This window comes from Chryseobacterium sp. GW821-FHT04C04 (genome assembly GCF_059420365.1).
Window position 1 is genome coordinate 220,343 of the sequence record NZ_JBWKTO010000005.1, and the last position, 57,671, is coordinate 278,013.

Below are 57,671 nucleotides of genomic sequence, written 5' to 3' on the forward strand. Positions count from 1 at the left end.
ACTCGTGCGGTAACACTGTATATTTATGATCACCATTTCGTCCGCACTCAGACATAAGAGTTTTCTTAACGTTCACAGAATTCATTTTTTTAACGCTCCATTTTCTTAGGTCATTTCTTACGACGTGTTATATAACAAAGTTCTACTTTTCCTTTGAAGCAATACGCTTTCTGATGGTACTTACAATATGTATCGAATCTACAAAATCTGCGAGATTATCATAATTATATTTTTTTGTTCTTTTGCCTTGAAGCAAAATGAACCAAAAGTTCAAGACTTAAGAAACTTCCGCTAAAAATGAAATCTGTTCTCTAAAAACTCTAAACTCGTGCGGTAACACTGTATATTTATGATCACCATTTCGTCCGCACTCAGACATAAGAGTTTTCTTAACGTTCACAGCGTTCATTTTTTTTTTACGCTCCATTTTCTTAGGTCATTTCTTAAGACCTGTTATATAACAAAGTTCTACTTTTCCTTTGATGCAAGACGCTTTCTGATGGTACTTACAAATTCTTTTGAAACGCCAAGGTAAGAAGCAATATAATATTGTGCTACTCTTTGTGGGATTGAAGGATATACTTTAATGAATTCAAGATATCTGTCCGTTGCAGTTTTGGAGATGGTATTAACCAGTCGGCTCTGCAGTGTTGCTAAATTCCTCTGCACCAGCATTCTGAAAACTCTTTCGAATTTAGGGATTTCCTGCAGTAATTTCTCTTTCGTTATGGGATTCAGCATATAGATCTCCGAATCTTCCAGGGTTTCAATATAAACTTTAGAGGGTTTCTGTTCCTGAAATGATGCAATATCACTGATCCACCAGTCTTCTATGGCAAACAGTAAAGTGACTTCTGTGCCGTCATCATCCAGGCAGTACATTCTCAGACATCCTTTTTGAATATACCCCTCAAACTGACAGATCTCCCCTTCTCTTAGCAGCACCGTTTTCTTAGGAAACGACTGACAGACAAGCAAATCTGTAAAAGTTTTTTCTTCTTCGGGAGTGAGAGAGATAAATCGGATAATATTTTTGAGGATATTTTCAAACATAATGCAGAGTTTACCCCTGCAAATTAGGAAAAAGACTGTAAACTTCATTCTTTAAAAGTCCACTCCCTCCTCCATAATGGTCGATCACTTTAACATCTTTATCTAGTCCTGCACAAAATACTTTAATATCTTTCTCAAAATCTTCTTCTAAGCCAGAACTTAAAAGGACAATATCTACAGTATTTTCTTTTATATATTCATAACAGAAATTCTCATCACTTTGTATTTCTGCTGTCCAGCCTTCATTATTTTCTATAATTCTTTTTAAAGTATCCAGAATTTCCTGGTTCTTTCCAATCACTAAAAAATGTAATGTCCTCATTTTGTTTATTGTTTATGTTATTGGTTCAAAGCGAAAGAGCAAAAAAGTTTTTATCTTCTGCATCCTGAAACCTCGTAACCAGAATCTCAAACCTCATATCCGCTCTCACAAACTCCTAATACTCTCAAATTCTTTCACCCTCAAACTCGAAACTCGCATCCCGAACCCATTCTACAAATGCTTATTCCCCGTAATTTTCAGTTCATTCAGGTCCAGCTGTGATTCTGCTTTTCGGATTTCGTCGTCACTGAAAAGTTTTTCGCGTTTCATTGTAAACAGTTCTTTTCTCTGCAAAGCAAATATATCCAGCATTACTTTATGATATTCTGCCATATCGTTCTGTCTGTTGGTGCACATCTCAATAGAACTCAAATGATTCTGATGAAGTAGGATATCACTTTCCAGCGCCTTTTTAAGATTTTCAAGCAGACTATTGCGGTTCACCGCTTCATTGTATTCTTTATCAAGTTTATGGACGGCAAGCTTATCCAGCCTCATCTGAATTCCGGCCTGCTGTTCATGGGAAGGAAGAATAGGATCTATCTCCCCGATCTTGATTAGTTTAATCACCAAAGGCAATGTCAGTCCCTGAAATACCAAGGTCACAAAAATGACCACAAATGTGATAAAAATAATCAGATTTCTCATGGGAAACTCTGCTTGTGAGTTCATCATTACCGGGATCGACAATGCTGTTGCGAGAGAAACAACTCCTCTCATTCCTGCCCAGCCTATAATCAAAGGATTTTTCCATCCCGGGTTGGGGTCACGCCGGGCTTTTTCACTGAACCATCTTGGAAGATGAGCCACAGGATAGATCCATAACAGACGTACCGCAATGACGATCAGACTTATTATTAAACCATATTTGATTCCATCCATTAATGAAGTTTCACCCAGTCCATTAATGATATCCGGAAGTTCAAGACCTATTAATACAAAAACCAATGCATTCATTACAAAAATCATGGTGTTCCAGACTCCTGTCATATTGATTCTCGTGGTTCCTGTTTTGAAAATTTCATGAGCTCGGAAAGACATAAACAATCCTCCACTCACTACAGCCATTACTCCCGAAAAATGAAAATGTTCTGCAGAAAGAAACAAAATATAAGGAGTCATCACTGTAAGTGCCGCATCAATAGCGGGTGTTGTAGGTAAAAAACGGTGAATGGCATAGAAAATATGAGCTCCTGCAATCCCTATGACAACGCCCATCCCTGCTACCAGAAAAAACTGACCTGTCGCTTCATGCATTGAAAAAGCTCCTGTCATTACTGCCGCCAGAGCAAATCTGAAAACAATCAGGGAAGAAGCATCATTAATCAAACTTTCTCCTTCCAGTATGGCGAGGGTACGTTTGGGAACTTTCAATCCTTTTAATACGGTAGCAGCTGCTACAGCATCCGGCGGTGAAACAATTCCTCCCAATAAAAACCCTAATGCGAGCGTAAAACCAGGAATGAGCATTTGTGAAGTATACGCTACCACTAAAGAGGTCAGAAATACCAAACCGAAGGCCAGCAGGCTGATGGGACGTTTCCATTTCCAGAAATCATTCCATGAGGTATACCAGGCCGCTTCATATAAAAGAGGGGGCAGAAAAATTAAAAATATAATCTCCGGATCCATCTTTAAAACAGGTACTCCGGGAATAATACTGATTCCTAATCCGGCAAGCACAAGAAAAATAGGATAAGCAATTTTGATCCGCTGTGCCAGCATCACCAGCATCATAACGAGTAATAAAAGTCCTAGGATTAAAAGGAGTTGTTCGTGCATGTTTTTTTAGAAATTAGAAATTAGAAATTAGAGGTTAGGTTTTAGATTCCGGATTATTTAGGTTTTGGCTAAAGCCCATTGAATGATTTATATTATTAGGTGGGCTAAAGCCCACCGCTATTGAATATTCGTTGCCTTTATTTTAAGAATTTTAAATCCCAATTATAAAAAGGTTAACCACAAAAGTCACAAGGTTTTTATTTTAACATGTATAAGAAAGCTGAATAGAATACTCTATAAAGATCCCATAAGAAAAAAATCAAAGATTTTTATACAACTTAAGTGCCCTTATCAAAAGTTCAATATTAACTTATCAAATCTTTTGTGACTTTTGTGGTTACATTATCTATTTAAATAGTATTGAGTTCGCCAATTCAATTTCTTCTGTATTGATAAATGGTAAAATCGCAAAAAACTTTCGATTTGTAACTCGAACCCCGAAACTCTCTCAAACTCCGACTCTCAAACTCACTACATCCCTTCCTTCAACCAGACATCATTGTATTCTTCCGGGTAGCGTTTGAACTGGGCGTGAACATATGGACACAACGGTGCAATTTTCAACTCCTTTTCTCTTCCATAAGAAACCAGTCTTTCCAATAAAATCTTGGCAAAGCCTTTCCCTTCATATTCCGTATTCACTTCGGTATGGTATACTGTTAGTTTTTTTCCAATGACTGAAATATCCATTTTACCTGCTTTATGATCGTCTGAGAAAAGCTGAATTTCTCCTTTTCTTCCTTCTAAAACTATTTCTGTTCTTTCCATTTTTTTGTTTTTAATTCTTACTTCAAAATTAGCATCTTTATCAGATGTGACCGATGATCTATGATAAGTTCGGAAGTGCTTCTTCTATATATAATGCAGACCTAATATTCTATGGTCTATATTTTTAATTTTGATGCTAAATTAGAGTGAACAGAGATCCTATGCATTTAACTGGTTTAATAAATGTAAAACTCCGTTTCCGCAAACATCTTTTAATATACCCGTCAATAAACAGAAAAGATATCTTTATACAATTCTCAAAATTTTCAATTTATATTATGTTTTTCACAACATCAATTATGAGATAATTTGAGCATTATTTGGAATAAAAAGTATGAAAACATCGTAAAATGTTTTAAATAAAGAAAAAAACAAATCACATAATCAATTGATTTAAAACACATTAATTCATTAACAATAATTTAATATTTAAAAAGTCTACTTTTTTAGTAGACTAATTAAAATTATATTATATATTTGCAAACGTATTCAGGAAATAAAATAAAATGAAGGCAGAATTCAAAAATAGTTTAATTAAGAAACATACCATCAAAAATATGATGATGGCTTTTTGTATGCCTGTGCATCAGGAATATTGTGGTTGACCTTACTTTTATATGACATATTTTTTAAGGCCCTACCACGTGTAGGGCCTTTTTTTATTGAAAACGAACAACATTAATAACATAAAATGAGCAATTCTAAAAACAAATGGATAATTCCATTAGCGTTTACAAACATCTATGTGATTTGGGGAATTACGTTTTTAGCTATTTCATTTGGCTTAAAAGGTTTTCCGCCATTCATTCTTTCCGGATTAAGATTTCTGGTTGCCGGAATTCTGATAATAGGATATCTTCTGTCTAAAGGAGAAAAAGCAAATTCTCTAATCAACTGGAAAAAAAATGCAATCACCGGGATTCTTATCCTTACCGGAGGAACAGGGCTTGTAGCCTGGGGCGAACAATATGTAACGGCTTCTGAAGCGGCAATTTCTATTGCAACCGGCCCGTTCTGGTTCATTGCCATCGACAGAAAAAACTGGAAATATTATTTTTCAGATAAGTTTATCCCGATTGGATTGGCACTCGGATTTGTAGGATTAGTATTCTTTTTGAAAGGAAGTGTAAACTCGAATGCCCATGCAGTCACTGACGGAAACCTTCGTATTACAGCATTTGTGGTATTGGGATTAAGTTCCATAGCATGGGTACTGGGTTCTTTATATTCAAAGAAAAATCCGGCTTCACAATCTACTTTTATGAATATTGCGCAACAGCTTATAGTAGCGGGATTAGCCTCTTTTCTGATCGCTTTTTTAAGAAAAGAATGGACTGGTTTTTCAGTTTCGGCTGTTCCATTATCGGCATGGTTTGGGGTTCTGTTTTTGATTTTCTTTGGATCGATAATCGCTTATTTGTCGTACATTTGGCTCTTGTCCGTGAAACCCGCTGCCTTGGTAAGCACCCATACCTACATCAACCCTATTGTAACGGTTATTGCTGGCTGGATTGTTGCTCACCAAAGTATCAATGGAGGTCAGCTGTATGGTTTATTCATCATATTGCTGGGAGTACTTCTCACAAATGTGACCAAGTATTTCAAACTTTCAAAACGGTCGAAGGTCAAAATCAGAAGAGTAAGGAGATTTTTAAACAGAACAGGCAAGCGCTATCAGCCTATTTAAACAGTATATAAAATCAGAATGATAGAAATCAGAAACATATCAAAGACATTTCACCAGAAAAAACAGTCATTTAAGGCACTGGACAAGGTGAGTCTTACTATAGAGAAAGGAGATATCGTGGGAATTATCGGGTTTTCGGGTGCAGGAAAAAGTACCCTTATCCGTACGGTCAATTTATTGGAAAGACCGGATGAAGGACAGATTATTATTAACGGAAAAGACTTTACCAAACTGGGTTCAAAACAGCTTGCTGAGGAACGCAAAAAAATAGGAATGATTTTCCAGCATTTCAACCTTCTTTCTTCGAGAACTGTTTTTGATAATATAGCCCTTCCATTGGAGTTGGATCATACGAGTAAGGATGAGATCAACAGAAAAGTGAATGAACTGCTGAAAATCGTAGGGCTTGAAGAAAAAGCCAATGATTATCCGAGAAGCCTTTCGGGAGGGCAAAAACAGAGAGTTGCGATTGCAAGGGCTTTGGCCAATGATCCCCACCTTCTGCTTTGTGACGAAGCAACCAGCGCACTGGATCCTGCGACAACGCAATCTATTCTGCAGCTTTTAAGAGACATCAATCAGAGACTGGGAATTACCATCCTTTTAATTACCCACGAAATGGAAGTGATCAAATCGGTCTGCAACCATGTTGCAGTGATCGACAAAGGAAAATTATTAACAAAAGGAACTTTAAGCGAGATTATTTCGGATAGAGAACATCCAATCATCCGCCAGTTTATAAATTCAGACATCATGACCCTGCCACAGGAACTCAGTAACAGACTTCAGAAAGAGCCAAAAGATGGTTTATTTCCGCTGGTCGAAATAGAACTTAACGAAAACATCAGTGTTGAACAAATTCTTTCAACCCTGTATAACCAATATAAAATCCCTTATAAGCTTTTAAAGGCTGACGTAGAATATTTCGGAAATTCCAATTTTGGTAAGCTTTTACTGCATCTTCAAGGCGAGACAGAGGAAAACCAACAGGCGATCTATTATTTCAACCAAAATAAAATTCAAAATACAGTAAAAGGATATGCTTAGTGATACGGTAATTGCCCTTTTGGCAAAAGGAACCTGGGAAACAGTTTATATGACATTTCTATCCGGATTTTTTGGATTTGTACTAGGTCTTCCGGTTGGGATTATGCTTTTTTTAACCCGAAAAGGACAACTGCTGGAAAATACATTCTATCATAGAGGATTATCTATTTTGGTTAATATTTTCCGTGCGATCCCTTTTATTATCCTGATCGTATGGATGATCCCTTTCACCAGAATTTTGGCAGGAACTTCTATTGGAGTGAATGCTGCCCTGGTTCCATTAAGTGTTGGAGCTGCTCCGTTTATTGCAAGACTTGTTGAGAACAGCCTTATTGAGGTTCCTCAGGGTCTTATAGAAACTGCAAGAGCTTTAGGTGCTTCTCCATTACAAATTATCAGAAAAGTATTGCTTCCTGAAGCTTTACCTTCATTAATCAACAATGCTACGATCACTTTGATCACGCTTGTAGGATATTCTGCAATGGGAGGTGCTGTAGGTGCCGGAGGACTTGGACAGGTTGGGTACCAGTACGGATATATCGGTTACGATATTGTTATTATGAATACAGTATTGATTTTGCTTGTTCTTTTGGTTTTCATCATCCAATTCATGGGAGACAGATTGTCAAAAAAGTTTGATCACAGGTAGTTGAGTTGGAGAGAAAATGAGTTGGAGAGTTTGAGGGTTGGAAAGTATCAGAGTACCTTCATTCATCTTTTTACAGTTCCTCCTCAATATCATTTAAATATAATAAAGAATGAAAAAAATACAGATTTTTGGTTTATTAACTGCCGGACTATTACTATTCACTGCATGTTCGGGGAGAAAAGATGATCCGAATTTTATCCGTGTAGGAATTACTTATGGACCAGAACAGGAAATTGCTGAAGTAGCTAAAAAAGTAGCGAAGGAGAAATATAATCTGGAGGTGGAGCTTATTCCTTTTAATGATTATGTAGTTCCCAATGAAGCCTTGACGAATGGTGATATTGATGCCAATGCCTTTCAGCATATCCCTTATTTAACTGAACAGTCAAAACAGAGAAACTATAACCTCGTACCTGTAGGAAATACATTTGTCTACCCTATTGTAGCGTATTCAAAAAAGATTAAAAACATCAGTGAATTGCAGGACGGCAGCACTGTTGTCATTCCCAATGATCCTACCAATGGAGGGCGATCTTTACTTCTGTTGCAGAAAGGCGGTCTGCTGAAATTAAAAGCGAATGTCGGGCTTCTTCCAAAAGTCACTGATATAACAGAAAACCCAAAACAGTTGAAAATTATGGAGATTGAAGGGGCTCAGATTCCAAGAGTTTTGGAAGACAGAGATGTTGTTGTAGGGATCATCAATAATAATTTTGCAGCCCAGGCTGGTTTAGATCAGGAAAAGCAGGGCATCTTAGTTGAAGATAAAGATTCTCCTTACGTGAATGTAATTGTTGCCAGACCAGACAATAAGAACAGTCAAAAAGTTAAAAATTTTGTCAAAGCATATGAGTCCCCGGAAGTAGAAAAGAAAGCAAAAGAAATTTTCAAAGGAGGAGCGGTGAAGGGATGGGATTGATGCGTGAGAGGGTTTGAGAGTATTAGAGTTGTGAGAGTGGATTCTGAATTCGGGATTCGTAGTATGAGATTTCCAGATTTGTGTTTTGCTTTTTTCCTCTAAGTTCTCTTCAATTTTTTCACCTTTACCAATAAAAATATTCAAGATCAGCTGTCTGCAAATAAGCAGGCAGTTTTTTATATCCTAATTTTTTATTTTCTCAATTTGAGATAATAAAAATTTTCTTTACTTTTGCTTTTAATCAAATAGAAAGGCATTATGTTAAAGAAAACCGTCATTATAAGTTTATTCACCTTTATTTCTGCTTCTTATATGGCTCAGACCAATACTACTCTACCCATTTATTTAGATGAATCAAAACCTGTGGAACAGCGTATTCAGGATGCTTTGTCCAGGATGACACTGGAGGAGAAAGTGGCGATGCTTCATGCACAGTCGAAATTCAGTTCGCCGGGTGTTCCAAGATTGGGTATTCCGGAATTCTGGACAACAGATGGTCCTCACGGGGTACGTCCGGAAGTAATGTGGGATGAATGGGATCAGGCCGGATGGACTAATGACTCTATTATCGCCTACCCTGCCCTTACTGCATTATCTGCAACATGGAATAAAAAAATGTCATGGAATTATGGTAAGGCTTTGGGTGAAGAAGCACGCTACAGAAAAAAAGATATTCTTCTGGGACCTGGAGTAAATATTTACAGAACTCCACTGAACGGAAGAAACTTCGAATATATGGGGGAAGATCCTTATCTGACTTCAAAAATGGTGGTCCCTTATATTAAAGGGGTACAATCTAATGGGGTGGCAACTTCCGTGAAACATTTTGCCCTGAATAACCAGGAAATGTTCCGTCATACCAGTAATGTGAATGTGGATGACAGAACGCTTTATGAAATCTATCTTCCGCCTTTTAAAGCAGCGGTAACAGAAGGTGATTCATGGACGATTATGGGAGCTTACGATATGTACAAAGGTCAATATGCCAGCCAGAATAAGTATCTTTTAAATGATATTTTAAAGAAAGAATGGAATTATAAAGGTGTTGTAGTTTCTGACTGGGGTGCTGTAAACAATACGGAACAGGCCATTCATAACGGTCTTGATCTTGAATTCGGATCATGGACCAACGGACTTTCTGCGGGAACTAAAAATGCTTACGACAATTACTATCTGGCAAAACCTTATCTTGATTTGATTAAAGCAGGAAAAGCAGATACTAAAGAACTTGATGATAAAGTAACAAGATTACTTCGTCTAGCCTATAAAACAACGATGAACCGCAACAAACCTTTCGGAAATATTGCCTCTGAAGATCATAAAGTGGTAGCAAAGGAAATTGGAGAAGAAGGGATTGTTTTATTAAAAAACCAGGGCAATGTTCTTCCAATTGATATTAATAAGGCTAAAAAAATCGCCGTTATCGGTGAAAATGCCATTAAGATCATGACTGTTGGCGGAGGTTCTTCATCATTAAAAGTAAAATACGAAACCCTTCCTTTGGACGGTATCAAGTCCAGATTTGGAAAACAGGCTGATGTACAGTATGCAAGAGGTTATGTAGGAGATATCGGAGGTGAATATAACGGGGTAAAATCCGGACAGGATTTAAAAGATACCCGTTCTGAAGCTGAGTTACTGAATGAAGCTGTAGAATTGGCAAAAAAATCGGATTATGTGATTTTCGTAGGGGGCTTGAATAAAGCAGATTTCCAGGACAGCGAAGGAAACGACAGAAAAAGCTATGGACTTCCTTACAATCAGGATCACGTGATTTCTGCTCTGGCAAAAGCCAACAAAAATCTGGCAGTTGTGCTGGTTTCAGGAAATGCTGTGGCAATGCCTTGGATTAAAGAAGTTCCAACTGTTTTACAATCCTGGTACCTGGGTTCTGAAGCTGGAAATTCCATCGCTTCCGTTCTGGCAGGTGATGCAAACCCTTCAGGAAAACTTCCGTTTACATTCCCGGTAAAGCTTGAGGACAACTCAGCACATCAGTTGGGAGAGTATCCGGGGCAAAAGGATGAATTGGCTGCAGGAAAAGGTAAAGACCAGAAAAACCCTATCAATATTACTTACAACGAAGGTGTTTTTGTAGGATACCGCTGGCATGATACCAAAAATATAAAGCCTCTATTCAGCTTCGGACATGGATTGAGTTATACCACTTTTGAATTCGGGAAAGCAAAAGCGGATCAAACAACCATTTCTCAGGATGGTAAAATTACATTTACAGTAACCGTAAAAAATACAGGTAAAAAAGCTGGGGCTGAGGTTGCTCAACTTTATATCAGTGATTTAAAATCATCCGTTCCGCGTCCTGCAAAAGAACTGAAAGGTTTTGAAAAAGTATATTTAAATCCTGGAGAACAGAAGGAAGTCACTTTCACCATCGACAAAACAGCTTTAAGTTATTTCGATGCCGGTAAACACGATTGGGTAGCTGAACCGGGAGACTTTGAAGCATTGATTGGAAATTCTTCAGATGCCATTAAAACTAAAGTGAGGTTTACCCTTAAGTAAACAAAAAACCGAAAGTGAAGAGTGCAAAACTCTACTATTTATAATTATTTGATAGAATGCTGAACAGATTCCAAATTGGAATCTGTTTTTTATTTTTCCCACAGATTACATAGATTTTTGAGATCTGCTTAATTTGTTAAATCTGCGAGAACTTTTTTTAAACCATTAAGAAGGTTTAAGCTTTTAAGGAACATTAAGGTTCAAATAAATTTGAATGAAGCGGTGTGCTTAATGAATATCTTAGATATCTTCTTAATACTCTTAACAGCTTAATATACTCTTAATGGTTTAAGAATTTGTGTTTGTGGATAGTTTTTTAAGTACCAACGAAATTATCAGTTTTTTTAATTTGCGAGAGACTATTAAGCATAATGAGTAAAAAAAAGCAGGTTCCAAATTGAACCTGCTTCTATTATATCTAACAAATCTTGGATTATTTTCCACCGCCGCCGTTTTTCTCTACATCGGTTTTCGTATTTTCTTTTACCTTCTGGTTTCCGAAACGTTTTACGAAAGTAAGAGAAACACCGTACCAGTCCCATTTTGAATACTCTCTAAAAGTTCCGTCCTGGCTGTAAGTCGTGTTATCACCATAAGGTCTTTTAAAAATATTCATCAGCTGCATGCTCAGCTCCATTTGGGTTTTTGGGAATACTTTGGTCACTGAAATATTATGGAAAACATTGGTATTATTGGCATATGAATTTCCATTATTTTCATTGGCAAGTTCCACCCATGCACTTAGATTAATGTTTTTATTGAAAAGGTTGGTATAAGATACATTGGCTGAAGCTCCCCAATAGCTGATATAATCTTTAGCACCCAACTTATTTTTCTCGTTAAAATCTTTGTTATTAATATAGTACCATCCAAATCCGGCATTCACGTTCAGCTTATTTTTCAGGAAGTTCTGATTGGTATTCGCAAAAAGATAATACTTTTCCACCTTTCCATCGAAGTTCCCTGGTAATGAAACCGTTCTTCCATTTTCCGTCACATAGGTAGTCCAGTAATCCTGGTTGGTATGCATATACCTTGCAGAAATAAAGTACTTTTTCATAATCCCGAACTTCATATAAAGACGGTCATTAGGGTTAGGATTCAAATAAAGATTTCCTCTGGAATACGTTCCGTTAATTTCAGGCATCAGGAAAGGGTTAAACTCAGAATACCATGGTCTCCATATACTTCTGTTATAAGTAAGACTCAGATCATAATTATCTGAAAAACTATATTTTAGCAATAGATTGGGAAGAAAAGTTCCATATGAATCCTTTCTCTCCGTTCCTGCTACATCCTGTCTTACTTTATAATCAATATATTCATATCGAATCCCGATTCTTGTTTCCAGTTTCTTGAAGAATGTTTTGCTATAATTGGCATATACAGAGCTCAGATTATCCTCATAATGGAATCTGTCATTTTTAGAAAGATCAAAATATTCTGATTGAGGATCATTCATGCTGAATCCATACAGATTATTGGGAATTGTGTGATTATTCACTTCAGTCTTACCTCCCACTTCAATAGTACCTCCTGATTTGCCTAAAGGCTGTGTATAATCTATTTTCAGGTAATAATTACGCATCTGATTCAGGCGGACAAATCCTAATTGCTGAGCTTTTTTCCCACCCAGATTATCAATAACTTCCTTGTCAATTAAATTATCATTGTTATTGCTGGAATAATTGGTTCCTAAGTTAACATCTAAAATTCTATTTTTCTCTTTATCATAATATTTGTAGAAGGCATTAGTCCCCAAATTACGGCTGAATCCCCATGTGTTTTGAGTCTGGTGAAAAGAATCACCGGGACCTTTATCAGAAGAAGTCATCCCGTCAGATTCTGACAAAGATAAATTTCTGTTCTGTGAATACTCCAGCACAAGTCCGATATTATTTTTGTCATTGATTGCAAATTCTGAAGTAGAGGAAAGAGAAGGACTCTCATTTCTCATTACATTTTCCAGATTGAATTGGGTAAGCTTATTTTTTTCATACCGATTATCCCAAGTCTGAGTCTTTTGTACGTAATTCCCGCTATTGTACCCTCCTATAAAAGTTTGAGTAAATTTTTTCTTATGGTAATTCAGGTTAAAATTTGCGTATTGTGAGTTTTTGGTACTCTGTCTGTTGTTAAGGGAAATACTTCCTTTCATTCCTTCGTCATCCCTTTTTTTCAGGACAATATTGATAACGGACCCTGACGTTTCATAACGTGAAGAAGGACTGGTAATAACTTCTATTTTCATCAGGTTATCCGCTGGAATTGTTTTAAGATATTCTTTTAACTCCTTTCCTGTAAAAATAGATTTTCTGTCATTGATATATACTGTAACCGCTTGTCCTTCGGCTTTTACATCATCATTATTATTAATGCTTACCAAAGGAGTCATTCTAAGGACGTCCCATGTTGTATTTCCTGCCAGAATTGCACTATTCGCTACATTGAATACCGTTCTGTCTACTTTAGATTCTACTGTCGGCTTTCTGGCAACCAGAGCAACAGCTTCTATTTCTTTTGTATTTCCTTTTACAGTATCCTTGGCAGCCGGGGCTTGCTGAGCCATTGCTAATGAACCTGCTAATATCGCTATTGGAAATAAGATAACTTTCATGTGAAATTATAGTTTTTATTATAAGACCACTATCTCCCTATAAACGTTACATCAAAAAGCAAAAAAAATAAAATAAATATCTAATTTCTAGTAAGATACCAAGATTTCATTTAAACATAAATTAGAAAAAAGTGAAAATTATTCAATAAATAAACTTAATACAAATCACTTTCGTAATAAATATTCTTAAAAAAACCATTTATCTTCAATGGAGACTTGTTTAAAAATAATCAATAAAAAAGCCCGGATCTCACCCGGGCCGCTAGCAATAGCAAATTTACAAGGAATAATATTAAAAAATATATGCTAGTTTACATTTTCAAAATAATGGATAACGCCTACTTCCGGCAGAAGAAGTGGATCCTTATTAAAATCAGACGCCTGATTCGTGCTGTTTTCAAGGAAAGAATTACTGAAAAGAGCGTAAGAAGGCTGTTCTGCCACTCCGTTTTTCAAAAGCTGATGGGCTTCCACAATGGTTTTCCCATATAATTTTCTGAAGTTTCCAATATTGTATTGTGAAAAAGATCCATAATGAACAATAAATTTAAGACCCAGATCAATTTTTGTGCTCAGACTCTTACTCAATTCTTCTATCTTCCTGTTGAAGGCACTTCTCATTTTCCAAAGCATCCCGGAAATACTTTGATATGAAGGATTTTCATCATAACGGTAAAATAAAATAGCATCGCCCTCAATCTCGGAAATTTCAAAATACTGATCATTCACATCAATCAGTGTAGACAATAGCTGTCTTACAATATACTCGCCTGTGTACAATTTTGTATTGAACACAAATTCTGTAAATCCGCTGAAATCCGGAATAAGAATGATCCCCTCTTGTATATTTGTTTTCATAGTGATAATGGATTAAAAATCTGCTTCATCATTAGAGACGAAGCAGATTCAATTTTACTTTATTGCCACCCGCCCCCTACAGAACGGTAAAGAGATGTTATTGCATTCAGTCTCTGGGCTTTCAAAGATGCCAAATCCAATTCTGCCTGAAGCTTATTCGTTTGAGCCATGATGACCTCTACATAAGTCGCTGAATTATATTTAAATAACAGATCAGCTTTCTTCACTGCTTCCCCGGATTTCAATGCCAGTCTTTCCGCAATTTTCTGCTGTTCTTCCAGCTTTTGGATCTGAACCAGCGCATCAGAAACTTCTCCTACCGCTTTCAAAACAGACTGTTTAAAGTTAATTTCTGCCTGATCTGCCAATACTTTAGACTGCTCATACTGTGTCTTCAACTGTTTTCCATTTAAAATTGGCTGTGCTACAGCTCCTGCTATCATCCCGAACAATGAACCCGGAACACTGAACCATTTACTGATCTGAAAAGCATTTACGCCGCCCTGCGCCGTAATATTCAGTGAGGGATACATACTCATTTTCGCCACATGGATCGCTGCTGCACTTTTTCTTACCTCAAGTTCTGCAGTTTTAATGTCTGGTCTGTAACTCAATAATTCTGAAGGAATTCCTGCTGCAATACGATCCGGAGACTGCACATTATTCAGGCTTGCACTTCTTTCGATTTTTCCGGGCATTGAACCGGTGAGCAGGCTCAAAGCATTTTCCTGAGTTGCTACAGAACTTTCAATGGCCGGAATTGATTTCAGAATCTGGTCTTTCACAATTTCCTGCTGCTGTACAGCCAAAGCCGTTACCAGCCCAAGTTCTTGTTGCTTGGTAAGAAACTTCAGCGTATTGTCAGCATACACAAGATTGGATTTTGTAATTTCCAATTGCGTATCCAGCATCAAGAGGTTATAATAACCTTGTACAACGGCAGACACAACTTGTGTTTTCACCGCTTTTGCAGCTTCCTGTGTTTTAAGATATTCTGTTAAAGCCTGTTCCTTTCTCCCTTTAATCTTCCCCCAAATATCTGCCTCCCAGGAAAAACTAAGGGAGGTTGTATAATCTTCCATATACCTTTTTCCCATGAACTGTCCGGCCATCATTCCGTTCATACTGTTGTCTGAAGGACGGTTGATATTGGCATTGGCAGAAGCACTGATCGTTGGAATATTAGCCCATTTACTTTGAGTATACGCTAATGATGCAAATTCGATCTGTTTTAAAGCTACCTGAAGATCATTATTTTGTACGATCGCTTTATCAATCAATCCTACCAGAACCGGATCTTTGAAAAAGTCTTTATAGCTGATTTTAGCAATATTTTCATCTTGTCCTGCAACAATGCTGTCACTTCTAAAGGTTTCTGGCATTTTCACTTCAGGCTGCTTATATTTCTGAACTTTACAGGAAATTACTGTCCCTGAAATCAATGCGATATATGCTATATTTTTAATTTTCATTTTTAAAATCATTTGAATTAATATTCCCAATCTGCATCGGTTACTACTCTTCCGTTGATTCTCTCATGCAAAGCCTGGAATACCACGAAAAGAACCGGAACCACAAAAATTCCTAAGATCGTTCCGAAAAGCATCCCTGAAATTGCTGCATATCCGATAGAATGGTTACCCATCGCCGAAGGACCTACTACGGATAACAAGGGAATCAATCCTGTTATAAATGCCAGGGAAGTCATCAGAATAGGGCGCAGACGGGCTTTCGCACCTTCCACAGCGGAAGCAATAAGACTTTTCCCGGCTCTGCGTCTCTGAATCGCAAATTCTACGATCAGGATACCATTCTTCGCCAAAAGCCCGATCAGCATTACCAATGCAATCTGAACATAAATATTATTAGACAATTCTGCGAATGTTATCCCAACAAAGACTCCTGAAAGCCCCACCGGAATTGCAATCAATACCGCCAAGGGAAGGATATAACTTTCATACTGTGCAGATAAAAGGAAGAATACAAACACAATACATAATCCAAAAATCATAACGGACTGTGAACTGGAACCTGCTTCTTCACGGCTCATCCCTTTATAGTCGTACGTATATCCCGGAGGAAGCACTTGCTTACTCACTTCTTCAACAGCAGCCATTGCCTGCCCCGTACTATATCCCGGAGCAGCCATTACCGTTAAGTTGGATGAGTTGAAAAGATTGAAACGGTCTACCACTTCAGCTCCTGTCACCTGCTTCAGGCTTACCAGCGTATTGATAGGAACCATCTGTCCTAAATTATTTTTAACGAAAATTCCGTTCAGGGATTCTTTGTCCTGTCTTGTCTCCGGAGTAGATTGTACCAATACCCTGTAATATTTCCCGAACCTGTTGAAATCCGAAGCCTGAATACTTCCGTAATACCCCTGCATCACTCCCAGTACATCAGAAACGTTTACTCCCAGCTGGGCAGACTTCACCTCATCTACAAGCACTTCAAACTGCGGATACGTAACATCGAAAGTGGTAAATGCTACCGCAACTTCCGGTCTCTGCATCAAAGCTCCCATCATTCCATAAGAGATATTTCCTAGATTCTGAAGTTCTCCGTTGGTACGGTCCTGAAGCACCAGCTCCATCCCACTTGTATTTCCGAAACCATCTACCGTTGGGGTATTGATTACCAAGAAATTGGCTCTTTTATCCTGAGAAAGCATCCCCTGTGTCTGTCCGATAATGTCATTGATATTATTAACAGCTCCTCTCTCGCCTCCTTTTTTCAATTTAACGAAAATTGAAGCGGCTGAAGATGACATAGAACCACTGAATAAGTTCAATCCGTCTACTGAAATGACTTTATCTACAGCCGGATTTTTCATCAACAAATCTTCCGTATCAGAAACCACTTTGGAAGTTCTGTCCTTTGACGCTCCCGGAGCCAGATTAGCCGTTACGATAATGAAACTCTGATCTTCATCAGGGATAAATCCTTTAGGTGTTGTCATAGACATCCACGCAAACAATCCACCGAAAGTCACAATGATGATCAAAGCGATCCATTTTCTTTTTAACAGGAATAAAACAGCTTTACCATAACGGAATGTCAGTTTATTAAAACCCGCATTGAATCCTGCAAAGAAACGGTCTTTGAAATTCATTTTTTCATGTGTTCCCGGATGATGTTGTTTTAAGAATAAAGCACATAATGCCGGGCTCAACGTCAATGCATTTACTGCTGAAATCACAATCGCAATCGCCAGCGTTAATGCAAACTGCTGGTAAAACAATCCCGTAGAACCACTCATAAAGGCCACCGGAACGAATACCGCAGACATAATCAATGTAATGGAAACAATGGCTCCTGTAATCTCACTCATTGCTGACATGGTAGCTGCTCTAGGATTCAGTTTTTTATGTTCCATTTTGGCGTGAACTGCCTCTACGACAACAATCGCATCATCCACCACAATACCAATGGCCAATACCAAAGCAAACAATGTCAGGATATTAATAGAAAATCCAAACACCTTCATAAAGAAGAACGTTCCTATAATAGATACCGGAACTGCAATGGCCGGGATTAACGTTGAACGGAAATCCTGAAGGAAGATATACACTACAATGAACACCAAAATAAATGCTTCTATCAAGGTATGAATCACCTGTTCTATGGATTGATCCAACGCATCTTTTGTGGCATAAGGAATTTCATAATTCATTCCTGCAGGGAAGGATTTTTCCAGCTCTTTCATTCTTTCCTGAAGAGCGATCTGTACTTCATTGGCATTAGACCCCGCCATCTGGAAGATTGCCATCGTTACGGAAGCTTTTTTATTGTAATTGGAAGAAACCGTATAGCTGTAAGCCCCAAATTCTACTTTGGCAATGTCTTTTAATTTTAAAACAGAACCATCATTCAACGCTTTAATAGTGATATTTTCATATTGTTCAGGCTCTGTAAACTTTCCTTTATAACGAAGTACATATTCCATGACCTCCTTACTTCTTTCTCCTAATCTTCCGGGTGCTGCTTCCAGGTTTTGGGTCTGAATAGCCCGGGAAATATCAGATGGTGTAAGGTTGTACGAGGTCAGTTTATTCGGATCCAGCCAGATACGCATGGAGTAATCTTTATTTCCATATACCATAGCATCTCCTACTCCTTTTACCCTTTTCAGCTCCGGTACGATATTGATCTTGGCATAGTTTTCAAGGAAAAGATCATCCATGGAACCATCTTTACTGGTCAGGGAAACCATCGCAATCATACTGTTCTGTCTTTTCACCGTCGTGATTCCCGCCTGGATAACTTCTGCAGGAAGCTGATTGGTTACCTGCGCCACCCTGTTCTGAACGTTAATTGCCGCCTGATCGGGATCTGTTCCCAATTTAAAAATAACAGTAATGCTTAATGTCCCGTCATTACTCGCTGTAGAAGTAATATAGTCCATATTTTCCACTCCATTGATGGCGTTTTCCAACGGTGGTGCTACCGATCTCGCAATCGTTTCAGCATTAGCTCCCGGATAAGCAGCCGTCACCATAACGGTAGGAGGGGCAATGTCCGGAAATTTGGTAATCGGAAGGCTCACCATACCGACAATCCCCAGAATAACAAGCAATACGGAAATTACCGTTGCCAGTACTGGTCTTTTTATAATTTTCTTTAACATGATTTCTTCTTACGATTTTTTCTGTTGAGCATTTTTCTTTTGTGCCACGACAGGAGTTCCCGGCTGCAATCTGTCAAAGCCGCTGGTGATATATTCATCCCCTGCTTTCAGTCCTTTGGCTACAATGAAGTTATCGCCGGCTTTTCCATTCACTTCAACGGGAAGCATTGCTGCTTTCCCACCCTGAATAGTGAACACAAAAACTTTATCCTGAATGGTTCTGGTAGAAGCAATCGGAAGTAAAACAACATTACTGTAGAACTGATCCAATACAATTTTACCGGTATTTCCGCTTCTTAAAAGATTGTTGGGATTGCTGAATTTTGCTCTTAAAGTAATAGATCCGGTCGTTTTATTGAACTGTCCTTCCACGGCATCAATCTTTCCTGTCTCAGCGTATTTTTCACCACCTGAAAGTAACAGGGTTACCGCCGGAGTATTTTTGATCACCTCATCAATGCTGCTTCCTGCATATTGCTTCTGAAAATTATTAAAATCATTTTCACTCAAGCTGAAGTAAGTATATACCTGATGAATGTCTGACAATAAAGTAATAGGATCCTGGTTACCGGGAGTCATCAAACTTCCCAGACGGTAATTGAATCTTCCGATAAATCCGCTTACCGGAGCTTTGATTGTAGAGAAATTAAGATTGATTTTGGCAGATTCAATGGTAGAATTGGATTGGCTTACCGCTCCTCTTGCACCATTATAAGCAGCTTCTGCCTCTTTCACCTGAATTTCTGAAACCATTTTGTTTCTGAACAGCTCTTTTTTTCTGTCCAGATCAATTTTAGAAGTTGAAAGATTAGCCTGAGCGGTAATCAAAGCTGCCTGAGCACTTTTCAGCTGCTCGCGGAAGACCTGATCTTCAATTTTGAACAAAGGCTGGCCTGCTCTCACAAAGTCCCCTTCATCTACATAAATTTTGCTTAAATATCCTGTTACCTGAGGTCTTATTTCTACATTGGAAACGCCCTCGATAGATGCTGCATATTCTCTGGAAACAGAAGTGTCTCCCTGCGTTACTTTTGCAACCGGTAATTCCGGCGCCTGCTGCTGATATCCTTGGTTTTGATTATTTTTCCTACATCCTGATAAAACGATCAAAGAGAGGAAAAGTAAAGTCGATTTTTGAATAAAAAATCTTTGCATAACAATAGTCCTTTTAAATTTTCCGCACAAAAATCGAACGAAAAAAATTCAATAGGATTATTCGAAAAACTCCTTGTTTTGTCAAAAAGACTCCTTATTTTCAAAAACATGAGAAATATCATTTATAGACAATATAAATAATACTATTTGCTATTTCCAATCAACATTATAGCTTGAATTTGGTAAAAAGACGTCTCAAAACCATAAATCATTCATTATCAATACAAATCATCTTTTCTATATTCTAAAGGAGATCTCGCAGTGTGCTTTTTGAAAAACTTACTGAAAGACGCCTGATCTGAAAATTTCAGCTGTGCAGCAACTTCACTGACATTCAGGTTAGGGTTTTTAAGCAGCAGCCTGGCTTCTACTGCCAGAACCTGATGAATAATCTCGCGTGGAGATTTAAATACGGTTTTATTAATGACTTTTGTAAGGTATTTACGGCTGATAAAAAGCTTATCTGCATAGAACTGAACATTATGTTCTTCTTTGAAATGATCCTGAACCAGCTTAAAAAAACTAGTGGTAAGCTCATCTTCTCTATTGGTTACCGAATGGGGCTTTTCTATCTTTTTAAAATAATTATCAATCTCGTAGATCACCAGTGAAAAATGATGCCAGATCATTTCATTAAAATAATAATTATCTTTTTCTTTATTGTTCAAAGCCTTAAGCTCATCAAGATGGAAATTCAGCTTCCTGTATACATCCGGTTCATTTCTGATGATGTGTGTAGGATCTGATGACAGACTTTTCAGAACATTATTTGATTTATAATTAAAACCTGCATCAGAAATAAAATCCAGCGAAAAGAATATGTATTTGCCGTCATAATCTTCAGCAATTTCATCCAGCCAAAAAGTTTCTAACATTGGGCAAAAGACAATATCACCCTTGGAGACTTTATAACTCTTATCATCCAATCTGAAGGTAACACCCCCTTTCTGTATCATAAAAATACAGAAATAGTCGGAACGGTAAGGGGTATTCGGCTTTATGACGTAATTGGCCCTATCAATTTCCATGACAACAAATTCTTTGATCCTAAGATCAAATTCCACCTGCTGCAGCACTTCATCAAAAGCTAATTGCGAAACAAAATCAGGTTTTGGCTGGGATTTTTTAGACATTGGAAAAAATTAAAACACGAAGATAGTCATTAAGGCGAAAATACTGAGAAGCCCAACAAGTGAATATATTCCTTTGCTAAACAATAACAATCAATTCTTTATTGTACCCATTGTATTTTTCATCAATATAGCCGTGAGGATTGCAGATGACCTCTGTTTCTCCGATCTTATATCTGCACGGAGTATGAATATGTCCATGAATCCAGTAGAGCGGTTTATATTCTGTGATTAAATCATCTAAATTAGAGGCATAGGCAGAAGTTAATGGATCTTCTTTATATTGCTCCGGAACAGATTGTAAGCTGGGCGCATGATGGGTAACGACTATATTGTTAAGCCCATTCGAATTCTCAAGACTTTCTATCAGCCATTGTTTTGAAAACTGATGAATTTTAAAAGTATCCATGGTTCTCATTTTCGAATAGGAAGGATCTCTTCTGATCATTTTATAGTCATTCATCTTCGGCTGACAAAGCATTCCGTACTGAACGGGATTCCCAAAGATGGAAAAATCCGTCCATAAAGTGGCACCATGAAAACGAATTCCTTCAATATCTACAAATGAATTCTCCAAGACAAATACATTGGAATCCAGCGCTGCTTCTTTAATTTTGTTCAGTGTTTTGGGATAGGAACCTTTATAATATTCATGATTGCCCAAAACATAAATTACAGGCTTATTGGGAATTACATTTTTAATCCATTCAACTCCTCTGGTTCCCAAATTGACATCACCTGCCAACACAACAATATCCGAATGATCAAAACATAATTCCGTACTTCCAAATTCCCGGTGAAGATCGCTGATGACCTGTATTTTCATGATGTTTAGTAAAAGAACAAAGGTAGTGAAGGGAAGTGAAAAGGCAAAAAAAGAACCGACACCTAAGCACCGATTCTTCGTCATATAGTTTGTGTATTTTTAAGACCGTTTATGATGAAACGACAACTTCCGCCTGCTTCACTTTTAAGCTTTTTAATATAAAATAGAATAACATTCCGAGAGCTAACAGAGCGTAACCGATCAAAATAATCAGATTCAGGCTTCCCACTGATAATTCTGAAGGAAAGATCTGGCTCATTAATGTCATGAATGACAGTCCAATTCCTGCTCCCAAAAAGTAACTTGTAGAGCTCAAGCTTGATGCTAATCCATAATGGGCAGGTTCAACATCCTGAATTCCCATTACTGAAAGGGCGGTAAAGCAAAACGTCATTCCTACTCCTGAGATACATGCTGCACCCAGCAAAACTATAGCTAACGGATGTCCTATGTAAACGGAGATCAACAGGGACAATCCTCCCATCAGCATAAATAACCATCCCAACACCCCCATTTGAGAAGAGCTCAAACGTTTTGATACCTGGGGTAAAATAAATTTAGCTGTCAAGGCTGATATGATACTGAAGGGAACAAGCATCAATCCTGCAGAAGCAGCGCTATGTCCCATATCTTTCTGAAGCATCAATGAAATCAGGAATAAAAATCCGATAAAGAATGCCCCCAATACAAAGAATGCTCCGTTGGAAACTACCAGGGATCTATGTTTAAACAATTTTAAATCAACCAAAGGCTCAGCAACGGATTTTAATCGGTAATAAACTATAATGAGAAGCACTAATGCCAGAACTAAAGAACCTATTACCAGGAAAGGCTGTTCTTTAATATGAACCAATTCGTGCGTTCCGTACGTAAGACTTAAAAGTCCAAGCACCATCAATATTCCGGAAACCATATCTGTTTTTTGTGCGGTTTCATTTTTCTCATCTGCAGGCAGATAGTAGTAAGAGAGCACCAATGTTATTAAAAGAATAGGAACATTGATCAGGAAAACCCAGTGCCAGCTCAGGTAAGTACTGATAATTCCTCCTACCGAAAGCCCGCTTCCTGATCCAATAGCAGCAAATGAGCTGAAAATTCCGATAGCGTGGTTTCTTTCCTGCTCGCCTCTGAATGTATTGGTTACGATGGATAACGCTGATGGCATCACCAATGCAGCCCCCAACCCTTGTAACGCACGGAATATTGCCAATACTTCAAAATTTTGTGATAATCCAGCTCCCAATGAAGTCAGCATAAAAATCAGGGCTCCCCATAAAAACATTTTCTTTCTTCCTATCTGATCTGAAAGCTTTCCTCCAATGATCAGAAACCCTCCAAAGAACAGAACATATAGGGTCTGCAGCCATTGAACAGTTTCTGCCCCGATCTGAAACTGCTGCTGAATAGAAGGAATTGTTAAATTAATAATGGCAATATCCAAAGCCTCTACAAACGTCCCAACCGATGCTAAAATTAATATTACATTCTTCCTTGTATCCATATATTCAAATTTCCTGCAAAATTAGAATTAACAGAACGTATATAAAAATTTAAACTTAAATTTGGAACAATATTTAAATTACACCTAATTCAAAAGAACAAAACACCTGATACACGGAATAACAATCTATAAAAACAGAACAAAATGGCAACTGAAAATTATATTCCCGACGAAAAAGACTTGTCTATCCTTCGTCTTCTTCAAAAAGATGCGAAAATGAGTGTCCGTGACATTTCAGCAAGAATCAATCTGAGCCCCACTCCTACTCACGAACGTATCAAACGTATGGAAAAACAGGGAATCATTAAAGAATATACTGCTGTTGTAGACCGTAAAAAAGTCAATAAAGGAATGATGGTCATCTGTATGATCGCCCTGAATGTTCATAACAAAAAAACGGCTGGAAAGTTCATTGAGGAAGTCAGTAAACTGAAGGAAGTTGTAGAATTTTATAATATCAGCGGTGATTTTGATTTCATGTTGAAAATTCTCGCTCCCAACATGGATGAATTCCACGAATTTTTCGTGAACAAATTATCAGAAATCGAAGGGATAGGCCAGACCAAGAGTATTTTTGTGATGAGCAGCATCAAGGAAAGTGCCCAGATTGTTTAGTAAATTTTGTCTCAAGAGTGTCATTCTGAACGAAATGAAAAGTAGTGAAGAATCTCATGCATCGAATATCAATAAGATTCTTCCTTCGTCAGAATGACAGAGATCAAATGAGTTGACTTTTAAGACCATATTATTGAGACAGGTTATGCTGCCTTTTGTTTATTTCCAGTAGTTCCAGACTGATCCGTCAAATATTGCCAGGGTCTTGCTGGTTGTATCATAACAAATCATACCCGGATAGGGATTTTTTACGTTAAGATGCGGTGTTGCTACTTTTGGAAGAATCATTGCTTTATCCTGAGATTCGAGGACCAATACTCCATCAGCAGTAGTTGCTGCCTCTCCCATAATCACTCCTTTACCTGATTCCGCAGAATTATTGACGATAACCGCACCTGAATTACCGGCATCAGACAAAGGCTTCCATGTGTCATTTTCGTAGACTTTTACTTTATTATCCGTAACATCAAAGATCAGTGTTCCATTTACCAAAGTCCCTGTAGGAAGTCCGGATGTTGCAGGAAGAATCAAGCCTTTTGTATTTCCGGACACGTTATCAAAGTCCAATATGGTACTATTTCCATCTACCGTCTGCTTACCAATAGCTATCTGAGCAAAAAATGAGTTAAAAACAATCAGGGCTACAGCTATACTTATATTTCTTATATTTTTCATATTCTTTATCGGTTAGATTAATCATTACAGCTTCTTTGTACACATTTCCATTCGGTACCATTATAAAGCTTCACACATTTATCCTGGATATCATATAAAAGCATTCCTTCTTTCGGATTGGCGATGGCATCACCGGGCTGTGGAGTCTGGCTTACATGCTGTACTCTGGTCATGACAAAACCTTTACTTTTCGATTCCATCGCTAAGAATCCATTCGGTATATTTTCAGGCCATGCCGTATTCTTTTGCTGTATGGTAATCCCGAATTTGGTGTATCCATCAGGGGTTCCGGCCGCTCCCGGCTTGGTACAGAATCCGTCAATATCATCAATAATCATAGGAGCATTCCCACAACTTGCTTTATCTTCCGACAGGCCTTCAGGCCAAAGATTCGGACACATTGTTTTTGTTGCATTAGGTCCACAGAAACTGGAGTTTCCCATTCCCAATCCTGTTACAGATCCCATGGCAATGGCTACAATCTGACTGTCATCACTAATGATAGAAGCTCCTCCCCCTCCACTTACGTCTGCTTTTGCAATGCAGTACGCTTTCCCGGCAGGAATTCCAATATATTCAACTGACGGATAGGTAGTAGACTGCTGGGTAAATGTTCCGCATATTTCTACTACACTGTTTGTTCCCAACTCAATAACTGAAGTTGTTCCGGGATAAAAACCTCCAAAGGTTGGATCTTCCTGAATAACCGATCCTACCAGTGATAAAAAGGATTTGGTTCCTAATGTAATTTTCGAGTTTTTCTGAGATCCGAAAGTTCCTACTTTCACGGTCCCGGTAGACTGAACACTTGCTCCGTCACCAATTTCCAAAATCCCATCCACCTGTATACTATTAGACTGCAGCTGCCCGGACTGAATGATAAGTGTTGCCCCATTTGGGATACTGATATTCGTACTTACACTAAGGCTGCCATTCAGGCAATAGGCATTTCCACTTGTCATCGCCTGCCCTGTGTAAGGAATACATTGAGCGTAGGCTACCGCATTGAAAGCCAGCATTAATAAAAAAATGACTTTTTTATTAATATTTAAAAAAAATAAGTTATTCATTTGTATTTGTAATACTTTAACAGATTATTGTCATTTTATTGAAAAATATTTAAATTTTCAATATCACCGACGGACTATTAAACAATTAACATACCAAACACGTGTTTAATTTTTTCATAATCATAGAATGCTTTACTAGAATGCGTATTTCAAAGACAGTCAAACAGACACACAAAACACTATCTTACACAACATTAAAGCTTTAATAAATCACTTACAATCAAGAGCCTATTTTATGTTATTTAAAATTTAAATCGTATTTTCTTATATCCTTAGATGATAGTTTAATGAAAAATTCCGTGTTTTTAAATACAGCATCCTCGTTCATAACATAGCATCCTCAAAACAATGACAGGTTTTATTCATAATATCCCCTTCCCTATTTTCCGTTTGAATAAAGCAATAGATAATCTGAATAACAGATTCCGGCGAAAATTTATATTAAAAAACGTAAATTTGCATCATGAATAACGATACGATATGCGCGCTGGCTACCGCCAATGGAATAGGTGCTTTAGGCATCATCCGGGTTTCAGGAAATGAAGTTCTGTCTGTGGTTCAGAAAAGTTTTCCGGCCAAAAAACTGGAAAAACAGAAATCCCATACCATTCATTACGGTTATTTTATGGATGAGGAGGAAGCTATTGATGAAGTAATGCTTTCGATCTTCCTGGCTCCGAAAAGTTTCACCACTGAAAATTCTGTGGAAATTGCTTTTCACGGATCTCCGCATATTGGAAAACGTATTCTTGAAACCCTGACCAAAAATGGAGCAAGAATGGCCAAAGCAGGAGAATTTACACTTCGTGCTTTTATCAATGGGAGAATTGACCTTTCTCAGGCAGAAGCTATTGCTGATGTGATTGCTTCTGAGAATGAGGCTTCCAGAAAAGTTGCCATCAACCAACTGAAAGGGGGAATCACCAATGAAATCTCTATATTAAGAACCGATCTTCTGAATTTTGTCTCCCTGATTGAACTGGAGCTGGATTTTGCCGAAGAAGATGTAGAATTTGCGGACAGAAGCGCTCTAAGCGGATTACTGGATAAAATTGAATTAAAATTAAATTCTCTTATTGAAAGTTTCCAATACGGGAATGCCATTAAAAACGGAACAGCAGTCGCCATCATCGGAAAACCGAATGCAGGAAAGTCTACTCTACTGAATTCCCTTTTAAAGGAAGAAAGAGCTATTGTAAGTAATATTGCCGGAACTACCCGGGATACCATTGAAGAAATTCTTCATATCAAAGGGCATGCTTTCCGTTTGATTGATACAGCAGGATTACGTGATACAGTAGATGAAATAGAAGCCATCGGCGTTAAAAAAGCCAAAGAAAAGGTAGAAAATGCTAATATCCTTGTTTATCTGGCTGATGCTGCTACTGAAGATTTTTCAGAGGATATTGAAATGATCCAATCTCTGTTGAGAGAAGATCTGAAACTGATTATTTGTGCTACAAAAATTGATGAGGTTACTCCTACAAAATACGAAACGGTAGAAGCAATCTTCAGAAATGCGATCTCTAATGAGTTTGATTTTATTAAAATCTCAGCAGTTGAAAATCAAAATATCCAGGATCTGAAAAATGAATTATCCTCTTATGTAGAGCAATTAAAAGCATCTGAAAACAATGTGGTCATAACCAATCAACGTCACTACGAGGCTTTACAAAAGTCTTTACAGGCTGTAGATAAAGTGAAAGAAGCTATTTCTTTCCAGATTTCCACAGAATTACTAGCTTATGAATTGAGAAACGCTTTAGAACATCTTGGCGAAATCTCCGGTGAGGTTACCAATGATGAGGTGCTGGGGAATATTTTTTCTAAGTTTTGTATCGGAAAGTAGACTGTGTTTTAGATTGTATATAGATTGCAGTTGCAATAATGCGAAAAACCCTTTAAATGTAATTTTTAAAGGGTTTTTTATCTGTTTTCTGTTTTATTCTACAAGTTAATATTGCAGGATATATACATTCTATCTGTTTCTATTTTGTTTCTATGAATTTGATTTATCATATCATGAAGGTGAGGTTGTTGATTTAACCCATAAGAAAGTTCATTGGAATCATCAAATATCAACTCTGCATCACAAGGCTTTTTATGCTACCCGAAATGAGGAAAGTGATTTTGGTTTACATACGGTTTTAACAAACTTGAAGAAAATATTTAAACCCTTTGTAACGTATGAAGGTCAAGAACTCGTAGGGTATGATCTAAAAAATTCGCAACCGTTTTTCTTGATACTTTTAATAGATTCTACTATAAATAATAATAGTAGTATAAACAATATAATAGATAGAATATATACTAAAAAGATTTATAATTCCTTTATGTTGCAGAAACTCCGTGAAGTCCTTTCTACAGAGGATTTCCAGAAAGAGTATGAGGTTTTTAAAACTTGGGTTCTCAATGGTGAAATTTATGAAAATATGGAAAGTATAATAAATCCTAAGAAGCGTTTAGGTTCTTATTTTGCAAATAAATATATCGCTAGGAAAAAGGTAACGGAAAAGAAAAAAATGGACAATGTTAGAGCTTTGATGAAAGGAGTTATTTTCACTTTATTTTTTAGTAGTGTAAATACAAGAAACTCGGATTACAAAACTTTTAAAGGAGATTTTCCAAATTTAGTTAATGTAATAGAGATCTTTAAGAAGAACGCTAATGCTGATTTTTCTAAACTTTTACAAAATACTGAATCAGCATGTATCATTGATTTTGTATCAAAAAAAATCGCCAATGAATACCCAGAAATGCCGTTGTTTTCGATTCATGACTCTTTATCTACCACAGAGAATTATGCTCATATTTTAGAAGATTTGATGCCTAAATACATCTTTGGGTATACAGGTTTAATGCCTAAAATCGAGGAAGAAAAATGGAAAAAACATGATTTTCAAGTTGATTATAAAAAACGATTAGAATTACATCCCGAATGGTACGCTTATAACGGTTTTTAATGTGTTTTTGAAACGTTTTATATTAGATTATATGTATAAGAATAGAAAAACAGGCTAAATAAAGCCTGTTTTCTATCCTCATAATATTTGGAATTAACTTTTTTCAGATTAGAATTTTTGCAAAAAAATTCTTAAAAACATTTTCAATTTTTATTTAGGTTATTAGACCAAGAGCTATTAAATCTAAAATCAATATGAAGCTTTTTTAATATTGAGTTTGCTTGTTTATCAGTAATCAGCTTTTTTTTAATTTCTGAACCTGTATAAATGTATAATAATTTATTTCCTGTATTTCGTTCATATCTAGCTTCTAATATACTATCTTTAGTAAAATAGAACTTATCCATTTCTGCTCCTAAATCACTTTTTAATAAATTAATATATTTTATACGATGTCCTAGTACAGTCGTATCAGGTGAATGGAAATTTGTAAACTTATTGGGGCTAGTTTCTAAAATCCAGTTGTTTGGCAATAAAGGTATATTGTTTTTTTTTCTGAAGTCATTGTAGTTTGTTCCAAATTTATCAATAGAATACTCTTCTTTATAAAAAAAGGTATTGTATAAACTATAAGTTAGAAGTAAAACTAATATTATTCCTATTAAATTTTTATAATTTTTGTTTGACATATTTATTTGTATTTAATCTTCATTTGATGCTTAACATTTATAATGACATCTTTTGGCTCAGTATTATTTAATGCAGTATATGTTATAGCAGTAGTACCAACCCCTATAATCGTTCCTGTCCACCCAGCTTTGGTAAAGCCTAAAATTGTACCTACCAATCCAGCATGTGTATTTCCTTTGTTTAATCTTTCCAAATAATCTTGAGCTCCACTTTTTCTTTCACTCAATCTATGTTCTGAAACAGCTTTAACAGTGGACGCAAAATCTTTCAATGGTGCAGAATTAGCCTTTGCATCATTTATATTATATTGATTTGTGTTTGTCGATTTTTTAAGAGTTTTACCATCTGCATTTTGTTCTACATAAGATACTGTTTCGTTTACATTTGAAATATTTCCATCAACATCAACTATTGCTTGATGAGTATATGTTGTTTGAGTATAAATTAGACTTTCGTTTCCATTTGTATCAGTCTGAGCGTACCTTGAATTACTTTGATTCTGCAATGTTACTGTCTCTGGACCATCTGTTGAATGTTTTCCAGGATTAAACGTTACTTTTATATCCGTACTTGAAGTATTTCGTATTAATTTTCTGCCTGGATCTTCTGTTTGAATATTGTTTCCTGCGTTTGCATTATTTACACCCGCAGCCCAGCCATTTATAAATTCTTCTATAGATTCTCTACCATCAGGATCAATAAATCTAACAGGATTGCTAAAAGCATAATTATAAGGGTTATGTCTCGTCATCTTTTCAGCCAAAGGATCAACGACACCCCATCTTCCAATATCTGGCATATAAAACCTCGATCCATAATCATACATTCCAGATTCTTGTATTTCCTTTCCGTTGTACTTATAGTCTTTATATCCTCCTAAACTAGATTTAATTCCGCCAATATGGTTTGCTCCAAAAGCATAATAGTTATTCGTATCTGTAATTTCAATATTGCCTTGACTGTTTTTAGCATAACTTACTCTTGAATTTCCCAAATGATCTTTATACTGGTAAATATAGCGATTTTCTGTAAAGCTATAAAAACCCTCTGAAGTTGGGACAAAATCCAATAACCAACCTAAAGAACCAAAAGGAGGACGATCAAGAATTATAGGATTTTTAAATGCTTCCTGTTCATAGGCTACACTTGTTCTGCACCATGGACATGGCTGCACAATTTCCGAAAAACTATATTGAAAACCGTCTAAATAATCAGTATATGCATAAGAGGTGGATTGACCTCTTCCTCCACCTGACGTATTTGTTTTACGAAGTTTTGTTCCATCAGCACGGTATAAATAATTTAAGGTAAAATTAACATTAGTGCCAAATGGATCTGCTTGGCTAATAGAAAAACTATCAGGAAGGCTCAAGTGATTATAAGAAATGTTTTGAATTCCTTTATCCTTCATATTAGTCATACTTCCATTCAGGTCATAATCAATAATATTATTTCCTCCCTCATAACCTGTACTGTTAGGAGCATTTTCAATAATCTTATAAAGACGATTTCCAGTATATTTATATTCTAAATCATCTACCATTGTTGCCGTTGGTGAAAATACTTGTGGAGCAAACCTTTTCAAGGTCATTATGTTTCCATTTAAATCATATGTGAGATTTTCATTGAAAAAATTATTAAATGGATTGGTGGAAGATGGCTCTGTATAAATTGCGTCTTTAAGTCTATTGAGCTTATCATAATTGTAAGTATATCTTTTCAATATTCCATCCTGAGAGTTTATCCAATCAATTTCTGCAATATTCCCATTAAATCTTCCAGGTGCAATATTTGAATATGTTGGATTGTTGTATTTTACTTCATAGGCAAATAATTTTCCATTAAGATTAGCGGGATCATTTATTTTAGTGGCAATTCCCCTAATATTATATGCGTAATCAACACTTTGTAAAGGAGAAGAAGCAACAATTCCACCTACCTTTTTATTGGTAACCTGAGAAAGCTCATTATAAGTGTTTTGAGTCAGATATTCAACAGGATTACTATCAACCTGATGAGTATGAGATAATAATCTATTTTGAGAATCATTGGTAAAGTTTTCTGTGATCACTCTATCCGTATCAGTATCTAACCTCTTGTGACGAGTAACCATCTGCTGAACCACTCCTGCAAAATCAAGTTTGGAATCTATTTTAGTACGCCCTCCTAAATGATTAATAGAATAAGATCCAATTATTCTTGCTTTTTTGTCATAATAAGTATAGTTTCTTGTCCAATTATCATCTTCAATGTTTTTAATTAAACTCATTATAGGAAGACCTTTAGTGTTTTTTCCTTCAATATATGAAGTATCTTTTAAGATAGTCTCTCCAAAAATATCATTTGGAAAAGTTGGGTTGAAGCTATACTGAGGATAAGTGTCATAATAATTAACGCTCAGTACCTTTTCAAGAATATTAAAATAATTATTAGAGTACTGAACTTGCATTCCATTCTGAGTAAACCCAGAACTATTTCTACTCTCAATGATTATTTTATCACCTGCTTGGAGTTGCATGTTTTCTCTGCTGCCCCCCGAAATGATTGAGGTATAAGCAACTCTTCCAAATTGATCATATTTAGTTAAAAACCATTGGCTTTGTGCGTTCATAACTGCATCTTGAGAAAGAACTAATCTATCTGCTTTGTCATACACCATGTATTCCCAGCCTTTGCCAGGAAGCTTCTTTTCTACTAACCTATTTTTTACATCATATTTGTATTGGTAACATAAATCATCAAGTACAGTATTAGGGTTACCTTCTAGAGAGGCTTTTGGCGGAATTACAAAAGCTAACTGGTTGTAGTTATTGTAAACATAGTATGTATCTGCTTTTTCAGTTTCACTAATAACTTTTCTAACTAAAACAACTTGCCCAAGACCATTTTTAAATTCAATAGTCTTATTACCATCTTCATCCGTAACTGTATTTTTATATAATTGTTTAGCTGCTACATCACCAACTAAACTAATGCTCGTCTGAAAGGTCGTGTAATCAAAAGTTGCTACATAATTCTTTACTTCACCAATAATATTTATATCATAACCAAGAGTAGCTGGATGGTTTGACCAGTCATTTCCAACTTGCCTTTGTTCAAATAGTCTATTTAATGGAGAGTCTTCTAATTGCTTTTCCGTGAAAATCTTTTCTCCTGCATAAATATTTGACGGATCTGTAACAGGATAAGGATTATGACCTGCAGTTTGTGTATATATTAATCCATTGTTTGTAGATGTTTGTGGAATTGGTAAATAATCTCTCCTTTGTCTTCCAAATTGATCATAAACAATAGGAGTAACAACATCTTTACCTTGCGGAGATGCTTTGACATTAATTACTTGTTTAGGTCTTCCTAATCCATCAAAATATTCTACAGTATTGATTTGTTTGGCATTTGGATCAGAAGCCGTTTTTTCTTCTAAATAAGTTCTGGTTTGTATATAATTTTCAGTATCTGTCTGTGCATAGGAAAAACCTACCACAAATAACATACTGATGGGTAAAATTATTCTTTTCATCGTTTTTAGTTTATGGGGAAAATTATGTCGTAACTATAAGAAGTGTTATTACCTGGAGCTGTTGAATGTGATCTTAAAATAACATCTCCATTTGTTTTAATTGTATAGTACACCTGTCCATTATAAGAAGAGTACTCTGTCGTTGGTAAGCAACTTCCGCTTATTGTAGCTACTTTAACTCCTGTCGTCATCCAAGGTAAGTTAGTTGAGTTTGATCCAGAAGAAAAACCAAAAGATGCTTTGTAATAACCGTTCGATTGGACTGAAACACTTCCTCCTCCGCTAATCCCAATTGAGGTATTAAAAGAAAGATTACAAGTAAAAGGAGTACATGTTCCACTTGGATTATTATTTGCGGCATTCTGCCCATTAGCATTTACATCATTCTGTGCTTTCTGATCTGCATCAGCCTGACTGATAATAGATGAATATGTATTGGGAGCTACAGTATAAGTGAAGGATGAACCAATTCCACTACCACCACAATATTTGGTGAAATTTCCGCTTTTCTCAGAATTATAATACGTTGTCGGAGCATAATTGTAATTAAACTCTTTCAGCAAATTACCTGTTTTAGTTGCTTCTCTAATTTCTTTTAGTCTACCCGCAGTATCGTATATATATACTTGTCTTATTCCCGAAGGAGAAGTAACACTTGTTATCCCTTTTAAAGGATCATAAGAATAAGTTGTAGTCTGATAATCTTTAAATGCATCATCAGTTCTAACATTATCCAAGGAGTTTATTAATGTACCTTCATTATTGGGGTTTAATGCATCATCGTCTGAAGCATTGATAATGGAAATAACTTTAGCATTATCTTTTATGTTATTATAAATAGCTCCTTCAATTTTAGCAATGGGCTGTGTATTATTGTACCCCCAAATAATTGTGACTGGTATTCCTTCTTTGGTTGTATACTGTAAAAGATTTCCTTTAGAGTCATATTTATCATAAACAATATCAGTTTGCTGACTGTTATCTAAATTGTATGATTTACTCGATAAAGGTAAGGCAAATTCTCCCGTTATTGAGCCAGAGGAAACAGGATAAATTGTCTCAACCTTTGAAATCATTTTTCCTTGATCAGAGATACCATTTTTTAATGTTGATGTTGTAATCAAAGGGATACCTAAAATATTTTTACTTGTTAACCATGTTTGATTTAGATCAACAGGATATTGGTATTTAGTCTCTGTAACTTTTCCGTTTGAGACAATATTCTGATTGGTCGTCATCAAATTATATGGCTCATTATAAGTATAATTACTCTCTTCAGACACCATCCCATTCGGAAGATAGCTCTCTTTAATTACTTTTGTTAAGAAGCTATTTTCATTTCTAATATAGTTTTTTGATTTTAAACCATATTTTACAGATGTAAAATTACATGATGCTCTCTCTTGTTTATAATCAGATATAGACTTTTGTACTAACAAGCTATCCTTTACATAGTTTTTATATTTATATATTTCTCTATTAAGTATTATACCTGAATTGTCTTTAATTGTTTTTTGAGTTAAAAGACCTCTTCTATGGCTTTGAGACATTACATTAATATATGGAAACTTGCTTTCTTTTAGAACTTTAATATTTGCTGGTGCTACTAAAATTGAACAAGGAGGTAAGCCAATTGTTCCAGGATCACAATCATTAAAATTAAACTTTTCTAGCAAATCAGGAAACTCATTAAAGTTACTATACTCACTAACTGTTTTTCCATTTCCCGTAATAGCCTCTTCAACTTTTGAATACAATACATAAGCACTATTATTAATAGCCAAACCTATCTTAGGCTTATTAGTATCAAAAAAAGCAATTTGCCCAGATGATTTTCCATTATCTAATTTATAAGTATAATTTTTCTCTAATGCAGTTCCATCATTAAAAATTTGAGTAAATTTCTTTATTCTTGCAGTTCCTAATTTATAAGTTCCACCTTCAAGATCAAAATCGTCATTCTCATACTGAACTAATAATCCTCCACCAGTCGGATAAGAAACACTTGTTAATAGACCTATTAAAGAGCTTTCATTAGACGATCTATTGACAGATCCTATTACAGAAGTGTAATTGGTATTATTTAATTGAAATGGTAAATAATTATTTGATCCTAGCTGTGGATAATAATACATTTTATCTTGAGGATATAAATTTCCATCATATCCCTGTGCCTCATTTTGAACCAATTGAAAATCAGTAGGGTTGTTGTTGAAAAAACCTAAAAAATCTATCTTTGAGGATGTCCTTTTGGGAAATACTCCATTTGAATTATTAACTCCATAATTGAAGACATAATTTCCACTTGAAGAATCTTTTATTTTATCCAATCTTAATCTAAGACAAGTATAATTATCTGTACAGGTTGAAGAGTTAGCAGGTTGAAAATAAGAATATTCTAAATCAAAATATTTGATTGTTTGACCATTTAAATTTTTAATTTCAATTTTACTTAAAATGTTACCATCATAATCCTGTCTTTTAGTAGTATAAATAAAGTTAATAGATCCTTCTTCGAAATTAATAGTTTTTATTCTTTTAGGACTCAAATTAGCTGTATAAATATTTTTGTTATGGATAGGATTTTGCACAATAGTACCTGGATCTGGACTTGTTCCTACATTAAAAACACCACCTGTTCCATCTTCTAAAACCATCACAACATTTGCATTTAAAGTTGGATTAAGATATAAGTTTTCGAAGTTTTCGTATATGTAATTTATCTTTTTAGAGGAATTAGGTGATTTTATTTCGTTTAATTTATATGTAGTTATGTCTCTAGGCAAACGGCTTAATCTATCGTCAAGTGTTTGAGGAAAAAAATTAATTGCTGTTCCTTCTAAAGTATTAAAAGAATATTCATACCCTAATCCATTTTTGATCGTAAAATTAGGGAAACCTATTAAACCACTATTGCTGTTATTCGGATCTAGTAATAAAGATGTTGCTCCTGGGGTCACAAAGTCAGATTTTGAATTTGTGTTTTCTGTGAACTGAGGGGTAAATCTTTTATTAAGCCCTGCCTTCATATAAAATTTATCATTAAGCCCAGGTGCATTAATTTTATAAAAATCTGGGGATGAATCAACCTGATAATCTAATAATCCCGTCCAATCGTTATCACTATCATCAAAATATCCCCTTGTAATTCTATACCATCTTTGCTGTTGTTCTGGCTCAAAACTACCGCAATATGGATCAAAATAATATCCTATGGATATAAAATCATCCATATCTCTTACTTCTTTTACAATATTTCCTCCGTATATCAAGCTCCAGCCTAATCCTACATCACTAGCAATGTCCGCAACTTTCACTCCTTTTGTGTCATATTTTAATTTTACAGGAATATCTAAGCCATCTAGTTTTATTGTATAAATAGGAATTTCAATATCTGTGCCTCCAATCGAACTTATATTTGGGAAATCTGAATACCTGAATAATTTTGATACTTCTGGTGTTGAAAAGGTCGGTATTTGTACTGTGCTTGTTGCTGGAGGAAAATTATTTCCCTGAGAAAATAATACAATAGGTATAATTAATAGTAATAATTTTAATATATTTTTCTTCATTTTTATTTCTTAATCAATTTAGCATTAGCAGTTTTATTATTATCCGTTTTTATCGTCACCAGATAAGCTCCCTGAATCAAATTCTGAGTATTGACCTTCGTCACTTTATTCTTAGTTTTTAAACTTTGAAGCTGTCTTCCACTCATATCGTACAAAATAATATCTGCTTCTTTAAATTCAAAGCCTATTTCTACATAAGCATAATCTGAAACTGGATTTGGATAAATTTTAATATCCTGTTTCTCAATTAGCTGATCTAGTTGTTTATCTCCAAGCTTCACAATTTTCCAGTTCTCTTTTCCAAGCTCTTCGGCACTGGTGCCCGCAAGGATAATTGAGCCGTCTCTGTTCAGTTTCAAATCTGAAAGCCTTTCTTCACGTTTTCTGGATTCTCCTTTTATGTGTTTTCTCCACTGCTCATTTCCGTCTTGGTTTAGATACAACATCCAGAACGTTTCATCCTCATTTTCTATACGACCTTCTGCCTGAGTATAACCGCCTAAAAGGATTCCTTTAGAAGTTTTGTCATCTGCTGAATGAATGATACTCATTCCCATTAAAATATCGCGGTTCTTGAAATTGTAAGATTTTTGCCAAATCTCTTCCCCTCTTTCATTCAGTGAAATCAGCCACAGATCGGTCCCTTCTTCAATACCAACGATTTTATTGCCTGATCGTTCGGATCTGGATTCTCCACCGATGATATATCCATTTGATGTTAACGCCAATGTTCTCAAATGATCATCTCCTTTACCTCCATAATTCTTTTCCCATTCTACTTTTCCGTCTTTTGAAAGTTTAATGATCCAATAATCTCCTTCCCCGAAGTTTTCTGTTTTCTTCGAACCTCCTTGATTACTTCTAGAATAAACTCCCAGTAAAGCTCCGCCATCTTTTGTAGGGATCATTTTCTCTACTTCATCCAGCCCTTTTCCGCCTAAAACTAATTGTGATAATTCTTTTCCGTTTTTATCCAGTCTTACGATCAAAATGTCTTTTGAACCATAACCTTTAGCTGAATTCTGAACATTACCTGCTACAAAAAATCCAAGATCTGTTGTCTGAATAACTGATCTTGCTTCTTCATCGGATGCTGATCCTAAAGTTTTTTGCCAAAGTTCGTCTCCAAATTCGTTGAGCCTAATTAGCCAGATGTCAGAACCACCTTTGGATTCTTCTTTTTTATCCAGCCCTTTCGCTGAATATGAGGTGCCTGAAAGCAAAAATCCTCCATCCTGAGTCGCAACGGTTGAGGATAAAAAGTCATGGTTATTTCCCACAAAGAACTTTTCCCAAACCTCTTGGCCTTGTTGATTTAATTTAACCAAATGGAAATCATAGCCATTGTTTTGTTTACTTCCTTCTTTTTGAAGTTTATTGCTCTGAATCGAGCTTCCCGTGATCAAATACTGTTGATCTATTGTTGTAGTGATTTGGCTTAAAAAATCCTGAGTACTGGATTTGATATCTTTTTGCCAAACAACCTCCTGAGCCGACAGACCCAAGATTGTGCACATCGTAAATGCACTCATGTAGAGTTTTCTCATCTATTTGTGTATGTTAGTTTTTTTTTAATTTTGCAAATTTAACGTTTTTTAACGCATTCAAGTCATGTTAATGTGATTTAATATAAGTTTTTATCATCTAGAGGTCTTTTCATAACACAAAGATATTTCAGCAAAGCGACAAAACCTGTCGTATTAAAACAGGTTTTAGTATTAAGAACCTAAAAAAAGGAAATTCAATTAGGGACACTGCAAAAATCTGTAATGTCAGCATCGGAACTGTTCAGAAAGTGAAAAATAATTTTATTTGACTCTATATTGCTACTATTTATTTTAATGCATTGATAATCAAAGTTAACTATTTTTGTATCGGGAAATAGTAAGTGTTTTAAGTTGCATATGATTACAATAATATAAAAAACCTTTAAATTCAATGTTTAAAGGGTTTTGTATTAGTTTTGCATTTTGTTTCAGAATTTAACATTACAGAATATATATTCTATTTGTTTCTATTTCAAATGTATTAAAAAAGGGGTTGCTATCCTGGGTACGTATGAGCTTATCAACAGTTTCTTTTGGAATGACCACAAGTCCATGATGGCTGATAATTTCGTATTTATACTGTTGCTTTACCTCCTTTATTCGATGTTTAGCCTAGTAAAAATTATAGGTTGCCTTTAGAATACGGTCTTGAAAATATTGAATCATGTTCACGGCCTCTGACTTTCGTTGTATTGTGGTCAGAAAGCCTTTTTCATCGTAGCTCATTTCCAACTCGCTTACTTTTTGTCCACTCCATATATCCTCCATTCGTACCGGGTTTCTGTTCTTATCGTAAGTGTACTTTTCGATTTTGGAGTCTGAACTGGAAGGTGCATCGGTGAGCTGTAACATAAGTCCTTCCTTGAATTGGTATAACTCAGAAGGTGCTTTCTCTGCAGCACAGCCATTATGCAGAAACAGCACAGCAGGAAGTCCATTCAGATAGTAATACGTCTTTTTTTGATAACACGTATCCTCACTGCCGTTTTTTTTACGAAAATTAAAATACTCTGTGCGTTCTTCTGCCTCAAATTTATTTTCGGTATAATAGCGATATTGCCAGGAAGAAAATTCATTTTCAGCTGTCAGTCTTTTCCAAAGATCTTCATTAGGCAAAGATCCATTAAGAATCATTTTGTCTACACCGGGAACAGGCTCTCCCTGCCCGTCACTGTTCTGTAGCCTATTTGGCATTTGTGAATTCAATAAAAAGATTCGGATAAGATCAATTTTGTTTTTCTTATCATATCGGTAACTGCTGACATTTACAATGCCATTCCGATAATCTATCTTTGCCTTTTTATCAATTAATCCCTGTACTTTGTAGTAATATCTGGTATAAAAAGCAGTATCAGTTTCTTTATTATCATAGCGTATGGTAATCATGCTCTCTATAAAGCCGTCAGGATTAAAATTGTAGATATATTTCGTTCCCATTTTTTCGTCACTTTTAAGCAAAATACTTTTTACTTTATTGCTTTTCATAAAAGTAGGATTGAACGGAAAAACCGTTTTTGTAAAATAATCATCCTCCTCAAATGGTGCAACGTTATAGAAAGGTGTCACCTGTGCCTTTCCTACAATCACAATACCACACACCAAAATAAGGGTGAGTAAATACGTAGGTTTAAGTTTGGGATATATCATACTTTTGTTTATTAAGTGGTGTCTATTTGAAGAAACTATTGGTATTGATCATTTACACGCAATGTTTGCAATCAAATAATCAACCTCCATTTCTTCACCAAATGTACTTAAAAACTGATAGTTCCGTTCAGAAATTTAATAGTAATACCGATTTGTCCCAAATGATAGTATACGTTATGATGATCTGTAAATAAAAAAAAATACAGATTCTGCATCAGCAAATAATTCTTAACAATACAATAAAAAAAGTCAATACTTAATCAGTTTAAAAGTTATGATAACTTCCTGGTTGAGTATTGACTTTTTTTATTACTAAAACCTTCTATCAGCATTCTTTCTTACATGCTTCGCTATTTCATTATCAGTTTCCAAAATTCACAAAATGCGGAACCTCTGTCGCAAAACTGTTCATTGGTAAAAGGTTATTTCGATTGCTGTTAAAATCAAAGACTGAATTATTATCAAAAGGAACACGGGGGTAATAGGTAAAAGAAATCTGAATCCTGTTGAAAACCAGAAACGGATTATTAATTAAGACACCAACTCCTATTTTGGTGTTCATTTTTGTATTGAGCAGTTTATCATCGGGCATACCCAGCCAACCTGCAGCCATTGTTAGATAAGGACTGAAATGGAAATTTTTCCAGGTTTTATTGATAAACAGCTGAAGTTGATATCTTAACACCAGTTTTTTAGTTCCGATATAATCTGAGTTGTACACCGGAAATTCATCTGCAGAAGAAAGATTGATCCGGTCGATATAAGAATAATTATGCTGTGGATTTCCTAACGCCAGAGTCGGAGAAAAGAAATGTCTCACTTTGGCAAATTTCCAATCCATAAGATTGGTAAAATAAGTCCCGTCCAGGCGGAATGACTCACGATTTTGGCTATCTTCATTAAAGAATCTTCCGAACTGAGCTTTCACAGTGAAATATCCAAGGCGTGTAAAATCCCCATAAGATGCAGAAACTCCCACATAAGGTTTCACATTACTGCTTCTTGACAACGCTCCACCGATAATATTCACCGAATTACCATAGGCAACATCTTCCGGCAGATCATATTGAAAAATATTCTTTTGAACTGAAAAGTTCCTGCGGATAAATCCTACAGACATCAGAAAACTGCTGTAAGACTTGAAATATTTGTACTGGTCGATTTCCGGGCTGTCTTTATACTGGTAGTTTTGAACTCTTCCTATGATGGCAATATTACTGGATACTTTTTCGCTTGCACCAGAGGAAACTGGAATCTGATAACCACCCCATAAATCCTGGCTGTACGCTTTGATCTGAACTTCAGGATAAGTAATATCTGTTTCTATCGGAAGTAAAACATTTCGCTTAAAATATTCAAAAGTAAATCCACCTGCCCATTTCGTAAGGGGTGAAAAGAAGTCTCTTCGGACATTGAAATTGACTCTTTCATTCCTCGAAAAATCACGCTCCCCAAGAAGCTGAGCATTGATATAAGAACCGAAAAGATTATATGCGGTATAACTTCCCTGAACATAATTTTGTTTTTCTTTGGAATCATTTCTATAAAGGAAATCAAATGTGTGCCCCAGCCCCAGTACATTTTCTTCAGTAACGCCCAATCCAATTTTGCTTCCGGAGTAGCTGACTCTCGGTTTCAGACTCCAGGAATCAAGAACTCTTACAACCACATCAATGGAGTCTTTACTGGAAGTACTGTCGGAAACACTGATGTTAACTCTGTTTACAAAAGGCATTGTTCTGAGCAAACGTTCGGATTCGTAGAGTTTCTGAGCATTGTATTGTTCACCTTCCTCAAAAAGCAAATAATTATTCACCGTAGAGTTTTTTGTTTTGGAATGAAGATGATCTGTCAGCCAGTCGTACCACTTCAATCTTTCTTTATTATCTTTTGAACCGTATCCGAAAGGGTCAATGGTCTCTATCCGGATTTTTCTGATATATTTTTTGTTATAAGTTTCCTGTGCCAGTTTTTCAGTCCGGGACTTAACGGAAGTAGAATCCGCCTCTCTTCGGAATATGAGGCGGTGAATAAATTTGGTCACTTTTCTTTGATCTGAAAATTCTTCTATTTTATAATAAAGCGAATCCTTTTTTTCCTGTGCTTTTAAAGAAAAAAAACCACTTAAAAAGAAAATTAAAACTATAGCTGACTTTTTCATTAATAATCAAAATTCAATAAGGTTTGTACTATCAATTTATAAGCCAATAAGGGCTCAACAGATGATAATATATTTTTAATGTGAAAAAATAAATGTAAGCAAATTTTTAAGTTGATTGATTTAAAAACGTAGACCATTTTCTATAAACAGCAAGCTTTTAGAATTTTATAAACAAAAATCTATGAAATTTTTATCATCCGCCGGAAATACAAACAGTGATTTAATAAATCAAAAATAAATGTCTCAATATTGAGACATTTGTCGTAAATTTGAGGCAATTAAAAATAATGGATACGCAACAAAGAATTATTGATACAGCCATAATAGTCTTAAACGAGAATTTTTCAGCAACAATTGAAGAGATCGCAGCAAGCTGTAACCTTAACCGCAGAACTTTGCACAGGTACTTTAAAAGCAGGAACGAACTATTAGAAGCTTGCAACAAAAATATGATGACAGCTTGGGAAGAAATGGCTATTAAAGCCTGTAACAGTTCTGTCAATCCCATCGTACAGCTGGAAAATCTATTATATGCGGGTATTGACAGCGGAACAAAGTATGCCTTTTTAATTAAACTGAATGAAGTGGAGCCTACTTACGAAGTTGAAATAAGTAAAGACTATTTAAAAGCAATAAATGGTTTATTCGATGCAATACTGAAACTGCAAAAAGAACAATTGATAGATAGCCAGCTGCCATTACCCTGGATAAGAATTCTATTCACCAGCGTTATTACAGCAACCATCACTGCATACAGGTCCGGAGATATTGCTCCCAATGAAGTAAAAAAACTAGCCTGGAATTCATTCAGCAGAAGCATAGGCTTACAATTAAATAAATAAAAATGATACATTCCTTTTTAATGATAGGCCAATCCAATATGGCGGGGCGGGGCTACGCAAATGAAGTCCCTCCTATCTTTGATGAGCATATTAAAATGCAGAGAAACGGATTATGGCAGATGATGTCTGAACCTATTAACTATGACCGTCCCAGTTCAGGTGTTGGACTTGCTGCCTCATTTGCTGCTGCCTGGAGACTGGATAATGAACAAAACGAAATTGGATTGATTCCATGTGCGGATGGAGGAACGAGCCTTGATGATTGGGCTGTAGGGAGTGCTCTATTTGAAAATGCAGTGTCACAAGCCAGGCTTGCCCAGCGAACAAGTGAGATTAAAGGGATTTTATGGCACCAAGGCGAAAGTGACTGCTCTCCTGAAAAGGCAGGCAGGTACCAGGAAAAGTTTTCTGCAATTATTGATGCTTTGCGGAAAGAACTACATATTCCTGAAGTACCACTTATCATTGGAGGTTTGGGAGATTATTTATCAAGCGGAATATTTGGCCAGTACTTCACTCATTATCCTTTGGTCAATAAGGAACTGGAGCTTTTTGCCCAATCTCATGAAAACTGTTATTTTGTTAGCGCAAAAGGGCTTACGGCGAATCCTGACGGAGTTCATTTCAATGCTCATTCACAAAGGGTACTGGGAATAAGATATTATCAAGCATACCGTGACCTTAAGAACTTTTTAGATCCTATCATGGATGAAGCCAGTATATTGGACATCCTCTATAACCGCCATTACACCAAGACAGAAAAGATTAAACTCCTGGAACACGAATTTGCGATCGGGAATATTGAAAGTAAAGATTATTTAACCCAGTTAACAGCAATTGGGCAAGAGTAAAAGAACATTCTAATATTTTCAACATACACTGCCAACCATAGAAAAATCCAACATCTTTACGATATTGGATTTTTTTATTATGCTTAATGGATGTTTTATTCAATATTAAATATCGATAATCATTAGCAAATCAGAAGCAACCGATATTCACCATCGTTTTCTACAGGAGCTCTATGAACACATGGCAATGCTTGTTGTTCCGGATGATCTACAGCGATCCGCCAAAGGTGCCCTACTCCTAAATTGACAGGTGCTGCATTGGGTTTAGGTTGATAATGCAGATCGAAAAAATACTCTTTCAGAAAGTCTTCAAATTCTTCTTCCGGACCGTCATGTAATTCCTTGAGCTTTTCCCGGATTTCCGGAATCATAATTTTCTGCTCCACCTGATCATTTGGAATGATATCACTGGCAGCTCCATAATAGGTACATAAAAAAGTGTCCGTTGCAACAGGCGAACGATCGACATGATATGAATATACATCGGTTGATATGAAACCAAGTTCCTCATCCCGTTCATAGTTTTTAAGCAAATTAAGAACTGGGGAAGCTCCAAACTCTGTCAACAACTGAAAATCATTTACAATAATCTCCCTTGCCATATTCCCTTTTTCCGACAGCTTTAATGATAGAAGGTCTTCAACGGAAACTTCGGTAATATTTTCATCTAACTGAAGTTGAGACACAATTTCTTTAAAGTCCCCTGCTAAGTTTCTGTGCCAGCAAATAGCATTCATTGCTCCCTGAAAACCTGTATTCACCAGTTCAGAAAAGTTGGATACTACTTCAATTTGATGATGATCAGAAAATATATTGCTCATATTTCAGAATAAAAAATTCAGTTATTTAATGCTCTGCAAAAATAAGGAATAGATGAAAGGTACTGCTATATTATTACCTTAAACATTAAAAGAAAAGTATAAATCATCCCTTTAGAATATAAAAAACAGCATCCTCTTTTGGAGAATGCTGTTCGTATATAAGGTTATTAATTTCCAGTTTTGTTTTTACTTCTTCAATATTTTTTCTGTTACTGTAGAAGATTTTGTTTTAAGTTTAATGTAATATACTCCTGTCTGAAGAGAGGATAATACTACTTGTTCCTGCATCATATTCAAAGTTCCTTGTTTTACGAGTTGTCCCGTAGCCCCAAAGATTTCATAGGAAACCAAAGGCTCTTTACTTCTGATAGTCAATACATCCTGCACCGGATTAGGATACAATTGTATTCCTGCCTGAACAGCTGTTTCTTCTACTGACATCTGAGTACATGCCGATTTAGCATATTTTGTAAAAAAAGACTGAGATTTTCCTCCTAATACATTTACAGCCATTGTATTGACATTATCATTAGGGTCTGTAAACAATTGGTCATGAAAAAAACCTCCTACTACATAGTTACCATCTTTATCTGCAGCCACTGCTGTAAATTCATCTATAACATTAAAGTTACTGCGAATCTCTCCTGCTCCTAAAACAGCTCCCGTATCTTTGTTAAGCCTAACCAATAAAGGATCTGATCTATCTCCATCAGGACGTGTCATGGTATAGCTTCCCCAGATATCAGACCAGCTTCCTTTGGCAAATGCCACTTCATTTCCATTAATAGCAATTGTTCCTTTCGTAAAACGATATCCAAACTGAAGACCGGACATTCCCTCAGGTGTTCTTGCCCACTGTACAGAACCCGAAGCATTCATCTTTACGACAAACGGAACGGCTTCAACATAATTTCTCAAAGGAAAAGTATAATTTCCAAAAGTTGCAGGTACCGTTATCCCGTTAAAATACCGTCCTGAAATATAAATATCCGAAGTAACCGGATCTTTGAGGATAGAGTGAATTTCATCATCATTACTCGCTGTGCCGTTATTTAATTCTTTTCTCCATACCTCTGCTCCGGTAGTACCATCAAAGGCCAATACATAAGCCGCTTTTGTAAATGGAACATTATTGTAGGAAAGATCAATCAAGTTACTGGCTCCTGCATCCATTCTTTTACCTGCAATATAATAACGGTTCAGACTTTCATCATATACCATATTTACTTTTCCCTCTCTTCCTACAGCATTTATAGCATCTCCGGTAATAGGAAGAAGCACTGGAGCTGCCGGTGTCATATTTCCATTCGCAGTATCATAATTGAATTTAACGGCATAATACTGATAAGTAGAAGTATACGTTGAAGGCACTGTAATCAATCCATTCAAATGAGTTCCTGCCCTAAAGCCCATCACCGCATGGATATTTTTGGACGAATCCATATACATCATCTGAACATCGCACATACGGGAGAAATAATTAACATCCCCCTGCAAAGATTTGCTCCACGCCAATGTACCGTCAGAAGTATTGTATTTTAAGAGAAAAGCTGCTTTGTGTGCAGGATCAATAGTTTGATCATAGTGCGTATACAAAGGCAGTGTATGAGTATCATCAAAATGTACAGGAATAGCATTCGGATCTCCGATATACGAATTGTTATAAATGGTAGCCATGATGTATAATCCTCCATTATTATCCACCTTAATATGCCAGGCATTTTCTCCGTCTCCCGTACCACCTATCGGTCTGGACCATCTTATATTCCCTTCACAATCGGTTGAGAATAAAAAAAGATCATTGAGCCCATAATTGGTTACAGAGGTACCATTCAGGTTTTGCCCCTGCTCCCGCATAGTTGCAAGATAATACGTATTGTTGTTGTTATCCACTACAATATCCCGTATGGATTCATCAAATACATAATGAAACCCCGGATCAGCCGAACCTGTTATCCCGCCTGCCTGTTTTCCCCACTGCCATTGGTAGGTCTGGCCAAAAGATAAAGCTGGCAGCATCAGAAGCAGTCTCCACAGTTTGTTTTTTAATTGTATCATAAAAATTCTTTTAGTTATCATATACTATAAAAAAACAGCGCTCTCCGAAGAGAGCACTGATTTATAAATCACTAATTTTTAATTAGTTTTCCTTGTAATGATGTGTCTCCCGTTTGTACAATGACAATGTAAACACCTTGCAACCAGCTGGAAATTTCCACGTCTACCTCACCGGAAGCCGCTTTCACTTCTTTACGGAATTTGATATTGCCCATGGCATCAAAAACTGTAATCTGTTTTGCCAGTAATTTTTCATTACCTGTATTATACGAGATTTTCACTTTTTCCTTCGCAGGATTTGGTATCATTTTCAGAGAAGAAACTGCAGTAACTGTAACGCTTCTTGATGCACTTCTCATACCCATCCAGTCCGGATCTACCGCTTTGGTACTAAACTTACAAGTTTCATTAGAGAATAAGATCTCATCCACTCCTTGGAAATTTGGATTTGGATAGAATGCCAATGGATTAGCATTCATATCATATACCCCTCCCGCTGGAATGGTGATAATAGACGGAATATAAGTTCCGTATCCATTAACACTTGAAACATTCAAGCTTATCGGCTGACCTCCTGCATTGTGGATTGTTCCAAAAACAGCGTAATGATCTCCAACCCATTTCATTCCTTTAATTTCTCCTTCAATCTTACAATCTGTTTCGTATCCACATTCTTTACCTGGATAATAATTCATGGTTCCGGATGTATACTGACATCCTAAATGATTAACCTGTAATTGGTAGGTACCCGGAGCTCCAATATATAATGGGAAAATGAAATTATTGTTTCCACTCTGAATACTGTTTCCGAACAACATCCAATCATGGTGATCAAATACTCCTTTTGGTCCCAGAATATAATTCTTCTCTCTAAGACATTCGTCATAGCATCCTGTAGGGAATACCCACATCAGACTTTCAAGACTTAATGGTACTTCTACATAATTAGATACTGTACAACCGCTTGGTGCCGTATAAATAACCTGATAAGCACCTCCTTCATTTACAGTGATTGACTGACCTGACATTCCATTGCTCCAGTTATAATTTCCTGCAGATGGTCCTGATGCAGTTAACTTAATTCTATAAGGCTGGCAGCTCACCAGGCTATAAGCTATCGTAACCGGTGATGGTGGGGCACTTACTGTAACGGTAAAGTTTTTAGAACTCATACATCCTGATGCACCCGGAGTTCTTACTTCCAATGTATAAACATACGTACCTGCTGATAGTGATCCTGTATTGAAAGTAATTGGATAAGGACCAGGTGCCCATGGAGCTGATGCCAGAGCACCATTTTTCTTCCATTGGTATTCCAATGTATTATCTGTTACAAGACCGCTAAGTGTTGTAGAAGATCCTTGACAGATATTCGTTTTTCCTGATATGTTAACATATGGAGGATTTTTAAGCGTTACCGGTATTGCCTTAGTACTCATTACACTTGTTCTACATCCATCTGATGATACCAGCACCGGCCAGTAGCTACCTGATTGAGTTGGAGTAAATACAGGAGAGTTTGGTGCTCCTGCTACAGGCTGAGAACCATTCATCCAGATATACTGGTTAGGAGTTCCAAGAGTACTGGTGAATACGATATTAGGAGCACTTCCTATACAAGCTACAAGAGCAGGAGGCGCCATATTACCATCAAGAATCGCTTCTTTCACACTAATATTAGTTACAGCAGAAACATATTCACATCCATTAGGTGTTTTAATTTTCAGCTGTATCGTTTTTGTTCCGCTCGTATTATACGTTATCGTAGCATTCGGTCCTCCCGTTACATAAGACGTACCATCAAATATCCATGTGTATGTATTTCCAGGAACATATGACAGAGGAGAGAACGTGATGGCTTCACGCACACATATCCAGGCTGGAACCAGGAAGCTTGTACTAGGAACCGGAGCCAATGTAACAGTCTGCGTTGTAGTACACGTTGGTTTTCCAGGTGCAGACACTGTCATTGTAAAGGTATAAGTACCCGGCGCCAGATTGTTATAAGTAGCCGTCTGACCTGTTTGAGTAGGTTGTCCCGGACTCGTAAATGTATAAGTAATAGATGACGGATTGATTTCAAATATAGTAGAAGTATTGAAAAGAGTCACATTATAACCCCCTCCGTTACATACTGTACTTACATTGAATTTAGGCTCGTAGTTCTTTCTTACCTCAATTCCTCTGCTATACCAGCAAGTACCATATCTAAGACGCACAAAAACAATATGTGCACCAGCAAGATTAGTCTGATATACCGGTGAAGCTGTTCCCTGACCGGAAACTAAAGTAAGTACACTATCTGATAACCATTGGATCTCATTAGGAGTTCCAAGGTAGGATAAGCCTGAAACAGAAATCGTATTACAGCCTGACCATGAAGGAACAAAACTGATCTGAGGATCTGTTGTACAGCTTCCACTGCTCGGACAAGACTGAGTAACATTGATATTTTGTGAGGAAACCACACAACCATTAATATCTACCGCCTGTACTCTATAGGTTCCAAAAGCACCTGCACCCCCTATGGTATATGAGTTAGTTGTAGCACCTGGTATAATTGCATTGTTTTTATACCATTGCCAGGATACAATATTAGTAAGTCCCGTAGAACTGTTAGCCGTAAGAGTATACGGTGTCATTGTTGTTGGGTCACAAACAGCAATATTATATACCGGAGAAACCGTAATAATGGTTTCAGGATATATTGTAAAGTTAGCACTTGCTGTTGGCTTATAATTACATCCATTAGTTCCAGAATAAGTCACAGTAACTACCTGAGAAACGTTACTTCCTGAAGTATTTGAGATATACCCATTATTCGGGAAACTGTAATTTCCAGCTGGATTGAAAGCGGTAGTATACGTTGTTCCGTTAGCAAATGTAAAAGTAACATTTGTAGCCGAAGTAATCGTTCCCTGATTGACAGTGAAAGACAGGTTCGAACCTAAACAAAGTCCACCAACATTCGTAAAGCTAACTGTTGGAAGCGTTAGTAAAGATACCGGTATGCTGATAATTTTCGTTACCCCGCATTTTACGATTTTTAAATTCAGAGTCGTGCTGCTTGTAGAAGAGATCTCATTGAAATTTACCGTAATATTCGCTGTACCTTGTCCTCCTATCACACTTCCGAAGTTAGAACTTCCAAATGTCCACTCCATAAATTCAGGAACAATTCCATTCAGATTTGCACTGAAAGTCTGAGTACTACTCGGACAGAAAGGTCCTGGGTTAGGATTGATCGTAATCGTATTAAGATCCAATGGCGCTACATTGAACGAAATTGGAGCTGATAAACAACCTGCATTACTGATCGATTTATTCTGTGCTGACACTGTATATGATGAAGCACCAGCATTAAATATAACCGTTACAGAAGAACCTGCATTACTACCCTGGATGGTTCCGTTGGTAACGCTCCAAACCGGTACCATTCCAGCATCAACAGAGCTGATGGTATATACGTAAGGTCTTCCAGGACATACTTTAGTCTCTCCTGAAATAGTTCCTGTAGGCGGCTGTGGAATTGGTAATACTTTAATAATTCTTGAGTTGCTTTCACAACCTCCTCCTTGCTTAACAGCAGTAATAGTATAAGTACCTGCTGTTGTAAAAGGATAAGTAAATGGTCCAGATACTACTCCCGATGTAACAGTAGAACCTCCCGTGGTTACTTTCCAGATAACAGGTACATTAGGTGTAGCTGTAAATGTCTGGCTTGTTCCTGCACAGATTTCATCTGCACCACCGCTTATTGTTACCGGTGTTTCTACTACGATATCAATAGAAGCAGTTCCTTCACATGATAACAGAGTGTTGAAATACGTTGCTTCAAGATGGTAAGTACCTGGTTGACTTGCTGAGAAAACAATTTCGTTTCTCTGCTGAGTATTCACCAACTGACCTCCTGCAGGTCCTGACACATTCCAGTTAACTTTGGTTGTAGGCCACTGAGGAATTGAATAGGTATACTGCTTACCAGCACATACCACATCCTGTCCTTTCACTTTTGCATTCTTTAAAATCACAGGGATTTTAATAGTAGTCCATTCAGGGCAAGCACATTCAGACATGTACATTACATACCCGAAACCGTCAAGCGGATCTACCTGATCCCAAATTACTTCAATGTCGTTACCGTTATTGGCAACAATTTGTCCACCGATAACTTTCCATTGTCCTTTATTACATCCATCCTGTGCATTGTACTTCTCTCTGCTTCCTTCGCAAACTACAGAAGCACAGTTGATCTGTACAGGATATGATTTCAGAACCTTAATCTCTTTTTTAAATTTACTCTGACATCCGCACTTATTGGTTACAGTAAGCTGAACCGTATAAGTACCAGCAGTAGTGTAGGTGTGAGACGGCTCAAAAGCGGTGGATGTGGAAGTTACTCCATCTCCGAATTGCCAGTAATAATTGATAATATCTGACCCTCCGTTTTGTTCGGAAAGATTATCAAAATACACCGTTGTATTGTTACATACGGTAGCATCCAGATTTAACAATTCAAATTTAGCAATAGGTCTGTTGATTTTTTCAATACAGATGGTCTGTGTTTCCACAGTTCCGTCATTGTAAGTGATCACAGCCTGTAAAGAACCATTACCGGCAGCCCCCCACGTAACATACGCTAAGGTATTCCCGGTTCCGGAAATGGTAGCAGTTCCTCCTGAAACCGACCATTGTACATTAGAAACATTGGATCCCTGAACCAGATATTTGACAGGGTCTAATGATTTTTCGCAGACCCGGAGGCACTGGGAAGAATTGATGTAGGAACTGGCGATTCCGTTGTCAGGGATCTGACCTTCTTTTTCGCCGCGGAATTCCTGGCATCCGACCTGTTCGGTCCATGTAATTTGAGCTTGTGCTTGTAGTGCCCAGGGCACCAAAAGCCAACATAGCAGGAGCCATCTGAAGACGTGCTGCCTACCAAAATAGGTGTTGTTTTTCATAGTTATTAAAAAAGTGTTACTAATTTTTTGTCAAATTAATAAAAATAATAATACAAAAATCATTTAATAGTTAAAAAATAACATTCTTTCACAGTTCATACCCAACAATATAGATGAATTCCTGCATATATGTTATTTCACCACTATATTAGTTATGCGAAAAAATTTAAGAATTCCCCAATTACTGGAGCTTTAGGTGTTTTTTCAACAAATAAAATCCTATATTTTAATCATATTAAAAACCAAAATAATGACCAAGAATTGAATTTGTGTATTTTTTCCTAAAAAAATAATATTTAGATTAAAATTAATCGTATTCAAAATCACAAGAAAAACAAACTATTTTTACATAATATACTTACTCTTACAACAAGCTTTTATGTGATCTTTATATTCTGCTTTATAACGAACCACTATGAGTATCGTAAAGGAGAATTGCTGACAAGATTAAAATACTTTATCTTTGTTTTTCGAGGCTTATCATAAATATTTATTTGAAGATCTTCCCTATGAAAAACAACAGCTTTTTATTTTCTGCAAAAGGAATTTTTACCGCAGCTTTTCTCTCTGTAAACACAATCGTTTACGCTCAGAAAACAGCAGATATTTCAACTATTTCAGAAAAGACACTCAATACGATCCTGGAGAAAAACAGATCCTATTATACACAAGGTAAAGTGGCAGATTATATTCCTGAATTGGGGAAAATGGATGCCAAAGCAATTGCCTTTTCAGTGGTAGACAAAAATGGCAAAGTATTCAGCACCGGTGACGTAAATAAAAAATTCACCATGCAGAGTATTTCCAAAATTATATCATTAATGGTTGCTGTCAGTGAAAAAGGAGAAACCCATATTTTTGACAAAATGGGATATTTCGGTTCCGACAAACCTTTTAATCATTTTTCCAATCTTGAAAGTACAGGCAAGCCCCTTAATCCGATGATGAATGCAGGAGCTATCCTTACCACTTCATTAATTTCAGGGGAAGGTGAGAAACCATTCCTTAAAATACTGGACATGGTAAGATATATTACCAAAAATCAAACGATAGAGTACAATAAGTCTGTTTATGAGTCTGAAAAATCAACAGGACACCGAAACCGTGGGATGTTTTATATTATGAAAAACAGTGGATTGATTTCAGGAAACGAGGATCAGCTGGATAACTATTTCAAACAATGCTCTATTGAGCTTACTGCTGAAGATCTGGCGAAAATAGGGTATTTCTTTGCCAACCAATGTGTAAGATTTGATGGTGATTCAACATATAAAAATACTGACATGGCAAAATTAGTAGAATCACAGATGCTAACAGCAGGAATGTATGAATTCAGCGGCGAATATTCCAGAATGGTAGGACTGCCCAGCAAATCTGGCGTAGGTGGCGGAATTACGGTAAGCGTTCCGGGAAAAATTGGAATCGGCGTATTCAGCCCTGCTTTGGATCAGCATGGAAATTCTTTAGCCGGATACCATATGATCTTAGACCTGGCGAAACAGTATGGATTAAGTATTTTTTAAATCGTAACAACCTATTCATTTACACTTAATAAACAATATGGGTTTATAATTGATTCAAAACAACCTTTTAAAGGATATTAATCAGAAAAATTCTTAACGATTAACACATTCAAAAACAGTAAGTATATCAGATACTTACTGTTTTTTTTATGAATTTCGAAAATATAATTTAATTATTTCTTAAAATTCCTATCTGTTTATTTATCAAAATGATAGATAAAATTCATAAATAATTCAGATTAAATCACAATATATTGATTAATTTTACATAAATTCGCCTATCCGTTTTATCATATTGATAAAGGGAATTCTGACATTTCCGGACCTTATTCATGGTATATTATCTTTTTGTAATATACCCGAAAACAAATCTCCCTTTTTTGAAATATTTTATTTTTTATTCCTATATTTGCTTAACATTTTTTTAACTATAACTATTTATAATTAAAATTACTAAGATTGTATCGTCACGTTTCTAAGAATAAGAAAACAATAAATATACTTTAATAGTATTTGAACAATTGATATTTTTCTATTAAAAAATCATTATCAAATTGCTTTTATGATTAAAGATATATTATAATTTTATTATTTTTATTTCCTCATAACGGGATATCGTCGTTTATACCGATGATATTGATGTTTTGTTATGAGATATCATTAATCATTTCTATACCGTAAATGCTATGAAAAACTTGACCAAAATCAGGCTAATGCCTTTTGAAAAACCGGAGATCACCCTACTATCAGACAATCTATTGATAAATAATAGATTATTGAATAATTACCAAAAAACGATTCAAACCGTTGACGATTTAACAAAAACCAATTTTATTATATCATAACAAAAAAAGCCATTGCCTTATTACCGAAAGGCACAGCATTTTGTTATGAAACTCTTGCTATCATTCAATAATTATCACGCCATGAAAAAACTAACCATTATTGGACTGACGCCTTTTGAAAAACCGGACGTTAACCTTATCCCTAGACTACATCAGGCGGGTGCATTTCCCGTTCTAAGTTTAGGAAATGAGTTAACAGCCGCACAGGAAGCGTTACATCAACTTGACCAGATAGACGTACCATCATATGGTATTTATTTTTCTAACGACAATTTCACATCTCTTCAAATTCCTGAAAAAGTAAGATTTGCGATCCTTCCGTTCGGAATGTCTACCCCTTCCAACCTGCCTATCGTTTATCAAATAAGCAGTGTGGAAGAAGCCAGACAGGCTGAACAATTGGGAGCAGCAGGAATCATTATAAAAGGAAATGAAGCAGGTGGGCTGGTAGGCTATGAATCTACTTTTATATTATTCCAGCGTGTGATCAAAGAAATCCAGAACATTCCGGTGTGGGTGCAGGGAGGAATAGGTCTCCATACCGCAGCGGCGTTTAAAGCATTAGGAGCAACAGGAGTTGTACTGGACAGCCAGCTGGCTCTGTTTCCTGAAAGTTCAGTTCCTAACGAACTGAAAGATGTATGCTCAAAACTGAATGGTACAGAAACTAAGGTGATCGCGAACCATCGCGTATTGGTAAGACCCAACTCACCTGCATTGCCTGAAAATGCAACGGCTGAAGATCTGAAACAATACTTTACCGGTTTGGATCTTAGTACATGTTATATCCCCATGGGACAAGACATTTCGCTGGCAGCAGACCTGTATGAAGACTTCAAAACTCTGAAAAAACTGATTTTCGGATTCAAAGAAGCCATGTATGGGCATCTGAAGCAGGCAAAAGCTTTGAAGGTTATTGATAAAGATAACAATATGGCTAAGGAACTGGGTCTGCACTACCCTATTGCTCAAGGTCCTATGACCCGTGTGAGTGATGTTCCTCTATTTGCTAATGCTGTTGCTGATGCCGGAGCCTTACCTTTTGTAGCATTATCCTTATTGAAAGGAGAATCTGCAAAAGCTTTGGTGATGGATACCAAAAAACTGGCCGGTGAAAAAACATGGGGTGTAGGGATTCTTGGATTTGCACCGCAAGAATTAAGAGAAGAACAGACCTCTTATATATTAGAAGCGAAACCTCCTGTCGTTTTGATCGCAGGCGGAAGACCCGCTCAAGCTAAAGTGTTTGAAAAAGCAGGAATAAAATCTTTCTTACACGTTCCATCCCCTGCCCTTCTGGATATTTTCCTGAAAGAAGGCGCCAAAAACTTCATTTTTGAAGGACGTGAGTGCGGAGGCCATGTAGGCCCTCTCTCAAGCACAGTGCTTTGGGAAAAACAAATAGAACGTATCTTAAAAGAAGTTCATCCTGAAAATATCAGTGTCTTTTTTGCAGGTGGAATCCATAACGCTTTTTCAACAGCATTTGTTTCTATCATGGCTGCTCCATTAGCTGCAAGAGGAGTAAAAATTGGAGTATTGATGGGAACCGCTTATCTGTATACTCATGAAGCTGTACAGACCGGAGCCATTCAGGAAGAATTCCAGGTACAGGCAATGCAGGCAAAAGATACGGTCCTATTGGAAACAGCTCCGGGACATGAAACACGTTGTCTAAACACCGCATTCGCCAACCATTTCAGTGCAGAGAAGACAAAACTTCTTGCTGACGGAATGGATAAAAAACAGGTATGGGAGCAACTTGAAAAATTAAATGTAGGCCGTTTACGTATTGCGGCTAAAGGCATAGAACGTCAGGGTGACAAACTTGTTAATATTCCTAAGGATAATCAGCTTGACTTAGGAATGTATATGATCGGACAGGTAGCTACGATGCATAATCGTGTGATCTCCCTTGCAGCTCTTCATCAAAGCATCGTTGACAATTACGAGCATGTTCAGAATGCTGCTTTATCAGAAGAACCGGTTTCAATGGAAAAGCCACTGGACATCGCTATTGTAGGGATGGAATGTATTTTCCCCGGTGCTAAAAACCTTGATGAATACTGGAGAAATATCATTTTAGGAAAAGACAGTGTTACCGAAGTACCGGATGAAAGATGGAATAAAGAATTGTATTACCATCCTGATTCTGACGGACCGGATGTCTCTCACTCCAAATGGGGAGGATTCATTCCGAAAATAGATTTTGATCCATTAGCATTCGGAATTCCGCCACAATCCCTTGCTGCCATTGAACCTACACAATTGTTGACCTTATTGGTGGCAAAACGTGCAATGGAAGATGCCGGATATGGAGAAAAGCACATCAACAGAGACAACATTTCTGTCATTATAGGGGCTGAAGGTGGTAATGACCTTGCCAACAGCTATAGTTTCAGAGGATATTATAAGCAGGTTTTCGGAGAACTTCATGAAGAAGTAAAAGAAGCTTTCCCACATACCACAGAAGATTCATTCCCGGGGATTCTTGCCAATGTAATCGCAGGTAGGATTACGAACCGACTGGATCTTGGCGGCAGAAACTTTACTGTAGATGCGGCTTGTGCTTCTTCTTTAGCAGCTCTTGATCTGGCTTGCCAGGAACTTGTATTGGGCAAATCTGATATGGTTCTTGCAGGAGGTGCAGATTTACATAACGGGATCAATGATTACCTGATGTTCTCCAGCACGCATGCTTTATCCAGAAAAGGAAGATGTGCCACATTCGACAGTGATGCAGACGGTATTGCGCTTGGAGAAGGTATTGCGATCCTCGTCTTAAAAAGATCTGAAGATGCAGTACGCGATGGTGACCGTATTTATTCAGTCATCAAAGGAGTGGGCGGATCGAGTGATGGAAAAGCTCTTGGATTGACCGCTCCAAGACAAATAGGCCAGGTAAGAGCATTAGAGCGTGCGTATTCCCAAGCTGGGATCAGTGCGGCTTCTGTAGGTTTAGTGGAAGCTCACGGTACAGGAACCGTTGTAGGTGACAAAACAGAATTAAGTGCATTAACTAATTTGTTCAGCCGTTCAGGGGCATTACCTGGACAGACTCATTTAGGTTCTGTGAAAACACAGATCGGACATACCAAGTGTGCGGCAGGATTGGCAGGATTAATTAAAGCTTCCCTTGCTGTATATCATGGTGTAAAACCACCTACCCTTCACCTTCAGCAGCCTAATGCTTATTATAACGCTGAAACCAGTCCATTTGCATTCCATGCAGAAAGTGGATTATGGGGTGAGAAAAACCGTTATGCAGGAATCAGTGCCTTCGGATTTGGAGGAACGAACTTTCATGCGGTAATTGCGAATCATCCTAAGCAGGATAATTCAATCGTCATGCAGTCATGGCCTTCAGAATTATTTGTTTTCCGTGGAGATACTTATGAAGAAGCGAAAGGACAATCAGGTCAGATTAAAGCTTTATTAGAAATTAATGATGGTATTCCATTAAAAGATATTGCGTACAGTTTAAGCATCAGCTCAGAAAAGCCAATCCAGTTCAGTATTGTTGCTGATACCGCTGAGGATCTTATGATGAAGCTTGAACTCGTACTGCTAGGGATTGAGACAAAAGATACTTTTACAGTCAATAAAAAAGAAGGTAAAGTCGCTTTCACATTCCCTGGGCAAGGCAGTCAGAGAATCAATATGGCTCGTGATCTATTCGTAGTCTTCCCGGCTATGCGTAAGATTATCGATGATTATCCTGAGCTTGAAAAAGTAGTTTTCCCGGTTAAAACCTTTAATGAAGCTGATTTAAAAAAGCAAAAAGAAACCATTAAAGACACCCGTTTAGCACAACCCCTTTTAGGAATTGTTGATCTTGCATTAGCTAAGTTCTTAGAATCATTAGGGATTGTTCCGGATATGCTGGCAGGCCACAGCTAT

35 protein-coding genes (1 of these 35 cut by a window edge) are annotated in these 57,671 nt (G+C 36.7%); 12 read left to right on the forward strand and 23 right to left on the reverse strand.

The window, feature by feature from the left end; genetic code table 11:
• Positions 1-468: 468 nt before the first annotated feature.
• The 4 genes from AC07UM_RS17895 to AC07UM_RS17910 all read right to left on the reverse strand — a co-directional run bounded on the left by AC07UM_RS17895 (position 469) and on the right by AC07UM_RS17910 (position 3,925).
• Entirely contained in the window at positions 469-1,053 is a 585-nt protein-coding gene (locus AC07UM_RS17895) for a Crp/Fnr family transcriptional regulator (protein WP_494681419.1), read from the reverse strand.
• A 10-nt stretch (positions 1,054-1,063) separates the two neighbouring features.
• Positions 1,064-1,375, reverse strand: a complete 312-nt coding sequence (locus AC07UM_RS17900; protein WP_494681420.1) for a hypothetical protein — start codon at positions 1,373-1,375, stop codon at positions 1,064-1,066.
• A gap of 171 nt (positions 1,376-1,546) precedes the next feature.
• Complete coding sequence (locus AC07UM_RS17905) at positions 1,547-3,157, reverse strand: Na+/H+ antiporter (RefSeq protein WP_494681421.1); 1,611 nt, start codon at positions 3,155-3,157, stop codon at positions 1,547-1,549.
• Positions 3,158-3,628: 471 nt separating this feature from the next.
• Positions 3,629-3,925 (reverse strand): GNAT family N-acetyltransferase, encoded by a 297-nt coding sequence (locus AC07UM_RS17910; protein ID WP_494681422.1) that lies wholly within the window; start codon positions 3,923-3,925, stop codon positions 3,629-3,631.
• Between the two features lie 691 nt (positions 3,926-4,616).
• On the opposite strand from AC07UM_RS17910, the gene AC07UM_RS17915 reads away from it, so the two are divergent.
• From AC07UM_RS17915 to AC07UM_RS17935, 5 genes are all read left to right on the forward strand, one after another.
• The gene (locus AC07UM_RS17915; RefSeq protein ID WP_494681423.1) at positions 4,617-5,612 is read left to right on the forward strand and encodes an EamA family transporter; all 996 of its coding nucleotides are present in this window, start codon (positions 4,617-4,619) and stop codon (positions 5,610-5,612) included.
• Between the two features lie 18 nt (positions 5,613-5,630).
• Complete coding sequence (locus AC07UM_RS17920) at positions 5,631-6,659, forward strand: methionine ABC transporter ATP-binding protein (protein WP_494681424.1); 1,029 nt, start codon at positions 5,631-5,633, stop codon at positions 6,657-6,659.
• Complete coding sequence (gene metI / locus AC07UM_RS17925; RefSeq protein WP_494681425.1) at positions 6,652-7,308, forward strand: methionine ABC transporter permease MetI; 657 nt, start codon at positions 6,652-6,654, stop codon at positions 7,306-7,308. The genes AC07UM_RS17920 and metI overlap by 8 nt, the downstream gene beginning before the upstream one ends.
• A gap of 109 nt (positions 7,309-7,417) precedes the next feature.
• Positions 7,418-8,227, forward strand: a complete 810-nt coding sequence (metQ, locus tag AC07UM_RS17930) for a methionine ABC transporter substrate-binding lipoprotein MetQ (protein ID WP_494681426.1) — start codon at positions 7,418-7,420, stop codon at positions 8,225-8,227.
• Positions 8,228-8,539: 312 nt separating this feature from the next.
• Complete coding sequence (locus AC07UM_RS17935) at positions 8,540-10,750, forward strand: glycoside hydrolase family 3 C-terminal domain-containing protein (RefSeq protein WP_494682283.1); 2,211 nt, start codon at positions 8,540-8,542, stop codon at positions 10,748-10,750.
• Between the two features lie 433 nt (positions 10,751-11,183).
• Here the strand turns inward: AC07UM_RS17935 and AC07UM_RS17940 are convergent, their stop codons facing one another.
• From AC07UM_RS17940 to AC07UM_RS17975, 8 genes are all read right to left on the reverse strand, one after another.
• Complete coding sequence (locus tag AC07UM_RS17940; RefSeq protein ID WP_494681427.1) at positions 11,184-13,367, reverse strand: TonB-dependent receptor domain-containing protein; 2,184 nt, start codon at positions 13,365-13,367, stop codon at positions 11,184-11,186.
• 306 nt (positions 13,368-13,673) lie between these two features.
• Positions 13,674-14,225 carry a DUF2652 domain-containing protein gene (locus AC07UM_RS17945; protein WP_494681428.1) on the reverse strand — a complete coding sequence of 184 codons (552 nt, stop codon included), beginning with the start codon at positions 14,223-14,225 and terminating at the stop codon, positions 13,674-13,676.
• Positions 14,226-14,284: 59 nt separating this feature from the next.
• A complete protein-coding gene (locus AC07UM_RS17950) occupies positions 14,285-15,697 on the reverse strand; it encodes an efflux transporter outer membrane subunit (RefSeq protein ID WP_494681429.1) in 1,413 nt (470 codons plus the stop codon).
• 17 nt (positions 15,698-15,714) lie between these two features.
• Positions 15,715-18,855 (reverse strand): efflux RND transporter permease subunit, encoded by a 3,141-nt coding sequence (locus tag AC07UM_RS17955; protein ID WP_494681430.1) that lies wholly within the window; start codon positions 18,853-18,855, stop codon positions 15,715-15,717.
• Between the two features lie 9 nt (positions 18,856-18,864).
• Positions 18,865-20,010: an efflux RND transporter periplasmic adaptor subunit gene (locus AC07UM_RS17960; RefSeq protein WP_494681431.1), complete on the reverse strand. Its 1,146-nt coding sequence runs from the start codon at positions 20,008-20,010 to the stop codon at positions 18,865-18,867.
• 218 nt (positions 20,011-20,228) lie between these two features.
• On the reverse strand, positions 20,229-21,143 hold the full coding sequence (locus tag AC07UM_RS17965) for a helix-turn-helix domain-containing protein (RefSeq protein WP_494681432.1): 915 nt from the start codon (positions 21,141-21,143) through the stop codon (positions 20,229-20,231).
• Positions 21,144-21,219: 76 nt separating this feature from the next.
• Complete coding sequence (locus AC07UM_RS17970; RefSeq protein WP_494681433.1) at positions 21,220-21,966, reverse strand: metallophosphoesterase; 747 nt, start codon at positions 21,964-21,966, stop codon at positions 21,220-21,222.
• A gap of 109 nt (positions 21,967-22,075) precedes the next feature.
• The gene (locus tag AC07UM_RS17975; RefSeq protein WP_494681434.1) at positions 22,076-23,467 is read right to left on the reverse strand and encodes an MFS transporter; all 1,392 of its coding nucleotides are present in this window, start codon (positions 23,465-23,467) and stop codon (positions 22,076-22,078) included.
• A gap of 144 nt (positions 23,468-23,611) precedes the next feature.
• Between AC07UM_RS17975 and AC07UM_RS17980 the strand changes: the two genes are divergently transcribed.
• Complete coding sequence (locus AC07UM_RS17980) at positions 23,612-24,082, forward strand: Lrp/AsnC family transcriptional regulator (protein ID WP_103234178.1); 471 nt, start codon at positions 23,612-23,614, stop codon at positions 24,080-24,082.
• Between the two features lie 159 nt (positions 24,083-24,241).
• Here the strand turns inward: AC07UM_RS17980 and AC07UM_RS17985 are convergent, their stop codons facing one another.
• Both AC07UM_RS17985 and AC07UM_RS17990 read right to left on the reverse strand, forming a co-directional pair.
• Positions 24,242-24,757, reverse strand: coding sequence for a phage tail-like protein (locus tag AC07UM_RS17985; RefSeq protein WP_494681435.1), 516 nt, complete (start codon positions 24,755-24,757; stop codon positions 24,242-24,244).
• A 17-nt stretch (positions 24,758-24,774) separates the two neighbouring features.
• A complete protein-coding gene (locus AC07UM_RS17990) occupies positions 24,775-25,827 on the reverse strand; it encodes a phage tail-like protein (protein WP_494681436.1) in 1,053 nt (350 codons plus the stop codon).
• Positions 25,828-26,290: 463 nt separating this feature from the next.
• On the opposite strand from AC07UM_RS17990, the gene mnmE reads away from it, so the two are divergent.
• Both mnmE and AC07UM_RS18000 read left to right on the forward strand, forming a co-directional pair.
• Complete coding sequence (gene mnmE / locus AC07UM_RS17995) at positions 26,291-27,676, forward strand: tRNA uridine-5-carboxymethylaminomethyl(34) synthesis GTPase MnmE (protein WP_494681437.1); 1,386 nt, start codon at positions 26,291-26,293, stop codon at positions 27,674-27,676.
• A gap of 307 nt (positions 27,677-27,983) precedes the next feature.
• Positions 27,984-28,790, forward strand: a complete 807-nt coding sequence (locus tag AC07UM_RS18000) for a hypothetical protein (protein WP_494681438.1) — start codon at positions 27,984-27,986, stop codon at positions 28,788-28,790.
• Positions 28,791-28,933: 143 nt separating this feature from the next.
• Here AC07UM_RS18000 and AC07UM_RS18005 read toward each other — a convergent pair whose 3' ends face one another.
• The 6 genes from AC07UM_RS18005 to AC07UM_RS18030 form a co-directional block, all read right to left on the reverse strand.
• Positions 28,934-29,419: a hypothetical protein gene (locus tag AC07UM_RS18005; protein WP_494681439.1), complete on the reverse strand. Its 486-nt coding sequence runs from the start codon at positions 29,417-29,419 to the stop codon at positions 28,934-28,936.
• A gap of 2 nt (positions 29,420-29,421) precedes the next feature.
• Positions 29,422-32,940 carry a DUF6443 domain-containing protein gene (locus tag AC07UM_RS18010; RefSeq protein WP_494681440.1) on the reverse strand — a complete coding sequence of 1,173 codons (3,519 nt, stop codon included), beginning with the start codon at positions 32,938-32,940 and terminating at the stop codon, positions 29,422-29,424.
• A gap of 5 nt (positions 32,941-32,945) precedes the next feature.
• Positions 32,946-36,512, reverse strand: coding sequence for a DUF5977 domain-containing protein (locus AC07UM_RS18015; protein ID WP_494681441.1), 3,567 nt, complete (start codon positions 36,510-36,512; stop codon positions 32,946-32,948).
• 2 nt (positions 36,513-36,514) lie between these two features.
• Positions 36,515-38,059, reverse strand: a complete 1,545-nt coding sequence (locus tag AC07UM_RS18020) for a T9SS type A sorting domain-containing protein (protein WP_494681442.1) — start codon at positions 38,057-38,059, stop codon at positions 36,515-36,517.
• A 612-nt stretch (positions 38,060-38,671) separates the two neighbouring features.
• On the reverse strand, positions 38,672-39,706 hold the full coding sequence (locus AC07UM_RS18025) for a hypothetical protein (protein ID WP_494681443.1): 1,035 nt from the start codon (positions 39,704-39,706) through the stop codon (positions 38,672-38,674).
• 361 nt (positions 39,707-40,067) lie between these two features.
• Positions 40,068-41,867, reverse strand: coding sequence for a hypothetical protein (locus AC07UM_RS18030; RefSeq protein WP_494681444.1), 1,800 nt, complete (start codon positions 41,865-41,867; stop codon positions 40,068-40,070).
• A 287-nt stretch (positions 41,868-42,154) separates the two neighbouring features.
• Between AC07UM_RS18030 and AC07UM_RS18035 the strand changes: the two genes are divergently transcribed.
• Both AC07UM_RS18035 and AC07UM_RS18040 read left to right on the forward strand, forming a co-directional pair.
• Positions 42,155-42,709 (forward strand): TetR/AcrR family transcriptional regulator, encoded by a 555-nt coding sequence (locus AC07UM_RS18035; protein ID WP_494681445.1) that lies wholly within the window; start codon positions 42,155-42,157, stop codon positions 42,707-42,709.
• A 2-nt stretch (positions 42,710-42,711) separates the two neighbouring features.
• On the forward strand, positions 42,712-43,560 hold the full coding sequence (locus tag AC07UM_RS18040; RefSeq protein WP_494681446.1) for a sialate O-acetylesterase: 849 nt from the start codon (positions 42,712-42,714) through the stop codon (positions 43,558-43,560).
• 122 nt (positions 43,561-43,682) lie between these two features.
• On the opposite strand, the gene AC07UM_RS18045 is transcribed toward AC07UM_RS18040, so the two are convergent.
• The 3 genes from AC07UM_RS18045 to AC07UM_RS18055 all read right to left on the reverse strand — a co-directional run bounded on the left by AC07UM_RS18045 (position 43,683) and on the right by AC07UM_RS18055 (position 51,403).
• A complete protein-coding gene (locus AC07UM_RS18045; protein WP_494681447.1) occupies positions 43,683-44,381 on the reverse strand; it encodes a DUF1826 domain-containing protein in 699 nt (232 codons plus the stop codon).
• 186 nt (positions 44,382-44,567) lie between these two features.
• Positions 44,568-46,439, reverse strand: a complete 1,872-nt coding sequence (locus tag AC07UM_RS18050) for a T9SS type A sorting domain-containing protein (protein WP_494681448.1) — start codon at positions 46,437-46,439, stop codon at positions 44,568-44,570.
• A gap of 71 nt (positions 46,440-46,510) precedes the next feature.
• Positions 46,511-51,403 (reverse strand): PKD domain-containing protein, encoded by a 4,893-nt coding sequence (locus tag AC07UM_RS18055; RefSeq protein WP_494681449.1) that lies wholly within the window; start codon positions 51,401-51,403, stop codon positions 46,511-46,513.
• Between the two features lie 509 nt (positions 51,404-51,912).
• On the opposite strand from AC07UM_RS18055, the gene glsA reads away from it, so the two are divergent.
• Together glsA and AC07UM_RS18065 are read left to right on the forward strand one after the other, a co-directional pair.
• Positions 51,913-52,926 carry a glutaminase A gene (gene glsA / locus AC07UM_RS18060; protein WP_494681450.1) on the forward strand — a complete coding sequence of 338 codons (1,014 nt, stop codon included), beginning with the start codon at positions 51,913-51,915 and terminating at the stop codon, positions 52,924-52,926.
• Positions 52,927-53,852: 926 nt separating this feature from the next.
• Positions 53,853-57,671 carry the 5' portion of an SDR family NAD(P)-dependent oxidoreductase gene (locus AC07UM_RS18065; protein WP_494681451.1) on the forward strand. Its footprint extends 3,210 nt past the window's final position, so the window shows 3,819 of its 7,029 coding nt (coding positions 1-3,819); it begins with the start codon at positions 53,853-53,855; the stop codon falls past the right edge of the window.

Bases quoted from the DNA above. Each gene is read 5' to 3' on its own strand.
- AC07UM_RS17895 (WP_494681419.1), bottom strand. From the start codon at position 1,053: ATGTTTGAAAATATCCTCAAAAATATTATCCGATTTATCTCTCTCACT.
- AC07UM_RS17900 (WP_494681420.1), bottom strand. From the start codon at position 1,375: ATGAGGACATTACATTTTTTAGTGATTGGAAAGAACCAGGAAATTCTG.
- AC07UM_RS17905 (WP_494681421.1), bottom strand. From the start codon at position 3,157: ATGCACGAACAACTCCTTTTAATCCTAGGACTTTTATTACTCGTTATG.
- AC07UM_RS17910 (WP_494681422.1), bottom strand. From the start codon at position 3,925: ATGGAAAGAACAGAAATAGTTTTAGAAGGAAGAAAAGGAGAAATTCAG.
- AC07UM_RS17915 (WP_494681423.1), top strand. From the start codon at position 4,617: ATGAGCAATTCTAAAAACAAATGGATAATTCCATTAGCGTTTACAAAC.
- AC07UM_RS17920 (WP_494681424.1), top strand. From the start codon at position 5,631: ATGATAGAAATCAGAAACATATCAAAGACATTTCACCAGAAAAAACAG.
- metI (WP_494681425.1), top strand. From the start codon at position 6,652: ATGCTTAGTGATACGGTAATTGCCCTTTTGGCAAAAGGAACCTGGGAA.
- metQ (WP_494681426.1), top strand. From the start codon at position 7,418: ATGAAAAAAATACAGATTTTTGGTTTATTAACTGCCGGACTATTACTA.
- AC07UM_RS17935 (WP_494682283.1), top strand. From the start codon at position 8,540: ATGGCTCAGACCAATACTACTCTACCCATTTATTTAGATGAATCAAAA.
- AC07UM_RS17940 (WP_494681427.1), bottom strand. From the start codon at position 13,367: ATGAAAGTTATCTTATTTCCAATAGCGATATTAGCAGGTTCATTAGCA.
- AC07UM_RS17945 (WP_494681428.1), bottom strand. From the start codon at position 14,225: ATGAAAACAAATATACAAGAGGGGATCATTCTTATTCCGGATTTCAGC.
- AC07UM_RS17950 (WP_494681429.1), bottom strand. From the start codon at position 15,697: ATGAAAATTAAAAATATAGCATATATCGCATTGATTTCAGGGACAGTA.
- AC07UM_RS17955 (WP_494681430.1), bottom strand. From the start codon at position 18,855: ATGTTAAAGAAAATTATAAAAAGACCAGTACTGGCAACGGTAATTTCC.
- AC07UM_RS17960 (WP_494681431.1), bottom strand. From the start codon at position 20,010: ATGCAAAGATTTTTTATTCAAAAATCGACTTTACTTTTCCTCTCTTTG.
- AC07UM_RS17965 (WP_494681432.1), bottom strand. From the start codon at position 21,143: ATGTCTAAAAAATCCCAGCCAAAACCTGATTTTGTTTCGCAATTAGCT.
- AC07UM_RS17970 (WP_494681433.1), bottom strand. From the start codon at position 21,966: ATGAAAATACAGGTCATCAGCGATCTTCACCGGGAATTTGGAAGTACG.
- AC07UM_RS17975 (WP_494681434.1), bottom strand. From the start codon at position 23,467: ATGGATACAAGGAAGAATGTAATATTAATTTTAGCATCGGTTGGGACG.
- AC07UM_RS17980 (WP_103234178.1), top strand. From the start codon at position 23,612: ATGGCAACTGAAAATTATATTCCCGACGAAAAAGACTTGTCTATCCTT.
- AC07UM_RS17985 (WP_494681435.1), bottom strand. From the start codon at position 24,757: ATGAAAAATATAAGAAATATAAGTATAGCTGTAGCCCTGATTGTTTTT.
- AC07UM_RS17990 (WP_494681436.1), bottom strand. From the start codon at position 25,827: ATGAATAACTTATTTTTTTTAAATATTAATAAAAAAGTCATTTTTTTA.
- mnmE (WP_494681437.1), top strand. From the start codon at position 26,291: ATGAATAACGATACGATATGCGCGCTGGCTACCGCCAATGGAATAGGT.
- AC07UM_RS18005 (WP_494681439.1), bottom strand. From the start codon at position 29,419: ATGTCAAACAAAAATTATAAAAATTTAATAGGAATAATATTAGTTTTA.
- AC07UM_RS18010 (WP_494681440.1), bottom strand. From the start codon at position 32,940: ATGAAAAGAATAATTTTACCCATCAGTATGTTATTTGTGGTAGGTTTT.
- AC07UM_RS18015 (WP_494681441.1), bottom strand. From the start codon at position 36,512: ATGAAGAAAAATATATTAAAATTATTACTATTAATTATACCTATTGTA.
- AC07UM_RS18020 (WP_494681442.1), bottom strand. From the start codon at position 38,059: ATGAGAAAACTCTACATGAGTGCATTTACGATGTGCACAATCTTGGGT.
- AC07UM_RS18025 (WP_494681443.1), bottom strand. From the start codon at position 39,706: ATGATATATCCCAAACTTAAACCTACGTATTTACTCACCCTTATTTTG.
- AC07UM_RS18030 (WP_494681444.1), bottom strand. From the start codon at position 41,867: ATGAAAAAGTCAGCTATAGTTTTAATTTTCTTTTTAAGTGGTTTTTTT.
- AC07UM_RS18035 (WP_494681445.1), top strand. From the start codon at position 42,155: ATGGATACGCAACAAAGAATTATTGATACAGCCATAATAGTCTTAAAC.
- AC07UM_RS18040 (WP_494681446.1), top strand. From the start codon at position 42,712: ATGATACATTCCTTTTTAATGATAGGCCAATCCAATATGGCGGGGCGG.
- AC07UM_RS18045 (WP_494681447.1), bottom strand. From the start codon at position 44,381: ATGAGCAATATATTTTCTGATCATCATCAAATTGAAGTAGTATCCAAC.
- AC07UM_RS18050 (WP_494681448.1), bottom strand. From the start codon at position 46,439: ATGATACAATTAAAAAACAAACTGTGGAGACTGCTTCTGATGCTGCCA.
- AC07UM_RS18055 (WP_494681449.1), bottom strand. From the start codon at position 51,403: ATGAAAAACAACACCTATTTTGGTAGGCAGCACGTCTTCAGATGGCTC.
- glsA (WP_494681450.1), top strand. From the start codon at position 51,913: ATGAAAAACAACAGCTTTTTATTTTCTGCAAAAGGAATTTTTACCGCA.